This is a genomic window from Colwellia sp. 75C3, assembly GCF_002836255.1.
Taxonomy (GTDB): domain Bacteria; phylum Pseudomonadota; class Gammaproteobacteria; order Enterobacterales; family Alteromonadaceae; genus Colwellia.
The window spans coordinates 1-57,671 of sequence record NZ_PJAU01000060.1 but is presented as its reverse complement, the minus strand read 5'-3'; the positions used below and the strand labels follow the sequence as shown (position 1 = coordinate 57,671).

Annotated in this window: 43 protein-coding genes and 1 pseudogene (1 of these 44 running past the window's edge); 25 read left to right on the top strand and 19 right to left on the bottom strand. The window is 38.0% G+C overall.

What is annotated here, in order from left to right:
• A protein-coding gene (gene dnaK / locus CXF85_RS19640) for a molecular chaperone DnaK (RefSeq protein ID WP_101230344.1) crosses the window boundary here: on the top strand, window positions 1–320 show its end. The gene continues 1,594 nt to the left of window position 1, outside the view; only the last 320 of its 1,914 coding nucleotides appear in the window; the start codon falls outside the window, past its left edge; it ends in the stop codon at window positions 318–320.
• Window positions 321–732: 412 nt separating this feature from the next.
• Window positions 733–1,764: a hypothetical protein gene (locus CXF85_RS19635; RefSeq protein WP_232771276.1), complete on the top strand. Its 1,032-nt coding sequence runs from the start codon at window positions 733–735 to the stop codon at window positions 1,762–1,764.
• A 109-nt stretch (window positions 1,765–1,873) separates the two neighbouring features.
• Here the strand turns inward: CXF85_RS19635 and CXF85_RS19630 are convergent, their stop codons facing one another.
• Window positions 1,874–2,260, bottom strand: a complete 387-nt coding sequence (locus CXF85_RS19630) for a carboxymuconolactone decarboxylase family protein (RefSeq protein ID WP_101230342.1) — start codon at window positions 2,258–2,260, stop codon at window positions 1,874–1,876.
• 220 nt (window positions 2,261–2,480) lie between these two features.
• Here CXF85_RS19630 and CXF85_RS19625 point away from each other — a divergent pair, with 220 nt between their 5' ends.
• Together CXF85_RS19625 and CXF85_RS19620 are read left to right on the top strand one after the other, a co-directional pair.
• Entirely contained in the window at window positions 2,481–3,185 is a 705-nt protein-coding gene (locus CXF85_RS19625) for a VC0807 family protein (protein WP_101230341.1), read from the top strand.
• Between the two features lie 225 nt (window positions 3,186–3,410).
• A complete protein-coding gene (locus CXF85_RS19620; RefSeq protein ID WP_101230340.1) occupies window positions 3,411–4,469 on the top strand; it encodes an endonuclease/exonuclease/phosphatase family protein in 1,059 nt (352 codons plus the stop codon).
• A gap of 115 nt (window positions 4,470–4,584) precedes the next feature.
• On the opposite strand, the gene CXF85_RS19615 is transcribed toward CXF85_RS19620, so the two are convergent.
• From CXF85_RS19615 to CXF85_RS19600, 4 genes are all read right to left on the bottom strand, one after another.
• A complete protein-coding gene (locus CXF85_RS19615) occupies window positions 4,585–5,202 on the bottom strand; it encodes a DUF5610 domain-containing protein (RefSeq protein ID WP_101230339.1) in 618 nt (205 codons plus the stop codon).
• A 193-nt stretch (window positions 5,203–5,395) separates the two neighbouring features.
• Complete coding sequence (locus CXF85_RS19610) at window positions 5,396–6,946, bottom strand: DEAD/DEAH box helicase (protein ID WP_101230338.1); 1,551 nt, start codon at window positions 6,944–6,946, stop codon at window positions 5,396–5,398.
• Window positions 6,947–7,290: 344 nt separating this feature from the next.
• Window positions 7,291–7,599, bottom strand: coding sequence for a hypothetical protein (locus tag CXF85_RS19605; RefSeq protein ID WP_101230337.1), 309 nt, complete (start codon window positions 7,597–7,599; stop codon window positions 7,291–7,293).
• Between the two features lies 1 nt (window position 7,600).
• Window positions 7,601–8,269 carry an OmpA family protein gene (locus tag CXF85_RS19600; RefSeq protein WP_101230336.1) on the bottom strand — a complete coding sequence of 223 codons (669 nt, stop codon included), beginning with the start codon at window positions 8,267–8,269 and terminating at the stop codon, window positions 7,601–7,603.
• A gap of 473 nt (window positions 8,270–8,742) precedes the next feature.
• Here CXF85_RS19600 and CXF85_RS19595 point away from each other — a divergent pair, with 473 nt between their 5' ends.
• The 4 genes from CXF85_RS19595 (at window position 8,743) to CXF85_RS19580 (ending at window position 12,749) form a co-directional block, all read left to right on the top strand.
• Window positions 8,743–9,852 carry a c-type cytochrome gene (locus CXF85_RS19595; RefSeq protein ID WP_101230605.1) on the top strand — a complete coding sequence of 370 codons (1,110 nt, stop codon included), beginning with the start codon at window positions 8,743–8,745 and terminating at the stop codon, window positions 9,850–9,852.
• A gap of 379 nt (window positions 9,853–10,231) precedes the next feature.
• Window positions 10,232–10,504, top strand: a complete 273-nt coding sequence (locus tag CXF85_RS19590) for a GIY-YIG nuclease family protein (RefSeq protein WP_232771275.1) — start codon at window positions 10,232–10,234, stop codon at window positions 10,502–10,504.
• Between the two features lie 332 nt (window positions 10,505–10,836).
• Window positions 10,837–11,967 carry a methionine aminotransferase gene (locus CXF85_RS19585; protein ID WP_101230604.1) on the top strand — a complete coding sequence of 377 codons (1,131 nt, stop codon included), beginning with the start codon at window positions 10,837–10,839 and terminating at the stop codon, window positions 11,965–11,967.
• Window positions 11,955–12,749: an amidohydrolase gene (locus tag CXF85_RS19580; RefSeq protein WP_101230334.1), complete on the top strand. Its 795-nt coding sequence runs from the start codon at window positions 11,955–11,957 to the stop codon at window positions 12,747–12,749. Before CXF85_RS19585 ends, CXF85_RS19580 begins: the two co-directional genes overlap by 13 nt.
• Window positions 12,750–12,977: 228 nt before the next feature.
• On the opposite strand, the gene CXF85_RS19575 is transcribed toward CXF85_RS19580, so the two are convergent.
• Window positions 12,978–15,896 (bottom strand): insulinase family protein, encoded by a 2,919-nt coding sequence (locus CXF85_RS19575; RefSeq protein WP_101230333.1) that lies wholly within the window; start codon window positions 15,894–15,896, stop codon window positions 12,978–12,980.
• Window positions 15,897–16,275: 379 nt separating this feature from the next.
• Window positions 16,276–17,541: a M20/M25/M40 family metallo-hydrolase gene (locus CXF85_RS19570; RefSeq protein WP_232771291.1), complete on the bottom strand. Its 1,266-nt coding sequence runs from the start codon at window positions 17,539–17,541 to the stop codon at window positions 16,276–16,278.
• 375 nt (window positions 17,542–17,916) lie between these two features.
• Here CXF85_RS19570 and CXF85_RS22845 point away from each other — a divergent pair, with 375 nt between their 5' ends.
• Both CXF85_RS22845 and CXF85_RS19565 read left to right on the top strand, forming a co-directional pair.
• Window positions 17,917–18,066, top strand: a complete 150-nt coding sequence (locus CXF85_RS22845) for a hypothetical protein (protein WP_157829141.1) — start codon at window positions 17,917–17,919, stop codon at window positions 18,064–18,066.
• A gap of 480 nt (window positions 18,067–18,546) precedes the next feature.
• A complete protein-coding gene (locus CXF85_RS19565) occupies window positions 18,547–20,070 on the top strand; it encodes a DUF3360 family protein (RefSeq protein ID WP_101230331.1) in 1,524 nt (507 codons plus the stop codon).
• Between the two features lie 254 nt (window positions 20,071–20,324).
• On the opposite strand, the gene CXF85_RS19560 is transcribed toward CXF85_RS19565, so the two are convergent.
• A complete protein-coding gene (locus CXF85_RS19560; RefSeq protein ID WP_101230330.1) occupies window positions 20,325–20,909 on the bottom strand; it encodes a chalcone isomerase family protein in 585 nt (194 codons plus the stop codon).
• A gap of 768 nt (window positions 20,910–21,677) precedes the next feature.
• Here CXF85_RS19560 and CXF85_RS19555 point away from each other — a divergent pair.
• Window positions 21,678–24,317, top strand: coding sequence for a hypothetical protein (locus CXF85_RS19555; protein WP_101230329.1), 2,640 nt, complete (start codon window positions 21,678–21,680; stop codon window positions 24,315–24,317).
• A gap of 70 nt (window positions 24,318–24,387) precedes the next feature.
• On the opposite strand, the gene CXF85_RS19550 is transcribed toward CXF85_RS19555, so the two are convergent.
• The gene (locus tag CXF85_RS19550) at window positions 24,388–26,037 is read right to left on the bottom strand and encodes a sensor histidine kinase (protein WP_101230328.1); all 1,650 of its coding nucleotides are present in this window, start codon (window positions 26,035–26,037) and stop codon (window positions 24,388–24,390) included.
• 31 nt (window positions 26,038–26,068) lie between these two features.
• Window positions 26,069–27,010 carry a DUF3369 domain-containing protein gene (locus CXF85_RS19545; RefSeq protein ID WP_101230327.1) on the bottom strand — a complete coding sequence of 314 codons (942 nt, stop codon included), beginning with the start codon at window positions 27,008–27,010 and terminating at the stop codon, window positions 26,069–26,071.
• Between the two features lie 456 nt (window positions 27,011–27,466).
• Here CXF85_RS19545 and CXF85_RS19540 point away from each other — a divergent pair, with 456 nt between their 5' ends.
• Window positions 27,467–27,952: a VOC family protein gene (locus tag CXF85_RS19540; RefSeq protein ID WP_101230326.1), complete on the top strand. Its 486-nt coding sequence runs from the start codon at window positions 27,467–27,469 to the stop codon at window positions 27,950–27,952.
• Between the two features lie 235 nt (window positions 27,953–28,187).
• Here the strand turns inward: CXF85_RS19540 and CXF85_RS19535 are convergent, their stop codons facing one another.
• Window positions 28,188–28,667: an FKBP-type peptidyl-prolyl cis-trans isomerase gene (locus tag CXF85_RS19535; RefSeq protein WP_101230325.1), complete on the bottom strand. Its 480-nt coding sequence runs from the start codon at window positions 28,665–28,667 to the stop codon at window positions 28,188–28,190.
• 254 nt (window positions 28,668–28,921) lie between these two features.
• Window positions 28,922–29,995 (bottom strand): type 1 glutamine amidotransferase domain-containing protein, encoded by a 1,074-nt coding sequence (locus tag CXF85_RS19530; protein ID WP_101230324.1) that lies wholly within the window; start codon window positions 29,993–29,995, stop codon window positions 28,922–28,924.
• A 193-nt stretch (window positions 29,996–30,188) separates the two neighbouring features.
• Here CXF85_RS19530 and CXF85_RS19525 point away from each other — a divergent pair, with 193 nt between their 5' ends.
• On the top strand, window positions 30,189–30,887 hold the full coding sequence (locus CXF85_RS19525; protein WP_101230323.1) for a DUF3334 family protein: 699 nt from the start codon (window positions 30,189–30,191) through the stop codon (window positions 30,885–30,887).
• A gap of 346 nt (window positions 30,888–31,233) precedes the next feature.
• Here the strand turns inward: CXF85_RS19525 and CXF85_RS19520 are convergent, their stop codons facing one another.
• Window positions 31,234–34,077, bottom strand: coding sequence for a TonB-dependent receptor domain-containing protein (locus CXF85_RS19520; protein WP_198555716.1), 2,844 nt, complete (start codon window positions 34,075–34,077; stop codon window positions 31,234–31,236).
• A gap of 1,165 nt (window positions 34,078–35,242) precedes the next feature.
• Between CXF85_RS19520 and CXF85_RS19515 the strand changes: the two genes are divergently transcribed.
• Both CXF85_RS19515 and CXF85_RS19510 read left to right on the top strand, forming a co-directional pair.
• Complete coding sequence (locus CXF85_RS19515) at window positions 35,243–37,087, top strand: alkaline phosphatase PhoX (RefSeq protein WP_101230321.1); 1,845 nt, start codon at window positions 35,243–35,245, stop codon at window positions 37,085–37,087.
• 136 nt (window positions 37,088–37,223) lie between these two features.
• Entirely contained in the window at window positions 37,224–38,987 is a 1,764-nt protein-coding gene (locus CXF85_RS19510; RefSeq protein ID WP_232771274.1) for a hypothetical protein, read from the top strand.
• A gap of 194 nt (window positions 38,988–39,181) precedes the next feature.
• Here the strand turns inward: CXF85_RS19510 and CXF85_RS19505 are convergent, their stop codons facing one another.
• From CXF85_RS19505 to CXF85_RS19495, 3 genes are all read right to left on the bottom strand, one after another.
• On the bottom strand, window positions 39,182–40,261 hold the full coding sequence (locus tag CXF85_RS19505; protein WP_101230320.1) for a tetratricopeptide repeat protein: 1,080 nt from the start codon (window positions 40,259–40,261) through the stop codon (window positions 39,182–39,184).
• Between the two features lie 184 nt (window positions 40,262–40,445).
• Window positions 40,446–42,614, bottom strand: a complete 2,169-nt coding sequence (locus CXF85_RS19500) for a TonB-dependent receptor family protein (protein WP_101230319.1) — start codon at window positions 42,612–42,614, stop codon at window positions 40,446–40,448.
• Window positions 42,615–43,102: 488 nt separating this feature from the next.
• A complete protein-coding gene (locus tag CXF85_RS19495; RefSeq protein ID WP_101230318.1) occupies window positions 43,103–43,702 on the bottom strand; it encodes an outer membrane beta-barrel protein in 600 nt (199 codons plus the stop codon).
• 543 nt (window positions 43,703–44,245) lie between these two features.
• Here CXF85_RS19495 and CXF85_RS19490 point away from each other — a divergent pair.
• The 3 genes from CXF85_RS19490 to CXF85_RS19480 all read left to right on the top strand — a co-directional run bounded on the left by CXF85_RS19490 (window position 44,246) and on the right by CXF85_RS19480 (window position 46,605).
• Window positions 44,246–44,899 carry a hypothetical protein gene (locus CXF85_RS19490; RefSeq protein ID WP_101230317.1) on the top strand — a complete coding sequence of 218 codons (654 nt, stop codon included), beginning with the start codon at window positions 44,246–44,248 and terminating at the stop codon, window positions 44,897–44,899.
• Window positions 44,900–45,166: 267 nt separating this feature from the next.
• The gene (locus tag CXF85_RS19485; protein WP_101230316.1) at window positions 45,167–45,787 is read left to right on the top strand and encodes a dioxygenase family protein; all 621 of its coding nucleotides are present in this window, start codon (window positions 45,167–45,169) and stop codon (window positions 45,785–45,787) included.
• A 182-nt stretch (window positions 45,788–45,969) separates the two neighbouring features.
• Entirely contained in the window at window positions 45,970–46,605 is a 636-nt protein-coding gene (locus tag CXF85_RS19480; RefSeq protein WP_101230315.1) for a sulfotransferase, read from the top strand.
• Window positions 46,606–46,967: 362 nt separating this feature from the next.
• Here CXF85_RS19480 and CXF85_RS19475 read toward each other — a convergent pair whose 3' ends face one another.
• Window positions 46,968–47,528: an ankyrin repeat domain-containing protein gene (locus CXF85_RS19475; protein WP_101230314.1), complete on the bottom strand. Its 561-nt coding sequence runs from the start codon at window positions 47,526–47,528 to the stop codon at window positions 46,968–46,970.
• Between the two features lie 813 nt (window positions 47,529–48,341).
• On the opposite strand from CXF85_RS19475, the gene CXF85_RS19470 reads away from it, so the two are divergent.
• The 5 genes from CXF85_RS19470 to CXF85_RS19450 all read left to right on the top strand — a co-directional run bounded on the left by CXF85_RS19470 (window position 48,342) and on the right by CXF85_RS19450 (window position 53,192).
• A complete protein-coding gene (locus CXF85_RS19470; RefSeq protein WP_101230313.1) occupies window positions 48,342–49,226 on the top strand; it encodes a MipA/OmpV family protein in 885 nt (294 codons plus the stop codon).
• A 13-nt stretch (window positions 49,227–49,239) separates the two neighbouring features.
• Window positions 49,240–49,716: a DUF3019 domain-containing protein gene (locus CXF85_RS19465; RefSeq protein ID WP_232771273.1), complete on the top strand. Its 477-nt coding sequence runs from the start codon at window positions 49,240–49,242 to the stop codon at window positions 49,714–49,716.
• A 67-nt stretch (window positions 49,717–49,783) separates the two neighbouring features.
• Entirely contained in the window at window positions 49,784–50,512 is a 729-nt protein-coding gene (locus CXF85_RS19460) for a response regulator (protein WP_101230311.1), read from the top strand.
• 20 nt (window positions 50,513–50,532) lie between these two features.
• Window positions 50,533–51,807, top strand: a complete 1,275-nt coding sequence (locus CXF85_RS19455; RefSeq protein WP_101230310.1) for an ATP-binding protein — start codon at window positions 50,533–50,535, stop codon at window positions 51,805–51,807.
• Window positions 51,808–52,040: 233 nt separating this feature from the next.
• The gene (locus CXF85_RS19450) at window positions 52,041–53,192 is read left to right on the top strand and encodes a serine hydrolase domain-containing protein (protein WP_157829139.1); all 1,152 of its coding nucleotides are present in this window, start codon (window positions 52,041–52,043) and stop codon (window positions 53,190–53,192) included.
• A 740-nt stretch (window positions 53,193–53,932) separates the two neighbouring features.
• On the opposite strand, the gene CXF85_RS19445 is transcribed toward CXF85_RS19450, so the two are convergent.
• Window positions 53,933–54,352, bottom strand: a complete 420-nt coding sequence (locus CXF85_RS19445) for a hypothetical protein (protein WP_101230308.1) — start codon at window positions 54,350–54,352, stop codon at window positions 53,933–53,935.
• A gap of 697 nt (window positions 54,353–55,049) precedes the next feature.
• Between CXF85_RS19445 and CXF85_RS19440 the strand changes: the two genes are divergently transcribed.
• Together CXF85_RS19440 and CXF85_RS19435 are read left to right on the top strand one after the other, a co-directional pair.
• Window positions 55,050–55,373 carry a hypothetical protein gene (locus tag CXF85_RS19440; RefSeq protein ID WP_101230307.1) on the top strand — a complete coding sequence of 108 codons (324 nt, stop codon included), beginning with the start codon at window positions 55,050–55,052 and terminating at the stop codon, window positions 55,371–55,373.
• Window positions 55,374–55,509: 136 nt separating this feature from the next.
• Window positions 55,510–56,799, top strand: coding sequence for a hypothetical protein (locus CXF85_RS19435; protein WP_101230306.1), 1,290 nt, complete (start codon window positions 55,510–55,512; stop codon window positions 56,797–56,799).
• Window positions 56,800–57,206: 407 nt separating this feature from the next.
• Here CXF85_RS19435 and CXF85_RS19425 read toward each other — a convergent pair.
• A pseudogene (locus CXF85_RS19425) lies at window positions 57,207–57,671 on the bottom strand (transposase); the annotation flags it as partial.

Sequence of the window (57,671 nt, the reverse complement as noted above, 5' to 3'; positions counted from 1 at the left end):
TAGTTGAGCAATGTAACCAAGCAGATCAATTAATTCATACGGTACAAACGTCAATGACCAGTTTAAGCGATGATCAGAAAACTGAGCTAAATACATTAATTGAGCAGTTAAAAATGGTTGTTAATGGCAGTGATAAAGCAGCCATTGAAATGCGACAAAATGCTTTGCAAGAAGCTTACAGTAAAATTATGCAGGCTGAGCAATCACAAACTCATGGTGAACAACATCAAGCAGGTCAGCAGCAAGGCAAGGCTGCTAATGATGGAGCTAACAACGAAGATGTCATTGATGCTGAATTTGAGGAGGTAAGTAACGGTTAATCATAAATAATTTCTGAGCAGTTAGTTGATATTTTTATTAACGAAGCTGCTCTTTTCTTCTAAAGAAAAAAATTAAAATAAAGCCCCTACTATTTATTATTAGGGGTTTTTATTGATCTTATGGTTTGTGACTAAACATGATGATTGGGATGAATACCCTAAATGGTTATTTGACTGTAAAGAACTATCACCGATTATATTGGTACCGATAACTGCTTGTTCACCATAAAATGAGAGGCAAGATAAGTGATTTTCCTTGCCTAATGACCACTGTTAATTCTAAAACAGACATAACTATTGCCTAGATCAAAAATCGCGTTTATTATTCTCATACTTCTTGATATAACTATAATAACATCGATTTTTTAGTGAGTTAACTATCGTACTAATAAAATATACCCTGCTGACATTCTTGCTACTGTGGTGCGCAATAGCCATTGCTGTACCGACTTCAGACTGGAAACAAGTCATTCGCGATACCCCTTACACTTTTAGCAAAGGGGCGTCCCATAATTTAGCCGAGTTACGCAGCTGGGTATTACTGTCGAATGGTTATTGCGAGTCCCCTGATCGGCATGTGTTTTTTGATCAACGAGGTCGATTCTTAACCTGGATGGATAATGAAGATACGGGTATAGAAACACAGGAAAAGTTAAATAGAATTCGTTTGCAATTACACAGGAATAATAAGGTTAATCGATGGATTGAAGGTAGTGTTTCTACCGTAGGTTACCCTTTTGCTTTGAGTTGTGATCAACCATGGGTCGACATTCGAGGAGCTATTGCTCGAGTAAAAGGCACCGCGCCGGAATCGAAAGTCTGGGGTACTTGGGACGGAGTTAAGGCTGGCACAGAGTCAAATCCTATTAGTTTGGAGGCATTGGTCAAGTTAATGTATCAACACCGCAGTTCGAAACTAGCTGAGCCAATAGATACATTGTCATTGAGATTATTTATCGGCCAGTTAATTATTGAAAGCGGAGCCAAAAAAAATGTTCGTTCAAGTCAAAATGCTTTGGGTATGCTGCAGTTAAAGCCCGAGGTTCTTAATGACTGTGGTATTGAAAAGCGCTTCTATCAACATCGTATGGCGCAGGTAGATTGTGCTGTACGTTTATATGTAATGATTAAAAGAAATCTTCAACCGGTATTTTTATCGGTATTTGGGCATCTTGATAAGAAAAAACAACAAGCACTTTTCGATATACTCTTAGTTCAGTCTTACCACTCAGGCATTGGCGCGATGACAAAATTACTGACGGACATCGATATGGGAAAAGCTGCCAGATACTTTGCTGAACACGAGCAAGAGTTCTCTGCTGAAGATATTGCTACGGGTATGATATTTCATAACTTGGGTCGCCAACCTTGGGGTTGGGAGTCACTCTATTATGTACTGGATATTATGATAGTGTCTAAATCCATATCCGCGCACAAAAAATAATTCAAGGCTGATAAACATTAAGCGCCATAACAACCCAAGCTAGCTTAGTGGTAGGTGATTGCTGATTGCTAAGCTAAAACATTATTCGAAGTTACATTGAACAGAGAGTCTATTCCCAAGTATCAATAACTTCTCTAGCAGCTCTCATCGCCTCAATTGCCGCGGGAAAGCCACAATAAACGCTAGCATGCAGAATCACTGCTCTTATCTCTTCTTTAGTTACACCGTTACGTAATGCACCACGAATATGGCCTTTCAATTCATTAGGCGCTTTTAAGGCTATCAACATAGAAATAGTCACTAAACTTCGCGTATCTTTGGGTAAATCATCTCGACTCCACGTACTTCCCCAGGCATTTTCCATCACTAAATCCTGCAATGGTTGATCAAATTCATTGGCGTTAGTTAACGCGCGGTCAACAAATTCATCACTCATTACTTCTCGACGAACTTTCTCTCCATTTAGATAACTCTCATTCTGCTTTTTTGTGGTCATGCTTATCGCCAATATAATCAAGATGCTTTAATATTAAAAAAAATGGTGAGCAATAAACAGAACAAACAATGAATTGCTAATATAAGCAACGGTGATATTTGGTCGTGAATAAAAGAAAGCTGTTACAAAAAAACTCCTTATTCATCTATGTCAGCTTTGTGATCTAATTACAGATCAAATATACTGCCGCATCTCCTTTATTCCTTAGTATGAAAGTATCGTGTCAACTCAAACAAAAGCTAAACGCCCTAACAATACCTTTTTAGAACTCATTTATAACATTGCCATTCCGTCGATTATTTTAATGAAATTATCGGGGGACGAATATTTAGGCTCTATGTACGCGCTAATTGTCGCCTTATTATTTCCTATCGGTTATGGCTTGTATGACTTTATTAAAAACAAGTCGGTCAACTTTATTTCCTTACTTGGATTTTTAAGTACTTTTTTAACCGGCGGCATTGGTTTATTTGAGTTGGATGTAGAATGGCTGGCAATTAAAGAAGCAGCAATTCCATTAGCTATAGGGTTAGTGGTACTAATATCTGGTTTCTGGGGTAAACCCTTAATAGCCAAGATTTTGTTAAATCCGCTTATATTTAATTTAGATTTAATCTATGAAACCTTATTTAACAAAGGTAAAACAGATGAGTTTAAAGCTAAGATTCAACGGGCAAATCACCTTTTATCGGTAACCTTTATTTTTTCTGCAACGATGAATTATCTATTAGCTAAGTGGATTGTAGTTAGCCCAGCAGGTACAACACAGTTTAATGAACAGCTTGGTGAAATGACGCTATTGAGCTATCCCGTCATTGCCATACCTTCAACGATAATGTTGATGGCTATCATGTTTTATGTGGTCAAAAGTGTGATGAAGTTAACGAATTTAAAACTAGAACAAGTATTAAACGCTGAAAAATAACAGGCAAATGACCACTGATATTTGCTAATACATCAGCACATTCATTACTGATTTTAAATTTGATAACTTTACTAAACGATGAGGTATAATTAACCTTCATCGTTTAGTAGAGCTATCATCATCAACCATCCTGACAATAAAGATAAAACAGAAATAAATCAAACCTCCTCATCTGTACCAAATGTAGTTGTCGAAAATTTACAGCTTAAAATTGCTACCTTCAATCTGTTTAACTATCTTGAACCACCTAATGCTTATTATGAGTTTGAGCGCATTTATAGTGCTGAGCAATGGCAGAAGAAACAAAATTGGATTAGCGATTACTTACGCGAATATCAGCCTGACATTATCGGGTTTCAAGAAGTGTTTAGTCCTGAGTCATTAAAAGAATTAGTGACTGCGCAAGGTTATCATTATTTTGAAGTGGTTGATCAGCCAGAGATAATTGATGATTTTATTTATAAACGCCCTGTTGTTGCCATCGCCTCTCGTTACCCTATTGTTGATACTCAAGCGGTAAAACCAAACATTGAACTAGCTGTAACACTAGGTTTATCCGAAGATTTTTCTTTTAGCCGAAAAATACTAAGAGCGACCATTGATATACCTCACATGGGTCACTGTGATTGTTATGTTGTGCACTTTAAATCTAAACGTTCCATGATTGAACTTGATGAGAAAAATAATAATTGGTCGCCAGAAAAAACGATCATTGAAAGTCTAAAAGCAAATGTGGCAGGTGGTTGGGGCTCAACGATTAAACGTGGCAGTGAAGCAACGTTATTAATGATTGATATGATTGAACGACGTGAGACTACTGGCCATCCGATGGTACTCATGGGTGATTTTAATAATACCTTAGCTGATGGTGTATTAAGTCATTTACTAACAAACACTTTACGTTTTGTTTCCGGTATTGACCGTGATGCTTATCTTGCTAAGTACTGTTTAAATGACTCTTGGGATTTATTTCAAGCAGCACGCTCTAATGAAGGTAATGGCGTGACTGAAAATTATGACGTTGATGAAGCTGATACAGCTAATCTAGAAGCAATCCAAAAAATAGCACAGACTCGTACCCCAACCCATTATTTTGGCGCGGGTAGCTCGGTGCTCGATTACATTTTATTGTCATGTGAGTTTGATGCCAGTTATCACGATAGCCTCTATCAAGTCAGCGCTTATGATACTTATGACCGCCATTTAATTAACCCTATTTTTGACCGTGATGGTGAAAGTACCGATCATGGCATTGTATTAGTGACCTTCACATTAAGATCATAATGATGAGCAGCAGCTGATCGTTTATTTGAGCTGATGAACTCAATAACTACTGTTGGGTTTTCTATTTTGATCTGCGCGGGTTATTAGCCCAACTGGGAAAGAAGACCCCACTAAACTATTTGTCTTCTGTCTCACTTAAAGAATCGACAAAAGATTGTAGTCCTTCTTGAACTAACGCATAGGTTTTATCAATAGTAGAAGTGACCTCTCCTTCTAATACTTTTAAACCTCCAAGAATATCCTTAGCTTCACCAAAACCTTGATCTATACCGCCACTAATAATTTTAACAAAAGCAGTTAACGATTCCTCTTCACCCATTTCCGGGTGCTGTTCTCGAAAAGACCCCAGAAACTGTGTACTAAAAGAAACAATACGCTCGGCCGTCGCTTCAGGACTGAAATCAACCCCCGACTCATAAGCATCTTCAACACTGCTTTCAACTCCTCCTGCTTTTAGCGCTTCGTTTATCCCTTGCAAGGCAGTTTTTAACAGTAACGACAGTGGCTGGTCGCCAACTGTATTATTGAATTTCAGCGAAGACTCTATAATGGCAGCATTAAGTTGTTTTTTATTACTGACATAAATAGACTCTTGTACCTCTCCCGTTTTTTTCTCGTGGGCAAGCTCCGATACTTGCTGTCCCATGGGACCGTTCTCTTTTTTATCCGGCGCTTGAGCGTATGCTCTAACATTTTGGTTAAATGTAGCATTCGGTGTAATTGGTGAGCTCATAATATCTACCTCTGTTTATCAAAGCGTATATAAAAAGTATCGGCACTGTGAAGTATAACTTAAGTTTCTGGGTGTATATATTTTAACCAGGCAAGTTTTGTCTTAGCCAATAGAATAAACAGGCTGTATCTCAGGGCATATTTCAAACAAAAAAAAGAGCCGTTAAGCTCTTTTTTATTTATTCATAGGTTGTTTATGCCTTAGCACTGACATCTTTTACCGTTAAGTCTTGCATTGCAATTGCCGTAATCAAACTACTTACTCTAGGCAATAAACCTCGAATTGATTGGTTTTCAGCATGCATTGTTTCAACTAACTTAGTGCAGCTATCAACTAATGCATCACTGTAGGCAAAGCCTATCAAAGCTACAATCTTAACCATAGCTAATTCATCAAGCATCTTAGTGCTTTCGTCTTGCTGATCGTAGACGATATTCACCAATTCAATAGTACTGACGAATTTTTCCATTCTAGGATTAAGCCTGACTAACGATTTAGCTCTTTTGCTCACGGTTTTATCAATAAGCTCTTTGCTAGCCGTTAAAGGATTCGGAATTTTTTTACGTATAACAGGTGATTTCTTTTTAATAACCTTACGTTCTATCGAATCTGAGTAACTAAACTCTCCATCGACAAACTGAGATATATTGGTCACGCTCAACCTTTCAGACATAATCGCAGCAGATTTGGCTGTTTTACGAGTAAAATCTCGATAATCTTCAGCAAAACCATGGGTGGATATACATTGGGCTAAATCCAATATTAATGCATTAGCCTTACCCTTTGATGCGCGTAAACAACGGCCGATAATTTGCAAATACAATCTTAATATTTTGGTAGGTCGCGCTAAAACAACACAATCCGTTGTCGGGTCATCAAATCCTATGGTAAGCATAGACATATTGATGATTAACCTAACTTCGTTCGATTTATATCTACGGATACTTTCATCATTAGCATCGCCTGCTCTCTGAGAGTGAACAATTTCATGTTCAACACCGAGTAAACCAAAAGCCTCAGATAGCGACTCTACATGTTTAATGGAGTTAGCAAACAGCATAACTTTACGACCATGAGAAAGTGCATCATCAATGGTTTGCTGCGCAACTAAAGAGCAATGTTCCAGTAATATACAATCTAAACCAGAGACACTAAAGTCACCTCGGTACATTTTAACCGTACTATAATCTATCTCTTGAGATAGGCTAGGCACTTTGTAAACGGGCTTAGCTAATTCACCCAATTCAATCAGATCTTTAGTCGTGGTCTCTTCAATCAACTTCATCGACTTATCAATATAGACGCCAAGTCTGTCAATAGGTGTGGCAGTAAGGCCGATAATCATGTCTGGAGATAGCTCTTCACGCATAGCTATATAAACGCCACCCATGCAGCCTACATGATATTCATCTCGAAGTAGTACATCACACTTTATATTTAGGTGCTTTCTTCTAGCAAATGACTGCTCCATAATAAGAGTCACATCACCGCCAGCTATATACTTATAGCCTGATTTAACAACACTAACAGTCAAACCATTAACCGTAAGCGTATTTAATAATTGCGGGATCAACGCAGCATTACGTAGACTTACTACGATATTCTTTTCGGGCATTGCTTGGCACAATTTGAGTATACAGATACTCTTACCACCACCTGTAGGCAGTGCGATAATGGTGTTTTCACCTGCGCCAATCGCCTTATTTACGCTGTTTGTCTGATAATCTTTTTCTAATATCTGCATGCCATACCACTCGGGCTTGTTTCTAGTCTTGGTCTTGTTAAACCACTGAGTTCTACATCTACGTGTTTACTACGCAAGTCCTTTACAATAAGACTTATATTTGGTGCAACACAAGTCCCATAGAAAAGGGGGCACCATTATATACTGAAATGACTGCAATATGCAGAATTCAACGATTCATTTTTTAAAAAATAAATTAGCACTGTATTTTAATGCTTTTTGAGGGGCTAACGTAGCGGCGAACATAGCTTAATAAAACAGCAGGATTCACCCCCACGCCAACATATTCAAATTTAACAAGTGGCCTTTAACTTAAGAGTTAACTATTGGCATATTGTTAATTCTTATATTGCAGAGCAACCTTTCAGCATCAATGCAGTATTAACACCTGTTTTTACGTTGCCAAAATAGCTAGCAGTTTTTGAACTATCTAAGTTGCTACTATCAATACCTATCATGCCAGTAATTTGTTCTAATGCTGGAAATGAGTTTTTGTCTTGGTCATAAGCGTCAAAAGCCGTTGCTATTTTCTCGCAAGTAAACATGTTCGCCATGCCATCTGCCGCAGCATTTTTTATCGCATTACTTGTCTGACAACCAACTAAAAATACTGTCGTTAGTGCAATAATACTCGTACTAATTTTTTTAATCATTTTATGACTCCACGATAGGTAATAAGGTAATTTCAACACGACGGTTAATTTCACGACCTTCAGTTGTCTTGTTGTCTGCTACAGGTTGTGCTTCACCAAAACCAACTACTTCAAGACGTTCATTCATAATTTTTTGTCCACGAAGATATTGAGCGACAGAGCTTGCACGGTTTTCAGATAACTTTTGGTTGTGCTGAGCTGAACCACTAGAATCTGTATGACCCGAAACGACAACTAATGTTTTGTTAAATTCTTCAATAACTAGAGCAACAGAATTCAAAACACTGGTAAAGTTGCTATTGATGTCAGCGCTGTTCGTTGCAAAAGTAATATTACCCGGCATGATCAAGTTAATTTTGTCACCGTCGCGTTGAATACTTACACCACTATCACGTAGCTGCTTGCGCAATTTCGCTTCTTGAGAATCCATATAAAAACCAATACCACCACCGATAGCTGCACCACCTGCTCCTGCGGCCAAAATACGTTTGTTACGTGTATTACTGTCTTCATCTTTATTTTTGATATAGGCAACAACAGCCGCTAGGCTAGCACCCGTTGCAGCGCCGATAGCCGTTTTGCTTGTTTTACTGTCACCTGTGTAAGGGTCAAATGTTGAACAAGCTTGTAATAATAAAAGGGCTGAAGCGGTAGTGATAATTTTTTTCATTGGAGATCCTGTATTAGCCTTATAACAACTTCTGAGAAGCGAGGGCTATTAATAAATTATTTTATGAGGTTATTGCAGCGAATACTTTCTAATATGAATTAAAGACACAAAAAAACCCGATGAGTAGTCGGGTTTAAAGATGGTGCTAAAACGCACAAATCTAAGCTTGGTGAATTTTATACTTAATAGGTATTACATTCAAGTTTACCCCAATGATAACTCAACTACATTGTTGTAATATTTATAATTTGAGCATTACCTTTCTGCAAACCTCGTTAATAAGAAGTTTACTTTTAATAAACTTAGTTTCAAATAACTAAGTCAACTTAACCGTAAGAATTATTGCTTTATTTTTATAAAACGTCTGGAATTTGTTACGAAACCTTTCACCATGAAGGTAGACATTGCTTCTTACCTTTATGCTCGTTAATCTATTAACTAATCCTTATTATAAAAAATATAAAAAAATAAATATGATGCCATTATTTTTCCAAAAAACATTACTGGTCGGCTGCTTGTTAGGTTTGATTTCGCCTATTGAGTTGTCAGCTCAAGATCACGAGTTAGGCACGTTACCCCCACCAAGAACACTCACAGAGTCTCAAGCAAAGGTTGCCTCGAAAAACTACCAAAAATATTGCTCACTATGCCATGGCGAAGACCGACAAGGTCATAAAAATGATCACGCCCCTTCCCTGCGTAGTAAAAGCTTGTTCGAATCAGGTGTTCCTCACGCTATTTTAAGACCGATGTCTTATGGTAGAAAAGGTACCGCGATGGGCGGTTACCTAGATGAAGTCGGTGGCCCTATGACACTAGATGAAACATGGGATTTAACTTACTGGTTATTTGAACAAGCCGGTGTTGAACGATTAAAACTATCAACTAACCCTGTTCATGGCGATATTAAACGCGGTGAACAAGTTTATTTAGATAATTGTACCAGCTGTCATGGCGTGAAGGGGGAAGGAGTAACGGCTCCTGCGCTAGGTAATCAGTCTGCACTTGCTCACAACACCGATGAATTTATTCGTCACGCAATACAAAATGGCCGACAAGATACACCAATGCAACCATTTAAAGATAAATTATCAGCGCAAGACATCAATAATATTACCGCTTTTTTACGCAGTAAAGCACTGGGTTGGAAAGAAGAAAGAACCATACTTAAAGCGCTGCCAACACCAGAGCAATACGTTATCAACAAAAATGGTAATGATCCAAACTTTACCTTACAAGATGGAATGTACGTCTCATCAAAAGATCTAAACACCGCGTTATTGGCAAAGAATAAAATGGTACTGCTAGACACACGTGTTCCTTCAGTTTGGCAAACCGCACATATTGAAGGTTCAATTCCCTTCCCATATTATGCTGACCTTGATGAAACCGTAGAGGGCATTCCAAAAGATGTTCAAATTATTGCCTATTGTTCTTGCCCTCGTGCAGCAGCCGATTACACCATAAAAAAATTAAGAGACCGTGGTTACACCCGTACCGCTGTTTTATGGGAAGGCGTTTTTGGTTGGATGAATTTAGGTTATCCGGTAATGCGTGGTGATATTGAAAATATTGCCGACTAAGCAACAACAATAACGATAACGATAATAACGGACATTTTCAGCCATATAGATTTATCCAAAAGGGAGCGTACGCTCCCTTTTTTTACAATAAATATCAAATACATAGTAATCCACTGAAAGTTTCCGCCGTTACCTTATAAAAATAAAACACCAAAGCCCGTAACCATTTTTTATAACAGTTCCTTGATCCAGATCAACTTCTACTGCAAATAGTTAATCAATAGATATAAAGCGAGTGAATATCAATGTTTCCTAGCTAAATATGCGATAAAGTAACGCTATTGATACAATATTTAACAATTAGAGCTTACTTATGAGTATGCATAATTCACAGCAAAGTTTAATGCCTGACCCGGTTTCTTTTGGAAATGTCTATATAATGACGCATTCCATTTTCTCAGATGTCATTAAAATAGGCTGTACACCTGCTGATATTGTCGAATATACCAAATCACTTTCAGCGAAAAGTCCCGGCCAGTATGAGTTGTTTTTTTCGTTGCCCTGCGATAATCCATGTCAGATCACAAAACAGCTAAGAAAGCATTTTGACGCTAAACAATACATTAATGAGTTTTATGAAGTTTCTCCAGAAGCAGCAAGAAATGCCTTAAAAAGAGAAGTCATGAAAATACCTGTTTTAAGTATCCATTAAACAATTACCCTAACGACTCGAATAATTAATGCTGGTGGCTTGATTACGATTTCTCCCAAAAGGTCGTTATCCGCCACTTATCTCAAGCTTTCCTTTTGTCTCCCTTTATCCCCTCTTAGCTAACACTGACCGTTAAATTTTTGTAGTCAGCGCTTAACTGCTGATAACGATTGAACTAATAAGCCGTTAGCCTTAACATTCCCCCATAGGTTCTCTGTCTATTTAAAAAATAGCCACTTGAACACTCATTACTTAACGTAATCAAGGGGTCTTTTGTGTCATCATCTTTTATCAGTAAACTGCCCAACGTAGAAACCAGTATTTTCACTGAAATGTCGATAATGGCTAATCAGCATCAAGCCATTAATTTATCTCAAGGCTTTCCAGAATTTGATACCCCTGCTTTTTTAAAAGATAAAATTAATCAAGCCATCAGTGAAGGCAAAAATCAATATTCCCCCTCAAACGGTTTACCTGACTTATTAACTGAAATTGCCAACATGATACATAGACAGTATCAAACGCATTTAGCCGATGAACAGAGGCTTGATGGGCTAAACAACGTTACTATTACCTCAGGCGCTACCGAAGCATTATGGGTCGCAATACAAACCCTGGTGCGCCAAGACGATGAAGTTATTATTTTTGACCCAGCCTACGACTCTTATGAGCCTGCCGTTGAACTTGCTGGGGGCATTTGTCGCCATATCGCACTTGATGCGCCAAGTTATGCAATAAACTGGGCTGCGGTAGAGCAAACCATTAATGCCAAAACACGCGCGATTATTATCAACAGCCCACACAACCCGACAGGCTCAATACTGAGTCAGTCGGATTTGAGTTCGCTACAAGCTTTGGTTGAGAAATATAATTTATATGTCATCAGCGACGAAGTTTACGAACATATGACTTTTGATGGTTTACGCCATGAGAGTGTTTTGCGTTACCCTGACTTATTTAAACGTGCCTTTGTCGTTTCTAGTTTTGGTAAAACCTTTCATTGTACTGGCTGGAAAATGGGTTATTGCGCCGCACCCGGTGCGCTTATGGCTGAATTTAGAAAAATTCATCAATACGTTACCTTTTGCTCATTTACGCCGGCACAAATAGCCATTGCGCAAATGTTAAAAGAACAACCAGCCCATATCACCGCGTTAGCAAGTTTCTATCAGCAAAAAAGAGACGTACTTATTAACGCACTGAAAGACTCTCGTTTTACGCTATTACCTTCACAAGGTACTTATTTCTTATTACTGGATTATTCAGCAATATCAACACTTAATGACCGTGAGTTTTGTCAATGGCTAACCAAGGAAATAGGCGTTGCCGCCATTCCACTCAGTCCATTATATCCAGCAGAGCAACGAGAGGCTTATCATCGAGACAACAAAGTCATCCGACTTTGTTTTGCTAAAAATGACGATACCTTACTTAAAGCAGCGGAAATATTATGTCAACTTTAACCATAGCAGCCGTGCAATACGATATTCAGTGGTTGGATCAACAAGCCAATTTTAATCATTTAGAACAACTCATTGAAGATCACTTTACTGACAATGCAGCTGCCGACTTATTATTGCTACCCGAAACATTTTCGACTGGCTTTTGTATTAACAGCAGTGACGTGCAAGAACCTGAAGATGGCGGCCTTGCTTTAGCCTGGCTAAAGAAAATAGCGAAACAATATAACTGCGTCGTTGCTGGCAGTGTTTTAGTCAGCCAAAACGATAAAAAGGCAAATCGCTTTTATTGGGTATTTGCTGATGGCACCGTTGAACAGTACGACAAACGTCATTTATTTCGTTTGGGTAAAGAGCAAGACTATGTTGAACAAGGCCAAAACAGAAAAGTAATCACTATTAACGGTATCAAAATCCTGCCATTGGTTTGTTATGACTTACGCTTTCCTGTTTGGTCAAGAAATCGCCAAGATTATGATTTGATGGTCAATGTCGCTAATTGGCCTGCGGTACGACGTAATGTTTGGGATACGTTGCTAAAAGCACGGGCAATGGAGAATCAAAGCTTTGTTGTTGGCGTTAATCGCATAGGAGAAGATGGGAGAAAAACCCCTCATTCTGGTGGCACAACTATCATTGATTTTACCGGTGAAACTATTGTTTCTGCCGCTGATAATCAACAGCAGATAATTACCACGCAACTCGATTTTAGCAAGCTTGAGCAATTCAAACACGACTTCCCTGCCTTTTTAGATGCTGATGAGTTTGAGTTACCACTGCCCTAAAAAATTGGGGCACATAATACCAGACCTTAGATTAAACAATACTGCTAGGGCTTCCTATGTAAAGTCACAGGTAGGATATAGGGAAAGACACGTTAAGCCCAAAAATGGACAGAAATGGACAAAAAAAGGCCTCGTATAATGAGGCCTTTTTGATCAAGTAACTAAATAAAGTTAATTATTATTCAATTGTTTAAGTTATTCATTAAAGAATTGAATAAAGGGAAATAATTATCTTACAACCTTTTTAAGTTCATTGGTAAAACATTGCTCAGTGCGACAAATACTCTTGTCTTTTAAAGCTTGCTGGTAATCTTTATCACCTTGATGGGCAGTACCAAAGCTTCGCACAATAATAGGTTGAGTTTTATCTATTACTGAAGAGAAAAATACTTTCATATCGCTATGGCTTAACTTTTCAACTTCAGCAACAATTGTTTCTTTGCTATTAAAATCAAACATCTTGTCATTAATTTCTGACCAGTAATGTCGTGTGCGCTCATTTAAGTTTTTATCTTTGGCTTGTAAATCTTTAATCAGCCCTTGTTTGTATCCATCAAATTTTTCAGCGGTCATCTCATTTAATGTTACTTTAAAATCAGTCATGAACTGGTCTATACGACGTTTTAATTCAACAGGACCGGCTTTAGGCGACTGAACTAAAAAAGATAAACCCGGTAAATTTTGTAACTTGGTATTTCGTCCACTGACTATATAGCCAAGTTGCTGATCGGTACGTAGAGACTTAAAGAAAGGAGCGCTAATCATGCTACCAAATAAACCATATTTAGCGCGATTAGCAAATGAATCATCATTACTAATGTAGCTTTCAACGATGGTTGAATCGTTATGGTCTACCACTAACTCTTGAATCAATTCATGACTAGTGTTGTTTAACTTAACAACTTTATTAGCGCGCTCTTTAGCAGTAGAGTTTGCCATATTAAGCGCATGAAGCGTTTTGCCCAATTGAACAGACTCTGCTTTGAGCATATTACCGTGTACCAATACTTCCACTTCAATTGCCTTATGGAAATTATTAATATATTGCGCTAGCTGTTTTGGTGTTACCGTTGAAAGTGCGCTGGCTAATGCTTTAGCTGAATAGCTTTTAGTATACTGCATTTGTCTTAACGCTGAACGTGCTTGGCTGTAAGGGCGATCAAATTTAGCATTACTCCATTGTCGTACTAAGCGCTCTTTGTGTAAATTAAAAGCGGCTTCATCAATGGTCAAATGTCGAATACGTTTATTAATAGTACTTAGCAACATGGCTTGTTTTTCATCATAGCCACTTACGCCAAAACCCATTCCTGCACTAGTAGACCAAACGTTATAATATAATTCAGCTTCTTTAGCTGGATAACCAAACTCATTTAAACTGTCTTTTAATAACGCACTGTAAAGATAGTTTTGAGCACGAGATAAAACATCTTTTCCTGCTTGGTCAGAATATATCTGTACGTTGACAGAGGCTTTAGGCACTTTAAACTCAGTGTCTTGCTTGTGCCACAAGGTAAAGCCTGACTTTTCAAAAACAACCACGGGGTTATTGGCATCAGACTCTATTTTTTTCATTGTTAGGTTAGTCGCAATAAACGGGTTAGCTGTTGGCAACGAAAAAGCAGCAACCGTTTTAGGTGATTGATAACGACTGATGTCTTCTGCACTGATTTTAGTCATTGAATAAGGCGTATTATATTCAGGCTGAACTTTATCCGTGGTTAAACCTTTAGCAACTAATACTAAGCGCATATTCTGGGGTGTTAACTGCGCCAAATACTCAGTAACTAATTGATGAGAATAGTTACTATACAAATACCCTTCATTTAAAATATTTTTTGGTGAAAAGTACTGTAACTGGCGCGAAAGATTACTCGCTGTATCTGCTGCACCCTGCTTTTCTAAAAAATCAAAGCTATTTTTTGAAATAGCTGCTTGCTCTTTAAAGTATTCTTGGTTGTATTGCCCATTTGATAACAGTGCTAAATAAGAAAATACCGCTTCAGTAACTTGTTTATAATCAGCTAGACCTTTAGCTGTCAGTGTCATACTTATGCTAACGCGATCATAATCATCAGGACCATAAGCGCCTGTACCTAAAGATTCTATTAATCCTTGGTTTTTTAGATGGCTATATAAGCTGCCTTTACCTTCTTGACCCAGTAAAGACGAGATAATACTCAAAGGCTTTTCTTTAAAATACTGAGTTGACTTGGTAACAGCAAATGCCAAGGTTAACTTTCGGGTATCTTTCATTGGTTCGATGTTGATTTTTACGCCTAACTGCTCAGCTAAATAAGGCTTAACCTTTGCCGGAGTAGATTTTGAACCGTTATTTGGAATAGCTGAAAACTTTTCACGTGCCCATTTCTCTAAGGTATCTAAGTCTTCACGACCCACTAATGAAAGTGACATACGACTAGCGCTATAGTTTTCTTTATAAAGTGCGGTTAAATCATCAATAAGTAAATCATTTTCGCGATCCGCTAAGGTATCTAAATTACCTACCGAAAATTGACTTGATGGATGTGCAGGGTTGCGGGTATCTTTTAATACTTCTCTAATGCGGCGAGCATCATCTTTAATTTTCATGCTGTATTCAGAATGAACCGCATTTTTCTCACGCTCAACGTATTGCTTATCTAAACTAGGTGAGATAAAAAATTGCGCAAAGCGGTCAGTGGCTTCTTCTAAAGAATTTTGATTTACTTGAAAATAATAATTGGTATGCTCTTGCCCTGTTCCAGCGTTTGATCTACCACCATTCGCTTTTAAATAATCATTGTATTCGCCTACTTTAGGGTATTTATCCGTACCTAGGAATAGCATATGTTCTAAGAAATGAGCAAGACCTTCGCGATCTTTAGGATCAGCCATATGACCTATATGTACGTCCATTGATGCAGCAGATTTATCAGCACTACTATCAGAAACTAGTATTACCTTTAGGCCATTATCGAGCTCTACATAACGGTATAAACGTTGATCATTTTGACTTTTAACCACCGTTTGGTTGGCTAATATCGTGTTAGCTAATACTGATTGAGTGTTAGCAGTAGACTCGGTAGTATTGCAACCACTAAGTGTACTAACACCTAATGCTGCGGCAACTAAAGTTGCGATTAAAGTAACATTGTTCTTTCTCATTTTTATCCTTGTAGTACTGACTTGAAGATCATGATTAATCAATAGTTTATAGTAATATACACATTACAATTGCGTTAGTGAACGTATTAAAGCCACAACATGTAACATAATATGAACTCAATTATTGCCCAGATATAAATGTAGCCAAAATAGCGAATATAAGCGCCATTTTTTGTATGCCCTATTCCTGTTTAGCTCGATTTTAACTACCAACTAGACGCAGGAGTTACGCTGAATAAGCACTCAGGTACACCTATAAAAGTAATTGTCAGATATGGGGGGTAAGTTTGCTGTCTTTCGATGAGTTTATTAGGGGAATTTAATAAACCCATCGACAATGTGCTGTTACTATTGTTTAACTTTTAGTTTAGCTGTTTGTTTACTTTTCATGTTTAGTGAGACGATAAATCAAAATGGCCGTTTTTTCGATATTTTTATCTAACGTGGTTAAATCAGCAACTTCATTTTTAGTATGTGCGCCAGAGCCCATCAAACCTAAACCATCAAGTGACATATCAACATGTTCCGCTGCAAATGAAATATCGGCTGCCCCTGCTTTTCGTGGATTAGCAGCTTTTACCTCGTTATATCCTAAATCTTGGCTGACTTGGCTATATAACGCCAATAAGTCTAAGTTACCTTGAGTGAGTGCCATCGGTGGATAACCCACTTCAAAGATCAGCTCTGCTTTAGTATGATTTAAGTTATTTTTAACAATGTTCTGCATAGTTTGTTTAGCACTTTTTAACTGCTTATTTGAAAGCGCTCTTAAATCACCTTTTACTTTAGTTTTTTGGGCTATAACATTACTTTTACCAAATGCTGATCCTGATGATTTAGCGACATCAAAATCTATACTAGTACCGCCGACTATCATGCCCGGATTAAAAGTTAGGTTTTCTTCTTGCTCTAACTCGGCTCTAAACGCCTCTAAAATACGTGCTGTTTCATAAATTGCACCATAACCAACTTCTTCATTAAATATTTGAGACGAATGTGCTGGTTTGCCTTCAACATTTAAAGTCCAACCGGTATAACCTCTACGCGCTGCCATACCTGTATTTATATTGTTATCACCATTTTCATAACCCAGCGCAATATCAGCCCAAATAGCGCCATCAACAATGACTTTTTTTGATAACGATAAAGGACGACCACTGCTCTCTTCATCGCCAGTTAACAGCACTTTAATACTGACATTATCGAGCAAGTTAAGTTTTTTTAATACCCGCATAGCAGAAATGATAATGGTATTACCACCTTTCATATCAGCAACACCAGGACCTGCAGCTTCTGATTCATTCAGCATTTTAAACGTTTGAAAATCATCGTTTTTGGCAAATACCGTATCGAGATGACCAATCATTAAAATTTTAACCGCGTTTGGGTTACTGCTTTGATGCGTCGCCAAAATATGACCTGCGCGATTAAAAGCACTACCATCAAGCCATTGCACATCAAAACCTATTGCTGAAAGCTGTTGCTTCGCCAATAAACCAACTTGCTTTACACCTTCAAGGTTCATTGAACCACTATTGATATTTACTGATTTTTCAATGTCTTTAAGTGATTGCGGCAAACCTAATGCCACTTGTTTAACGATGGCCTGCTCGTTGATATCTAGTGCTGTTTTTGCATAGACCATCGTAGCTAATGAAGATGTTAATGAAGCGGCTAATAAAACGAATAGGGTGGTGTTGATTATTTTAAACATCGGTATCTGACATTAATTTAAAGAGCATTTAATATCTATTAAAAGTAATTTTATTGCAAATCAATTAATTACCCCCTGCTAAACCTCCGAGTATCAATTGATAAACTAAATGGCATGGTGGTTACAATTTACTAGGTCAACCAAAATAATAACGCCCTTTTAGCGATCTCGATCCAAATAAAAACAATATTGGCGCAAATGGCATACTAATAGTCACTCAGTGCAAAGTCACACTCACAACAACCCTGTATCATTTACTTACTAACTGAAGCTCCTCAGTGACACTTAACAACAAGGTTAACAAGCATGAACACTAAAGACATTTCCCAAGCAGCATTATTTAAAGACGTTAACTTAGATAAAAAAGAAAGTAAAAATAGAAGTAAAATTATGATCCAGTATTATAAAGAACTAGGCGGAAACTTAAAGGGTAAAAGTAGCTTTACCCGACGATAAGAGGCTAAGTTTTTCTGTCTCCTAGTCACTTCTTGCTAGGACCATCGATAAAATCATTCTAAATTCTTAAGTATGCGATTTTCTCCTTTAATTTCGTTAGCATTAGCTTAATAAGCAGTAAGTGAAATGAATATGAAATAGTGTGCCCTAAGCTGAAATATTAGAGTCAGCATTTTATGTTCGTTTAACTAAGAGGCCACTATTATCATTGCGCCATTAATAAAATAATTCAGTAATAAATATCAATAGTACCGACCTATTTCTTCAACCCTTTTCTATTCTTCCTTTTTAACTGTTAAACGATATCTAATGAGACAATAGAGTAAAAGCTCACTTTTTAATCATCAATGCCCAATATTCGAGACTAATTGCCTAGGTTTGCCTGGCCTTTGCTGTTAGCTACACATGCTGCGTTGAGATAAAATATGTACAACTTAAATGATATAGCGCTTTTTTAGTAAGTGATCAAAAGGAATAATAATGGGCAATACATCAGAAGCATCGCATGAGAAAAAAGATGATCCTCAACAACATGGCGATGGGCTAAGTAACGATGAAGTTAGTTACCAGCAAAAACATAAGCCGAGTTCGGAATTTAATAGCCGAGAAGAATATTTAGAGCACGAATTGCAAATAATGGCGCCCAAACGTTGGCGACCTAATTTACCTTTTCGAGATTATCGATTTGAGTTTGAAGATACTATCCCAGCAATGGCAGCGACTATTGGTAAGGTGGTTATGGTCGGCGCAATAGCAGCAACCTTTGCCGCCTCTCTTGGACTTGATAAAGGCTTTATATTAGAAAATGTCCGCTATGAATTACTGATTGTTTCTTTCTTTATCATTCTTTTTTCAGGTTTTATATTACCTTCAGCGAACCTAGCAGGTACTCATGGTCCTTTAATTCCACTTATTCCTATTGTCGTTGCCGCCGGCGGTCATCCTATGGCACTTGGACTACTCATTGGTGCATTGGGTTTGATTTTAGCCATTAGTAAAGGCGGAAGTATGCTGGCTAACCTGACCAGTAAAGGCGTTTGCGGTGGTTTATTACTCTACCTTGGCTTTGTCGGTACCATTTCACAAGTTGATAAACTATTCACTTGGGCAAATGACATTGGCATGGCACACATTGCCTTTGTCGTTATTTTTTGTACGATAATATTATATGCATTGCTTGAACATTGGGGGAAACGTTGGTTAGCCGTGCCGCTAAGTTGTTTACTCGGCGGAACACTTGCCTTTGCGATGGGTGCGCCTTTTGAATTTCAAACTGGCCCAGGTTTACCTAACATGAATCCTATGTATTGGTGGGGCGAGAATACTGGTTGGATGCTTGGTTTACCTACCTTAGAAAGTTTTGTGGTGGTACTGCCTTTTGCTATTTTAGCGGTAGCAATGTGGTCGCCTGACTTTTTAGGGCATCAAGTATTTCAAAAAATTAATTACCCTGAACGCACTGAAAAAGTACAAATGAACATTGACGATACCATGACAAGTGCGTCTATTCGCCAAACCTTTGGCTCCCTGTTAGGCGGGGCAAACTTCACCTCGTCTTGGGGCACCTATATAGTGCCAGCAGCTATCGCTAAAAGACCTATTCCTGCAGGTGCTCTACTTACGGCGCTGTTTTGTATCATAGCTGCGCTATGGGGTTATCCTATGGATTTGGCAATATGGCAACCTGTGCTTTGTGTGGCATTAGTGGTGGGGGTATTTATCCCGTTGCTTGAAGCTGGCATGGAAATGACCCGTGAAGGTAAAACAACACAGTCAGCGGCTATTGTGGTTTTTTCTTCTGCACTGGTTAACCCAGCGTTTGGTTGGGCGTTAACTATGCTGCTAGACAACCTTGGTTTAGTTGGCTGTAAAGAGCGTAGTTCAAAATTAAGTAAGATGAGTCGTTGGGTTATACCAAGCATTATGTTTGTTGTGTTAACCGGCGTAATGGCATCGGTTGGTATGTTACCGGGTATTCCGGCATTAATACCAAATTTAGGATAAGAACAAATAAGGGCGCTAAATGCGCCCTTATTTGTCAAAACATTGATAATAACTTTTCAACAAATTAGTTTTTAATAAATTAGTTTTTAATAAATTATACCAATTCCGATAAGTTTCTGATCTTGTTGTACGAAGTGAAAATATTTCAGGACAAGGCGCTTGATTGAGCAATAGCTGGCTATTGGGGTTGAAAGCAACGCCGTCATGGAGAATTTTAGCCAGTACAAGTGGTCAATAATTTAACGGAATTGGTATTAGTAACCGAACATATCTCTTTGTAAATCTGTATCAACAGGATCACTACCCAACCAAATTGATAATAATGCTTGGCGAAAGGCCTCATTATTAATGCTAATTAAAGGCTTATTATTTTTTAATACGTGAACACCTAAACCAGGTTCGCTGATAAAAGTAAATTGATCCTGTTTTTTTATTGGTGAGTCAAAAACAGAAATAAACTCAATAATATGCGCATCAATTTCTTTGCTTTTGCCATCTGTTGCAAGCTCAAAGCCCTGCTCAATTGAATCAAGCATTCTTTGAGAAGTAATAAGACCGGAAACTATATTAAGTCTTATGGCGTTAATATTAGGATGATGAATCACTTTATAACTATCCGTTGCGCTTAGTTTACTACTATCTATATATTCCTCGCTAAACAAACTAGCAACGTAGAGATCTATGAAAAACTTGCTACGAATACCTGCACCTCGAGCTAAAAGGGTTTTATCCTCAAAAGGGATAGACTCAGCAATTTCAACATCACTAACAGTTTTGGCGCTGACATTAACCGTGAAGCTCAAGATAAGAATAGCAACGGTAGTTATCAATAATTTCATCATATTTCCTCGTAGGTTACCCTTAATAAACTTCACATTCGCAGCTTTGATACTTAATGATAACTACGACATAACAATGAGTAAGGGATTTAAGAGCTTAAGCATAAGAGATAGAGGTTAACAGTCTTAATGAAAAAACGATGTAATACATTTCAACTAAAGAGTTCAATAGTGTAATTAAATTAATAACTTGCAGCAGCTTTAGTGCTCTTTTTTTAACGAGTGATTAACGCTATGGTTGAAGTAGAAGTTATCGGGCTAAGATTACAATGGGACTACACAAAAAGAGAGATGAGCACTGCCCTTTTCAATTTCTAGCGCTCACACTCAATGAAAATATAAATAAGCAATGCTGGGTTTACAGTGAATATCTGCGTTATTTATTAACCAAAGTTGTCCATCAAAAGCGATAACCTTCGATTTCATTGCGATTACGTCGAAATTTCGTTCGAAATGCAAGATTACATTTCATCTAGCAGCGTTGAGGAATTCCTTCTGGGTATCGTTACCACAGTGACAAATCAATTAAATTTACTCTATCCAATGCTTATTGCTTCGAGTTATTACTGCCCCCTCATTACCATTAAAAGCAATATAAGCTAATGCTTTTATTGGTAAATCATAGTCAAGACATGTCATATTCTGCTTAGCTAACTTCATCTATGCTTGCTTCAACTATGTAACATATAGTTACTCATTACACTTGAATGTATACAATATACCTATATAGTAACGACCATCTTTTAACACATCATTTTCAGGTTAAGCATGAACTTAAAACCAACGTTGTTATCACTGGTTGTTGCCAGCGCGATTTTATCTGGCTGTAATAGCACAGCTGAAACATCATCAACTCTTTCTAAAGCAACTTATGCAGAGCTAGCTATACCGCAAGGCTCATTAATTCCCGTCTCAAAGACAATTCCACATCCGTCTGAAATGAACGTTGATGTTACTGCCAGTGGACGCGTGACAACGCTAAATAGTATTGAAGTCGTTAAGGTGGGTAAAAATATCCCTTATACCTACAGTTCTGGTAGGGTCAATAATACCCCTGGTTTTGACTGGTACGTAAGTAAACATTTCGCCCTGAAAAGTAATAGACCTGAAGATCAGGTTGTCTTGTATATGGAGCTATTAGAAAGCTCATTTCCGCATTACATCGAACTTTTTGGTATGACACCGCCAGATTTAGAAAATAAACGCATGGCTGCCGTATACGGTTCAAGTAAAAAAGAAACTAAAATATTCGTTACCGACGATAATTTAACGCGAGGTATCAGCGCGGGTGGCGAAGCTATGTTCTACAACCTTGTTGGTTATAGTTTCCCTAGTGCTCGCGAGCAACATCAACGATATATAGTGGTTCATGAGCAAGGGCATGTCTTTCAAATGTCGTTAATGGATTACCCTGGTTGGTTGCCAACTTGGTTTACCGAAGGTACCGCAGATGCTTTGGCTCATCATTATTACGATCCTGAGAAAAAACAATTAAAAGTCATGGTGTTTGATCGCGCATCGCCTATGGATTATATACGCCTAGGTTTAAAACAATATGAAGCGTTAAATAGTCCGAAGATTGAGGATATGACCAATAACCCGCAACTCTATCGTGGGGTGAATTTTCTCATTGTTCACTTTATGTTGGACGATCCTGACAGGTCTCATAAATTTAAAGCATACCGCGATGAAATGGCCACCATGCGTCAATCTGATTATGGTGATGGCAAAGCATTGTCACAGCAATTGATGATGGATATTTTTGGCGATTGGAACAAAGTTGAAACAGAGTTTGCTGAGTTTGTTGCCAGTATTGATAAAACCTTTAATCCAGCTGCTGGACCTTGGGAGCAAGACGGTAATAAGTTATGGGTACGGGTATTAAATAATAGTTATGAACATGGTGCTCCTCGCATGGATGTCCTTTTAAAACCGGGACAACAGCCATTTTATAACGCATTTAAATTTGACCAACCCTTAGCTGAAATGTCGTCTTTGGTTACTAAACCTGCCCGTGGTGTAGAAAATCCGACGTTATCACTCGCGATTGACTACTTACCTGATCACTTACACCGTGGTCATGCCGGCATTGGCTTAGGTTTGAAAGTTACTGAAGAAAACCAAAAACGATTAAAAGTTGATAAAAAAGTTGGCGCTTTTGATCAAAAATCATATAAACCACAAGAAGATGAACTCCTGCAAATTAAAGTCGTTAAAGGTAATACCCTTGTTGTTAATGCGCTGTCTTTGGGCGGAGAAGATATCAGTTACGCTATTCCTGTAGCAATGATTGCTGACTTAGAGTCACAGAAACAACCTAAGTTAGGCTTGTCGGTAACCATTAATGATGACCATTTATTTATGGTGCTTAAATCGGAAAACAGCCAATATGAAGAGAGATTCTCAATATCAACTTCCGTAAAAGAAAAACTACTTGATAGAAATATGGCAATACTGGCTGAAAATGCAGAACATAGACTAACCGCATTTTTTGACGAAGGCAGAGACCTTAATCCTGTGCCAAGAGACTTAACAGCAAACCTTGAAGTTAATCCATGGGCAAACCCTGCAGATCGCGCTATTAGTCGTTTATTTAGAGCAATGTGGCGCTTAGGTGACAAGGTGCCTAATGAATTAACTGCCATGTATGAATTTATGGTGGCAGCAACGCCAAAAGATCGTGTAACGCAATTAGCCTCGTTAGATAAACTGAATAATGCTAGCGCAAGTTTAGTTGCTGCTATTGTTAATTCAGGTGCGAGTAAAGATAAAATTAACCATGCATTAAAAGAGCTTTCAGGTTTACACTTTCGCTTAGAATGGCGACAAGAGAAGGCAAATGGTGAACAAGTAATTTCAGCCGTATTGCGTAATCAAGGTGCTTCCGTTGCGAATGCAAAAATCACAGTTACTCAACAAGGAAATAAAGCATTAAGTAAAGAACTTGTGTTAGCAAGTGGCGATAAAACAATGCAAGACTTAGTGACTACAGCGACGACTCGAGCAAGTAAACAAGTGATAAATGCCAAAGCCATTGTTGAGTGGCAAGGGCAGTTTATTGAGTTAACTGAGCAACAAGGTGCACGAGTATACCCTTGGTCGTCAATGGCTATTGTGAAAGAGGCAAAAGTTACTGATAACCAAGTATCAATTACCAGTGAATTTAGAGGACCACATGCGGGCACAACTAAAGGTAAAATAATGGTACAAGCCTACCCTTCAGATATCTATGAAAGCTCATATTTTGAAGAAGAAGTTACCATGGCGCCATACGAGATCCGTCAGTTTACTAACAAGTTCACGCTAAAATCAGGGGCAGTAGCTAAACCTAGTGCGATTGATGTTACCTTTGAATTGGTGATTGATGGTGAGCCAGTGTTGATCAATGAAAGATCTGAGGTTAAATAAAAAGCGTATAGCCTCAGAATTTGCTAGCTCCTCTCTTATATCAAAAGAGAGGAGCTAGTTAACAATAATACTAAGATAGTGGAGTATCAACTTTCCCATTACAAGGAAATATGACTGTAAACTTACTGCCGCAACCTTGCTCAGATTGACAGGATATTTGACCCAATAGTTTTTGCGTAACCAAGTTATAAACTATGTGCAGACCAAGTCCCGTACCACCTTTGTTCCTCTTAGTAGTAAAAAAAGGTTCAAATATTTTTTCCCTGTCCTGCTCGTTCATACCTCTGCCGTTATCATTTATGGTCAACTCAATTAAATCTACTTTCTGTGTTGCCATAATGGTGATTATGCCACCTTGTTCTTCCTCAAATGCGTGGAAAAATGCATTAATAACCAAGTTGGTGATGATCTGAGCTAAGGCACCTGGATAGATGTCACAAATAATATCAGTGTTAATATCGACGATAACATCTACATTGTGATATTTATAATTAGGCATGATTGAATCAACCACAGCCTGTACATTTTCTTTGAGCATAACACTACGCATTTCGTCATGAGTTTTATCCACGGCAACTAACTTAAAGCTTTTTACTAAACCAGCTACTCGCATAAGATGAGTAAAAATCAAGCCACAACTTTGTTGAAAAACCTTCAAATATGCGTCCAATTGATCTTTAGATAAACGATTATTATCAATACATTCGCCCAAATGCTGTATTTCCTCCTGCAAACTAGTAATGGCTGTTATTCCTATGCCTACTGGTGTATTAATTTCATGCGCAACCCCCGCAACTAATGCCCCTAATGATGCCATTTTTTCCGACTCGACAAGTTTTTCTTTCGCGCTTTCCATCATTTCAAGTGATTCTGTTAATTGTATATTTTGCTTCAGGACTTTTTCAGTCTGTAGGTCAACCTCTTGCTTTAACATCACTATAAATTGCTGATTAACTTTATTTTTCAATCGAAAGTTAAGGACTAATACGATTAATAAAGCAATAAAGCTTGTTAACGCGACTATGGTCATAAAATGATGGGTCTGTACCGTAAGTTGAACCTTTTGGCTTGTTCGCTCCTCTTGCAGTCGATAAAACTCATTAATGTGTGACATTATTTCTGATTTAGCCATTAAGTAATCTTCACCATAAAGAAAAGCAAGCGCCGACTCCCTCTTAGTAGAAAGGGAATAACTTGTTTGATCTAGCAGCGCACTTTTTATTTTATTAAAGGCTATAAATTCCAAATCGGTAAGCTTATCAGATGCTTTTTGTGATATTTTTAATTGCTCAAATTCTTGCTGAGTAAATCCAGCCTGTGACATTAACTTTTGTAAGGGAAGTTGGTCACCATCACTGAAAGGCGCTTGTCCCTTCGCAGGCATTAGCATATCCCAATAAACACGATGATAATTTTTAGGTCGCGGCAGAGTGCCATTTCGAATGGCAAGTATCTGGGTAAAGAAATTCAAATATTTCTGTTCACCAGTGACCGCATAGGCGCGTGCCATCAGTGTTAGTTGATCTGAACTTAATCTAAGTTGCTCAGTGAGCAAGTAAGAAGAATAACGATTTTCACTCGCTTTTTGTAACGCTTGCATAGAATGATAAGAAATAAATGAAAATGTAGCGGCGAGTAGAGCCAATATCAAGGCTAGATAATTTAGCTTAGAACTCCAATTTAGTGCTTCGCTTTGCCGTTCACTGTGCCGTTTAGACATAACCTGCTACCTCATTGTCATGGCTATTTATTTACTTGCGATAACACTGTGCAATGTGATGCATAAAGAGTTCAATAATATTGACATCATCTCTGCTTTTTTCAAGATATTCGATTTCATCCAATACAATAAGATAATTAGTAGACTTGTTAGCAATATAGCCAAAAAATTGATTATTCTTCTCGAAAAATCCACTTTTATGTTCCGTTAACAGAGGCTCAAAAAGTTGAATATCAACAATATCACCGAGCTTACAACCTTTTTGATTTACATAGTTGCCTGATGCGTAAATGATCAACGCCTGCTCAGGATGCTGATTAGTATAACTGGCGCAAAGATAGCTTCGAGAGCAAGTCATTAAATCCATCAGTAAGTTAATAATACCGTTGCTGTATGCCTCTACGGGTCTTAGATGATAGCTTTGGCTATCACTACGCACTATTTCAGTGAGTTTATTGCAAGTAGTCTCAATAGTAACAATATCGTTATATGCCCTTAGACATGAATGCATTAAGGTATTTAATTTTCGATTTGTTAATTCAGTTTTTTCCTTGTAGTCATTAATGTCATATTCCACCATAACTAGCTCTTCGGGTGCATCACCTGGTTGGCCTGTGCGTAATACAATACGCACTCGATGATCTCTTTTAACACGCCTTATCCAATTTGCTACTTTTAATCCAGCGTCACTACTTTCCATGACTACATCAAGTAATATTACGGCAATATCATCACGTTTATCTAAGAATTCAATCGCTTCTTGACCAGAATAAACACTCAATATATTCAAACCAACACCGTTAAACAGGTAGTTGCGTAATGCCAATTTTGTAACATCGTGCATACCCGGTTCATCATCGACGATAAGTAAATTGTATTTTTCTGGCTCAGACTTGTTGCTCTTATCGGGATCAGTATCGATATCTTCGGTAAATAAGAAATTGTCGTCACTATTAGCTGTTGGGATAACCACGCTTTTATTCCTATAAGATAGTGTTAAATGGCAACGGAGCACACTTTCTTCCGTTCGGCTGAAGAGCCTCTATAGGTAAGCATAGATTAAATTTATAAATATATGTATTCAAAATAAAATATGCGGATTGTCTCATCAGTACCTTTACTGAAATAGCCTCGAGAACACTTTTATGAATTGAAAAATACGCTTGTTTTCCACGTCCAGGATTACAAAAGGCATCACTTAGCTGTCGCGCGTTTAGCCCCCTTATCTTTTGAGTGTCGGTGTCACCGCGAAAAATTATTTAAATTTCCTCTGTCCTCTTATCTCTTATCTTTCACAAAAATCATTACAATAAATTATCATAACCATTAACTAAGATAATTTTACATGATTAATAACTATCCCTATAATTGCCTCATTGAAACGCACAACGAACAACGAACAATTAATCTAACTTTTTTGGAGCATATTATGAAAATGAATCACGTAGGTCTTATGGTTGGCAACATGGATAAAGCTGTTGAGTTTTATACCAAAGCACTTGGCCTTAAAATTGTAATGAATAACACTAAAGTCATTGAAGAGCGTGAAACCGCGATAGGAAAAATGTGTATCGCTGTATTTGGCGAAGGTTTCAAAGGTTTTAATATCGCTCATTTATTAACAACTGATGGTATTGGCATAGAACTTTTTGAAATGAAAGAACGCCAAGAGCGTCATGATGTTGATTTTACTCGATTAGGCATTTTCCATTTTTGTCTACAAACTGATGATTTTGAAGCTGCTATCGCAAGAACTGAAGAGTTTGGCGGTAAAGTAAGAATGGACATAATGCGCTACCATCCAGAAGATGACAGCAAGCAAGCCAAAATGGTTTATTTAGAAGACCCTTTTGGTAACTTATTTGAACTTTACTCGCATAGCTATGAAGAGACTTACGCTTCTGACTACGAGTAAGTTCTACATTTAATCATAAGCGGTAAAGTAAACTGATTATATAACTTCCCCAAAGAAATTATGACAAAAAAGGCGAAGCAGAAATGGTTCGCCTTCTTACTTTTAGCTTTGTTTGAAAATGTTAATATTACACTGTATCAACAAGTGCCAGATCTACTTGAAAAAACACTGGAATGAGTGGAGACAATCCCCCCTCCATTTGATTATTTGATTACTTGATTAAGTGATTAAATAACTAGTCCTGACAACGTGCATCCACAAGTGTGATTTGTGAAATAAGCACGCTATTGGGCGCAACTCCTGATGAACCTCTGCTGCCATACGCTAAATGGGGCGGTATATACAGCTCCCAGGTTTCACCAACCTTCATCATAGGCACACCTTCACGCCAGCCTTTAACCATTTTAGCTAGCTGAAACTTATCGGGGCCACCACGTTGATAACTACTGTCGATAATTTGTTTTGATTTAGCTGACACCATTTGATAGTGCACGGTTACTTTATAATCAGGATCAGGTTTACAACCAGCACTTTGCTCTAAAATTTTGTACTGCAATCCTGAGTCAGTGACGACAACGCCCTCTCGTTTAAGGTTCTTGGAAAACCAGTGAGCATTGATTTGTTCTGGGCTATACATGCCCCCAGAGTTATTTGAACTGGCGCAACCAAACATCAAGGTACAAGCAACACTGACAAGAAAAGTGCGTATTAACATCTTTTTACTCTGTTATAACGAATAGAGAACTGATTTTATAGCTAAGTTATATCAAAGTCATGACATTAAAATAATGACTTTGAAGTAGCCAATTAATCTTATGCAACACACAGTTGTTGTAATGGGGTAACCATGTCTCATTTATTTACCGTATTTTTTGTTATTCAGACTCTGCAAGTAGAAACAATAAACCTAATAACCAAGGAGCTTATTAGGTTTAGCATAAAGCCTGTATGACCTTTAATTCAATGTATTTAATTCAATTGTTTAAGTTGATTTGCAAGACTTAGTAAGTCAATGCCTTTACCGATATCGAACTGCATAAAGGCTAAAACACTGTGCATTACAATGAGAATACGTTGATAAGCTTGTGGTTTTTGTTTTAGTTCATTGTTTGCTGCATCAAAGCCGTGCGAATCGTATGTTATTAACAGTTCGATAGCATGCTCTTCAGGTGTACGTTCTCTGCTTTTAGGTTCATAACCAATTTCAGCCACTACTTTTTCAGCCAGTGTCCAGACAGACCAAGGATTTTGACCAGTGATTAATTTTCCATCTTGAGTCACTTTCTCTAAATAGGTTGTACCTGCCTGAAACTTGGCGCCTTGTTCAATCAATTTATCTTGCAGTAAAAAGGGGAAGATTTCTTTCGCGTCAGCAATTAAAAATAGTTCTTCTTCGTTAGTAAATCCGCTGACCTTCTTGTTCGACAGTAACATTTCACCATTGTCTAACTCAACATTAACAAGCGCTGCAGGACCATGACAGACGGCACTCACTACTTTATTGTTTTGATAAAGTGTTTTAGCAATGTTTTGCACATGATCATTATCAGGGAAATCAAACATAGTCCCTTTGCCACCGACAAAATACACCGCTTCATAATCGTCAGGGTTTACGTCTGCTAGAGCAATAGTTTTGGCCACTTTTTGCTGCATAGTATCATCATTTAAAAAGGCATAATCATACGCTCCCATATCCTCTCCATCGATCACTACTGGCGGTTTACCTCCTTTTGGACTCGCGATATCCACCGTAAAGCCATTCGCAGTAAACACCCAGTAAGCACGAGCTAGTTCGGTATGCTCATAACCAGTATCTTTGTCTTCACCCATTTTATCTACGCTAGTCACCACGGCTAAAATTTTCCCACGGTACGCTGGAATATTTTCGGTGATGTAAGGTAAGTCACTTATCTGCGTGTTTTTTATCGCCACAAAGTGGGCTTTTTCGGGTAATAAACTTTTAACCCAAGATTTAGCGCCATACCCTAAACCAGTCAATAGGATAGCGAAGGTTATTAAGGTAATTATTATTTTCTTAAGCATGTGCGTTGTTCCTTTTAATGTCATTAACGCTAGCTTATAAAACAGTAGGTGAAACAAATGTGAAATGGTTCAGCCTTCATGAAAAGACTAAAATTTATGATGAGTGGCTTGATAAGTTATTAATATAATAATGAATGCTGCTATAGTTAAAGTGAGATTAACAAATAATTTAAACTCTAAGGAATAGGTTGTAGTGAATAAAACTAAAAAAAATAAAACAATCAATACAGATCAAGTGCTTATTACTTTATGTGAATCGGTTTGTGAAGTACTAACTAAAGCCAGTGGTAATAATATTACCTATTCAGCCATGGTACAGAAAATAACGAAAACATGCCTAAGACCGGATGTTTCTAGTTTTGTACTCTTTGATGGGGGATTTAATGGCATCGTTGTAACTAATTTTACCGCCGACGCCGCCTTAGAAATTTATCAAGATTATATGCGTAATATGGGCATGCCTGAGTCAGAAATTTCAAATAGTCATATGTCTGACGATGTAGCGAATGTCTTGGGTGAGTTAATGAACCAACTGGTTGGTGATTTTACCTTTAAAGTAAGAGAACAATTACAAACAACTATTACCCAAAGCCAGCCAAAAATGTTGTCAATCAACAAGTTAGTCCAAATTTCTGTTGATACCAGTATGGACCGGCCACAAATGCGAAGAGTTACCTTTACCACGGCAACCAACAAAATATTTTATCTAGAGTTTGCAATGGAGAAAACTGAATTTATTCAGTTACATGATTTTGAAGCAGCCAAAACGATTGACCCTGATGAAATATTAGCACAATCAGCTAAAGAGAAGGCTGAAGCTGCTAAAGCGCCAGATCCTGTAGAGCCAGAAGATGACGCTGATGATGATTTTATGGCATCACTGGGTTTATAAGTAAAAGAATTTAGTACTAAAATACTTCAGGGTGCACTGCTATTGACGCAATTTATCAATAGAATTCACCCTAGTGTTTTCCATTCAATATCCCTTTCCATGAAAAATAAAATAATGTCACTTTAGTTAGTCATTCATCGCGACTACTGACCAATATAGTAAATTTATCTGAGTTAAATTAATTCAATTAGAGTAGCTGTGCTAGGGAGGGTAAAGTTAATGTATTATCTCCTTAAAATTGAGTAATTCCTCCAGAAATAAATAAGCCGACTAAAGTAAACTTTAGTCGGCTTTTAAAATTATTTACATACTTAATAACTAATTATTAATAGTTAACAAGTATCAATTAAAAGTTGTAAGTCATACCAGCGTAATAACTACGGCCAACAATTCCCCAGCCGATTCGTGTACCCCAGTTAGTTAACCAATGATCAAGACCATCTTCATCTGTTACATTATTAACACCTAAATACACATTAGCGGCTTCAGAAATATCATAACTTACGTTCAAGTCATGGATAATTGAATCATCAACGCTTTGATCATCATAAACTTCATCGGATATATCTAACCATCTTTTACCACCTTGCTTGAATTTAGTTGTCCAAGAAACACTTAAATCATCTAAGTTATAAGTAGTGCTAAAATTAGCTTGCCATTTAGGATTACCTAGTTCACCTAAAGGATCATCCGTTACTGAAGTACCTTCAATATCATTAAATTCAGTATAAGAAGTTTCTAGTTGACGCGATGCGTTTAAGCTAAATGACCAGTTTTCGTACATATATATTGATGCGATATCTACACCACGGCGACGTGCGGCATCGGCATTAAAGCTAACGGCATTGACAACATTTATATTGCCGTTAGCATCTCGCTGAACTTTATCACAGAAAGTATTGTCGATGGAGCCCGGCTCTAAATCCGTACAGTTTGATAATATAGTGCTCGCGCCTTGACTAACGATCATATCTTCAATTTTAATATCATAATAATCAAAAGATATTGTCAAATTGTCAATGAAACTAGGCGTTAATACTAAACCAACAGTTAATGTTTCAGCTTCTTCCTCTTTAAGATCAGCATTACCACCACTTGCTGTTTTACCTTTAGCGCCACTAACGTTTGAGCTCCAATTCTCTTCTGTTATGCCTAAGGCAGCACAATTATCTTTACGACGACCATCAGCAGGACCCGCATCGATTTCATATTGATCACAAGGATCTGTCATATCGGTAAAACCAGAAGTAGCACCAGCAAACATTTCTGTTAATTGTGGCGCACGAACTGCTGTTGAATAGGTAGTACGTAAACGGATAGAATCATTTACTGCCCAATTAACACCTAATTTTGCGCTATCAAAAGAGGCTGACTCAGTTGAGTAGTTAGCTTTACGATAAGCCGCTTCTATATCTAGTTGTTTAGCAAAAGCTAGATCACTTAGTGCAGGTACTAAAAATTCAGCGTAAATTTCTTGTATCGTTCTACTTGCATCCATACCTGACATGTCTGAACTTAGCTTACCTGTTGACCAAACCTCTGATGGTTTAAAATTTAAACTTTCATAACGAACTTCAACACCGGTACTCATTTGTACAGCACCTGCTGGTAATTCAAATAAGTCACCACCAACGTTGGCAGAAAAAGCATGATTAACAACATCTGTAGTAGATAGGTGATCGGTTAAAATATAGTCTGTAACGGCTTTCGAAGGGCGTTCAAAAGGATTATATTCAGGGCAATTACCCGCATCAACACAATCACCTATTAGAAGAGAAGAAGATTTATCAAATCTGTCTATGCGCATACTGTTTATACTTAAAAGTTCAGCTTTAGTAGTGCCACTTGTGGCATAAGCATCCCACGTCCAATCATTTGCAAAAGAGCCTGAAAGTGTAAGGCTTGCAGAGATATATTCGCGGTCACTTTTTTGTCCACGTGTACCAGCTTCATAAAAGGTGTTCGGTAATTGGAACCACTCATCATCAGGTGACATAACATCGCGTATTGCATCGGGTACTGTTATACCATTTCCTTCAAATTGGCTTAAGCTATACCAACTTTCCCAAGAACCAACGAAGGCAGGATCGATTGAACTTGTCGCTTGTGTTTTTGAATACATAACATCGGCTGAAAGAGTTACCGAATCAAAATCATAATTCAAATTAGCATAGGCATTTAATCTGTCATAAGGATCTTCAATTGAACCATAATTATTTTGGTCGAAACCACTGCCATCTGTTGCTAACCAACCTTCCGCAACTGCACTTGCAGGGGTTCTAAGGGTAGCAATGCCATTTTCATATTGATACCAATCTGACGTACCCTCTGCAGCATTCCAGTAACCAAACATATTAGTATCAGCAGCAAAAGAAGGGGACGTTAGACCTGACATGCTAATATTGTCATAAATACCATCGTCTGGACCAGTATTTGCTGGGTTAGTAACAGCACGCATTGAGTTTTGTGAGCCTGGGCGATCCTTAGCCATTATTGCGGCGTCTTTAAAATAATCAACCGACATCGTAATGTGACCGCGTTCGTCATTAAAAGAGAAGCCGTTAATTAGCGTAATGCTGTGGTTTTCACCACCACCATGTTGTGTACCACCCACTTGCGCACGAACAGTGGTGCCTTCAAAGTCTTTTTTAATAATAAAGTTCACTACACCGGCTACCGCATCAGAGCCATAAACAGCAGATGCGCCACCCGTTAGTATTTCTACCCGTTCAACAAGTTCAGAAGGAATCATGCCTATATCGGCATACAACATTTGGCCATCATCAGCGATAGGCGTAGGACGTTTACCGTTAATTAAGACAAGCGTTCTGTTTGCACCTAAGTTACGTAAATCTACCGCGTTGATACCTGAGTTACCAAAAGAGTAATTACCAGACGTTGAATCGAAACCATCGCCAAATTGAGGCATAGTTGACAAAATGTCATTGAGGTTACCTGCACCAGAGAGTTTAATATCCGCTGCAGAAACAACAACCGTTGAGCTAGGGGCCTCAAATGAAGCACGGGTTAAACGAGAGCCCGTAACAGAAATACGCTCTACTTCCTCTTCAACTTGTTGCGTCTCTTCAGCTGCAATTACAGCTGAAGAAGTTATTGCCAGTATTGAACTAATACTTAGGGCTAAGATAGATTTTTTATAAGAATTACTTTTAAACATTGAGCCTTTCACGTTGTATCTCCTTGAATAACAATTGTTTTTAATTTGTTTTTTTATTGTTTTAAATGATTTTTTATATATTTGTTTTAAATTCCATCGTAAAACAGCGTACAATATATTGTATACCGACATACATGTAAATAGTTAAAGTAGGTAAAACAAACAGTTAGCACTTAACGAATAATTACTTTTAGATAACTATTCAACCACCCCAAATATTTTCAAACGTTTTTTCACTAAGTAATGGACAATGCCACCCGAGTATCAAAGGAGCTATGCAGCATAAAAATGCTAAAATAAAAGTACTTAAACAGCATCATGCTTCCAATATTAATTTACTTAAACAACATAAATATTAAAAATTAAAAGTTCTAAAACGAAAACTTAACTTCAATAAAAATTTACCTATTTCCTTCATATTTATGACTCGCACTAATGACAGATTGTTTATTACGTCTTCCGTTTAATAAACACCCCTCTAATGAAGTAATATCAACCTCACTAATTTGTTGCTCCTTTCTACTGGTTATAACAAGCAACAACGGCGTTATTTATTTAATAAATAACGCCGTATGGATACCGATTATTAGACAATGCAGACGGTACAGGAAGTACCTTATTAGCTTATGCTGGTGCAATTATCATGAGTATGAAATGGGTAACCTAATAAATGAAACAGCTATGAACTGCCCCTCCCGTTATGATTGCCACTAAAATGGAGCTGAATTCAAGGAGCAAGTCAGCTTTAACAAACGCTGAAATGAATTTAAGGGTTAAGTATTAATGACATATGTTCGATGAATGAATGTTACATCGGATTTAGGGTTACGTTAGATATTGCAGCCTTGGAGATTCCAAGGGCTTAGCTTAGTTACAGTGCGTTTAGCCCCTTTTTATTTTGGGTGTCGTCGCCACCGAGATAAATCATTTAAAGTGTACCTGACCCCACTTATTCCTAGTGAATTTTATCTGAGCTCAATCTGCCTGATACATTTGGGGATTATTTGATTGATGATTTTTTATCATTTCCTTAAATAATACCCAAGCCCGACTTTAAATTGTCACATCTTCGTCACAAGACTGTAAATATTCACTTCCATACTCTTTTTGCCATTTGGTACCACTGTTATTAAACAATGATACAAAAAATTTTATGTCAAAATAATTAGGAAGAGCAATGTCAACAACAGTACGTAACACTAAAAAGTATAACAAAGCTAAACTGTCATTATTATCTCTGTCTGTTTTACTTGCGTTAACCGCATGTGATGGTGACGATGGTATTCCTGGAGCTGATGGAACTGACGGGACTGATGGCGCAGATGCGCCAATTATTGTTGTACCAGCAACACCCGTGTTAACACGTTTAGCGACTGTGCCTGCAGGTGCTGAAGTAACTGGCGCCTTTTTAACTGATGAAGGTGATTTATTTTTCAATGTACAACACCCATCAGATGCTAACGTTGAAACAGATAAAGTAAATGACAAAGCTTTTAATAAAGGCACTGTGGGCGTTTTGCGCGGTGTAAACTTTAATAACCTGCCAAAAAATGTGGTGAGTTCACCCGTACCGACAAGTGACTTTGAACGTCAAACCGTTGTATCAGCCTTAGGTGAATATCAAATTTTAGGTCAAACCAATGATATTTTTGCTGACCTTGGTGATAAAGGCTTAGCGAAAGGACTCGGTGTTCATTACGGTATAGTTACCGATGAAAAAATAATTGAGAATAATGCACCAGACTTTAATGGATTTATTACTACTGGTGAGGGTGAAGGTTACTTATTCACTAACTGGGAATCTTACCCTGGTGGCATGAGCCGCATGAAAATTGAAAAAGATGACTTTGGTAGCTGGTCAGTTAAAGAAGCAATGATGATTGATTTTGACAAGGTGGGTGGTACTGCAGCAAACTGTTTTGGTTCAGTATCTCCGTGGGGAACACCGCTAACATCAGAAGAGTGGATTGTTAATACCACAGTAGATTCAACCACATCACCAAGTTGGAATGATCCTTCAAATACTAATACTGACAATATTGAAGCGTTAACTGCACCAGACTTCCCTAACCCTTATCGTTATGGTTACATCGCTGAAATAACCGATCCAACAAGTGCTGAGCCCGTTGTAGTTAAACATTACACTATTGGTCGTTATGAACATGAAAACTCCACGGTAATGCCTGACAGAAAAACAGTTTATGCTTCACAAGATGATACCGGTGGTGTTTTATTTAAATTTATTGCCGATACACCTGAAGATTTAAGTTCAGGCATACTTTATGGCGCTAAATTAAAGCAAGATAAAGCGAGTTCAGAACCCGCTACAACGGGCTTTGATGTGACTTGGGTTGAAGTGGCTAGAGGTGATAACACCACCATTGAAGCATGGATTGCTGAATATGACGGTATAGATGAAGACGATTATGATACTGGCCGCTCTAGTTACATGACGCTTGAAGATGTACAAGCTTGGGCAAATGGCGATGCAACTTACCCGAGTGTTGAAAATGGTGGTAGCACAGTAACTGCGGGTCAACCAATGGATGACCGTGCAGCATTTTTAGAATCACGCCAAGCAGCTAAAATGAAAGGCGCTACCGCTGAATGGCGCAAGCTTGAAGGCATTAGTATCAATCATGACCGTGCTTTAGAAGCTGTTGGCAAAGAAGAAGCCGTTGCTGATGAAGACGTAATGCAAGCTTTCATGTATTACGGCATTGCTGATATCGATAAAACCATGATTGACGGTGAAGGTGATATTCAATTATCAGCACGTGTTAAAGATTGTGGTGGTGTGTACCGCTCTAAACTTGAAGAAAATTATAATATCAGCCGAATAGATCCGGTGGTTATGGGCGGCACTTACCGTTCGAGCCTAACTGGCGCTGAGCGTTGTGATGTTAATCAACTATCTCAACCAGACAATGTCATTGTGATGAAAGATGGCCGCATCATTATTGGTGAAGATGGTTTCCAAGAAAACAATACGTTATGGATGTATGACCCTAAATCTAAGTAATTGGGGCTTGAAACTTAACTTATACTAACAAAAAAGTAATCGAAGCAAGATCTTGTCTCGGTTACTTTTTTTGTTTCAGGGCCTTGCCTTTAAAGCCAGCCTTTAAAACTAAAAATAACGACTTCAAGACTAACTCATGATGACTTTACTAAACTCACAAAATACATACAAAAGCGCTTTATCTTCAATATCGGTGATAGCGTTAACCTTAGTTATTACCGCCTGTAACGACGACAGTTCTATCTCAAAAAATATATCTCAACATGAAATAGTAAACCTTGACGAGCCAACAGCGAAACAATTTCCTTATCAAGAGGGTCATGATATTCCTGCGATGGCTTACATTGAACATGGTGAAGTATATAACCATGAAACCGTTATTCCGCCGCAATGTTACACAAAAACCGATGGCGTTAATAACCCGTGTTATGCCTGTCACCAAACCAATACTGATGACAAAGATCGTACTAATAAGATGAATGATGGTTCGCTGCAAGGTGAATATCAATTTTCAGACTTGGGCGTAACAAATCATTGGAAAAACTTATTTGTCGATAGAAGGCCACTAATAAAGAATATTTCTGACGAACAAATACAACATTGGGTCAAACAAGATAATTACACAGATTTTATCGTAAACCAGCAAGGAGATAAAAAATGGCGTGGTGAATACACCCCCATTAAAGATCTCGCCTACCCAGAGCGAGCGTTTAACAAACAAGGGTTAGCAAAAGACGGTAGCCATTGGGTCGCCTTTAATTACAAACCATTTCCAAGTACTTTCTGGCCAACCAACGGCTCTACTTCCGATGCGATGATTCGATTACCTAAGGCCTTTAGAGAGCACAACGGGCAGTATTCTCAAGATGTATATTTTGCCAACTTAGCCTTAGTAGAAATGGCAATGAAAGAAACACAACACACGACATTACCACCTATTTCTGAAAAAAATATCGGCATAGATTTAAATGCTGATAATGTTTTGGCTAACCGTATTGATAGTATCAACAGACAAAATAATTACGTAGGTGATGCCCGTAATATCAAATTAGCCCATACGCTTTATCCGCAAGATACTGAATTTCTTCATACAGTACGTTACCTTGGTGTTAACGATGACGGCACAATTTATAATGCTCCTCGTATGAAAGAAGTGCGTTACATGAAAAAGCATCGTTTTAAAACAGTACAAAGTTTAGCGTCAGAATACTACTTAGAACAAAAAGAGAAAAACTCAGAAAACCTGCCACAAGTTAAGCAACTGGGTGATAAAGGTATTAACACAGGTTTTGGTTGGACGGTGAATGGTTATATTGAAAATGAGCAAGGTGAGTTACGTCATCAGTACGACCAAGAACTCGCCTTTTGCAGTGGTTGTCATAAAACTATTGGCAGTACATTAGACCAAACGTTCTCTTTTCCGCGAAAAGTTGACGGGGTTAAAGGTTGGGGTTACCAAAACTTGGCAAGTCAACATGACGCGCCAAACAGAGGCGAAACTAAAGGTGAGTTTTTAACGTATTTTGAACGTGTCGGTGGTGGAGATGAGTTTCGTCAAAACACCGAAATGCTAAGTCGTTGGTTTACTGAAGATGGCACTGTTAACGTTGAGAAGGTGCAAGCGGTTAACAATATTTATGAGTTAATTATGCCATCGGCTAAACGAGCGCTGCAGTTAAATAAAGCCTATTTCACTATTGTGAAAGAGCAGAGTTATTTATTTGGCCGTGATGCAATGCTAAGCAAAGCCACTAATGTATTAGAAACGATAGATGAAGATATTCAGCCTTTATCAGCAGAGCACAGATATCAATGGGATTTACGTCTTGATTGGCAGAAACAAATGTCATCACCAGTTGATCGCGTAAGTAAAAAATCAGCTGTTGTTGAAGGTGAATAATACCAATCCCATTAAGTTTGTGATCTTATTGTGCATAGGAAAAATAAATTAGGGCAAGGCGCTCGATTGAACAAAAGTGGTAACACCACTAAAAGGAAAGCGCCTGATAAGCACCCTAGTAAAGAAGCTTTACTAGCAAGCATATTATGTTACTCACTTTCGTTACGACTATTATGGGTTATAAAACTCAGCGTTTAATCAATGCGATAGTGAGTGCCTGCTTCGTTTAATGCTCGATAAAAATCTTCAATATCGCAGGCTTCTTCCAACTGACAGATCACGCGATATTTTTCGATTGCTGGCTGATAACCTTGCAAAGCGGCTTGAAATAACCAATGAGCTGCATTTTGTACATCACGACTTCCTTCAAGGTCAGTGAAAGTTAAGTAGAGTTCAGCCAAGTTGGTTTGCCCAGGTGCATACCCTAACGCTGCTGATTGTTTCAATAATGCAAACGCTTGCTCAAACCTATCATCAATATAACTTGCTTTAAGAAAAGCCACGCCTTTGGTATTTTCTCGCTTTCCGGGAATATAGTGCCATTTTTCTTTCAACACGATAGCATTCGTCACAGCATTACCATCAATCATATAAACCGCTCTATTTCGACCGATCGCAGTAAACTCTGGCCGCACTACTCGATAGATAAAACCTTGTTCAAACAAGCTATCTAATTCCGCATAAGAAAAATTCTGCCGTTGGTTTTCGAAATAACTAACATTGGTACTTTGTCCAAAACTTACACCATCGCTCAGAGAATTCTTTAATGGGTAAAAATAATTACCGTAAGTAAGCGATACAATACCACCGGTAATATCTACAATTTTAGCAACACGATATTTGTGGTGTGGACGTCGATCTCCTGCAGTGTTTCGATAGTCTAAATAATAAAAATCGTTAACTTTAGGTGCATCGATATAGACTTGGCTCTGACGGTGTTTTTCTTGTTCTTCCGAAAAGTAATAACTCAGTAGCAGGATGATTATAATGCTGCCAGTAAAAGTACTGAGCAAACGTAGCTTATTGAAAAAGGCCAAACTGAAATCAGAAAAAATTCGTTTTCGATCCGAGGTGTTATTAGTAACCTCTGCAAGATTTTGACATTGTAAACATTGTACTCGGGTATCACGCTTTACCGGAAAAATAGGTAAATATTCAAAAAAATAAAAACTATAAGTAATCACTGAATTGACACGATGTTGTTGATTACCGCAACAAGGGCAAACTAATTTGTCCGTTATGCCTAAACTCACTGTCGACTCACGATAATCCATCATCAAAACCCATTGTTCGTTTATATTGTTAGTATACTTTTTTATAGCGGCTATTTTTATAACATTCGCTTATAAAACAGACAAGTACTTTCTACTAATGGTTTCGTAGTATAGCGTAGAGTGACGTACACGATGTACCGCCTTACGTCGCTCTGTTCTACTTGAATCAATAAGGCCCTTAACCTTAGAATTCAAAGGTGATACCGCTAAAGAACAAACGTTCACGACCAGCTAACTTACCTTCGTTACGGCTGACCAAATACTCTTTATCAAACAAGTTTTCTACGCTCGCAAACAAGGTCACCTCAGTGTTTGGAATATAATAGTTAACGGTTGCATTCCAAATAGTGTAACTAGGGATTATGCCCTCAGTGCCTTTTCCGTTTTCAATGCGAGTATTTTCATCATCAACAAATTGCTCACTGACATGCTGTACACCAATACGTAAGTCGATACCGTTGACATGCTCATAGCCTAAATCAAGGTTCAGTAAATTCTTCGGTGCATACTGCATACGATTACCATCGTTATCAGGGTCCGTTGCTTTTATATATTCCGCAGTCCATAAGTGGGTGTATGCGCCAGATACATAAATATTATTATCCCAGCTATAGATATCGCCAAAATTTATCCGACTGGCTAATTCAAACCCTTGTTGTTCGCTTTTGCCACTGTTATCAAACGTTGAACGATTATCTACGATAGTATTTTCGATATCGTTATGAAATAAAGCGCCTGACATCGTAATACCTTTGAAGTAATTACTTCGCATGCCTAATTCGAACAAGGTACTTTCTTCTGGTACAGGACGAGCACCCGAAGTACCAAATTCACGATCAGCACGTGAAGGTGATATACCTTTATGAACTCCAATATAAATGGTGGTACTCTTTATTCCATTCCATGCAACACCAAGGCTTGGTAAAAACTCAATGTAACTATCTGAAACACGATCATCAGAGAAATCATCGCTGTCACTTGTACGAACATCTTCCACGCGAAAACCTGCGGTTACTGACCAATGATCAATATAAGTGGTGTTCTGCGCATAATAAGACAATGCATACGCCTCAAGACTCGTGCCTTCACGATCTTCACCTTCAAGTAAGGCTAACTGGTAATCTAAACGTTGGGCTGTATTCGTCGCGTAAACCTCTTGGCGATGTGCTTTTTCCTGGTGATAACGAAGACCAAAGATGGCATCATTTTCCAATTCAAATAAACGATAGCCAACATCGCCACGACTTTCTGCTCCCCAAGTATAATACTGACGAGGTGCATGACGGCCACCACAAACATTGATATCAGCATTAGCAATGTCGGATATTGTTACATTGCCATCGCCATTAACATCACCCACCGCATCGCAATTACGCAACCGTGATTCCCAAACACCATCAACCTCTCGGCCACTATTGCTACCACGTAAACCGTTACGAAAAGTATCGGTGTAATACGCTTGAGATTGCAGAGTGAAGTTATCATTAACGTCAAATTTATGCGTTAACTGCACAACATCACGATCTTGTTCCCATTTATCTAATGCTACCGTTGGATGAGTATAGGGATCACGTGCATATTCATCTCGGGTTAAGTAGTTTTCAGTTTGATTACGACGATCACGTGTATGAACTAATTTAAGGCCTACTGTTTGGTGATCAGTAATAGCTAATTCACCTTTAAAGCGATAATCAATAACGTCATATTCACCGTCATTAAAAATACCGTCGCCTTTGCTTTGTGAGAAATCAAACATGAAACCGCCGGTTTCATCACCAAAACCAACATTACCATGTAAGCCATGGAAACCCTGATTGCCAAGAAGTGCGGTTACACTGCCTTCAACTTCACCATTACGTGGAGCAGTCTTAGTGACAAAATTCACAGCTCCGCCCAATGTTTGTGGACCAAACAAAATTTGTCCACCTCCTTTAATCAGCTCTACACGACTGACAGAGGTTAAAGGGGTAGCATAATGGTTAACGGGATCTGTGTAGGGGGCTAATTGAAGTGGCATACCATCTTCCATCACCATCGCTTTAGCACTTCGGCGTGGATTTTGTCCACGAATACCAATGTTTAAATCAAAACTCATGCCGCCATCAGGCACAACCATTACACCAGGCAGGGTTCTTAATTGTTCATTGATGGATAACGGTCGACGAGACTTCAGATATTCTTCATCAATAATATCAAATGAGCCCGCAACAGCGTCAAGTCTGTCAGGTAAAATACCGGTGACCGTCAGCTTCTCTATTTCGATAGGCGCTTTATTTTCAGCGTGTGTGGTATATGGAATAAGTAATAACGATGAGAGTATAACCGTATTGATTATCGAGGGTTTCAGAGTCATTTTGATTACTCTCCTGTAATATCAATAATGATAGGATGCTATCCATCGCTAAGGAAGCCTTATGTAGGAAAAACGTCTTATTTCTAGTAAAAAATGTTTTAATGGCTAACTTTAGGCTGTTTTTTATACATTTCAACACTGTTAGTTGTCCTCTAAGGTCAAGAACGATCAAGGGGGCGAACTACAGCGCCCTACTCCGCTTCCCTTCTCAATCCCCAGAGCGCCCACTCAGTGAAAAATAAGTCATCAATTTTGTGCTTGCAGTCAATAGCTGCCGCGATGTCAGGAATAAAGTCGGCCATGAAAATCGGCAACCCTAGACGTAGTGTCTCGGGTCGAGATTTACTTCTGCTAGTGATTGGATTGCTGATATGGGAATTGAAGGGTTTGGCACGGCTGATTAGCTAACTATTGTCATCCTAGTAGTGCCTTAACCGAGGATCCATCTTTTTCTCTAGATTTCCCACAAGTAACTTAGGGAAGCACAGTTAAAAATGATAATGCGCTTGAGCAGAGATAATATTAACGTCTGCATCAAGATCTGCAGCCGTTACTTTTAAAACCAAAGTCCAATCCGTTAGCTTGTACTTAGCACCAACACCTAAGTAAATACTGGTATCTATTCCATCTTGTAATGACTCTTCGTCTGAAGAGTTGTGTGCTATATTTTGCTGCTCGTCAATAGCTATATCTACTGACATAACGCCTAATTCTGCAAAGAGGTTTATGTTTTCAATAATAGGGTAACTACCGATAACACTTAGCGTAAGGCCATTACCTTTCATGCCTAACGCTTTATGGTCACCGAGGGTAAATAAAGATATTTCAGCGCTTAAGTGTTGCGAGTACTCATAGCCACCAATCACGGTAGCGCCCATTTCTTGGCTGGAGGCTCCGCTATCTTCAGTTGCAATACTTGATAAACCAAAACCAGCATAAAACCCTGAATCTACTTCGCTTGCTTGGCTTGTCGTTGTTAATAGCAGACTGCTAGATATAATTAATCCACATTGTATAATTGTTTTTTTCAGGTTTTTGAAGTGAAGCTGCGTGGGTTTTAGATAAAAATTTTTAATATGTGAATTCATTATGTTATAGAGCCTAGCGTTAACTTTTTAATTACAAAAATATAAAAAACACTATGGCATAGACGAAAATCATTATCAATTGAGATATTGCTACTACTTTCATGGCTAGCTTTTATATCAATTTTGCTAAGATCTAATGAAAAACGTTAGTAATTACACCTGTTTTATTTTTATAACGCTTAATATAAATGAGTCTTAGAGCTAAGTTAAAGCAACTCTCACGTTCTTAATAGGGTAATTATTCTTATCTCTACACTAATAATGAATTGCCCTTGCCAAGCCTATTTTATTTTTCCTAATGTACTCTTAGAAATCATGTAAAGTTTACCTGACCTCATTTATCATGATTGGTTGCAATATACTCAATAGCTGGAGCGTTGTTTTTCGGCTCGGCGTCACGGTGAAGACCTCTTTAATTTATTTGCTGCCTAAACTGAAACTGCAATTGAGCCTAAATAAAGTGCCACTCAACGATAATCAATTGGAACCCCACAAATACTCTTTAATATCTGATTGAATTATAACCGCAAGGAAATGGAAAACATGCTGCATAAACTGTCCAAAAATTTTGTATCAGGCATTGTTTTATCAACTATCGCTCTATCATTAACAGCTACGCAAGCCACAGCGTCTGAAGTCATCTCGATAAACGCGACCAACAAAGCTCCGCTATTCGATGGTCGTTGTGACAAAGAAGAATGGCAACCAGCAGTAAAATTCGAACTGCCAGCACAAATTTCCGTTTATCTAATGCATGATAACGACTCGTTATACGTATGTGCTAAAGGCAAAGCCGAAGATTACACTGTCATTGATATCTATGTAGAGAACGCCAAAACGGGTTATCTCCATAACCTTCATGCCTCTGCTCAATTGGGAGAACGGATATTCAAGGGTAAAGAATGGAGTGAATCTGACCGTTGGAACCTAAATGATTGGAGTGGGTTTTGGGTACCTTATGCGGGCAGAGTAGAATCAGAAGATGGCTTAAAACCCAAATTTTTGAAAGGTAGTCATAGGGAAATGCAAATTCTCCGGAAGAAATTTTCCAGCGACACTTGGAATATTATGATTAATGTAAGCGGTGTTTATCAGGATGACAGCTCTACTTCTTTCTCTTATCCTGATAAAGCAGTAGATACAGATAAATCTACTTGGGCTACGTTTTCTTTTGCTAAGCAGTCTTTTTCTAAGTAACAGCTGCGAATGTAAAACATAAAAAATTTATCGAACTTATGGAATTTATTAGCATGGCTAAGTAGTTAATTCAGGTCATCATTGTAAACGTCATCTTCGAAGTCACTGACCGAAGATCCATTGCTCTTTATAGACTGCCCCCTGATTAAGGCATTACGGGGGATGACGATCCTGAGCCATGTGCATAGGCATGCTAATTAAACGGTAATGAAGCATCAATTCAGCAACAAAAACCATCAAATAATTATTTAAAAAGGGACTCATTAAATGAAATTACTAACGCGTAGAGGTTTATTAAAAGGCTTTATTACCATCGCCGGTTTATCGGTCTATTCACGTAATGCTATGTCCGAAGTATTGACTCCACGGACAACTGAAGGGCCTTTTTATCCAAGCCCATCAATGCGCTTTAGTGATGTAGATAACGATCTCATTAAAGTCTCAGGAGCGGTAAAAGAGGCTGGCGGTGAAATTATACAGCTCAAAGGTAAAGTCATTTCTAAGCAAGGTAAACCATTGGCTGGGCACCGAATAGAGATTTGGCAATGCGATGTTAATGGCAAGTATTTACACTCCGGTGATGGACGAAGTGTTGTCTACGATAATGGCTTTCAAGGATTCGGCCATGATATAACTGACAAAAATGGTAACTACCGCTTTAAAACCATCAAACCAACGATATACCCGGGTCGTGCTCCTCATATTCACGTAAAAGTACTTAATGCAGAGCGCGAGCTATTAACCACACAGTTTTATATTGCGGGTGATACAAATAACAGTGCTGATGGTCTTTATCGCAGGATGTCGCCTGAACAAGCGCAAGCCGTGTCCATGGTTTTTACCCAGAACAACAATCTACTTGAGACGAATATCGATGTGGTTATCTGAATAAAGACCGTTACACAGCAAATGTAGCGTAAGGTAAAGCAGGTAGTTGGATAGTCAAAAGCTTAAAAGATCAGGGTAGTAATTAGAAAAATAGCTTGGGCACGATTATAATTTGAAATTTAGCTCTACCTGTTGAGTACATGCGATTATAATGGCGACTTTTTAAATACGAGTAGTATCAGATGTCTAAAATATTTATTATTGGCTTGCCTAGAACGGGCACTACCAGTATTAGTGTTGCACTATTAGAACTAGGCTTAGCTGTAGCTCATACCGCGTTTACCAAGCGTACGTTTGAAGTAGCTGATGCGATATCTGATTCCCCCTGTTTTAGCGATTATCAACAGTTAGATGGTTTATTTCCCAAAGCTAAATTTATCTACTTAACAAGGGACATGGATAAATGGCTCCCTTCAATTACCATGTTACTTGAAAAGATGGCGCCTCATTTAGAACCGAAAACGGGGCGATTCAATCCCATTTTAAAACGAAGTTTTCATGATACCTTCTCTGTCGAATTACCTTTAAACCATCATGAATTAAGCGATTGCTATCAGCGTCATCAGCAAAGGGTTTATTCGTATTTTGAAGGGAGAGATAACTTATTGACAATAGATATAAGTGAGCAAGGTAGTTTACTGAAAATGAAACAGTTTTTAGAAATGGAAGAGCAAGGAAGTATAGATTTCCCTAAACTTAATGTCGGTCGCAATGTAGCTAACTGGAAAGACTATAAACACCCGAATAAAATTAGCTCTAACTTAGCTGGCGTAGATCATAGAAAATACTTTGATTTTTATTACGCGGCTAACAAGTAAGACGCTGCTATATCGCAGCGACATAGGGTTCCAAAGGGCCTTTGGCGTGGAACGCCCTTTAGGTATCATCGTCGCCACAGCGACAAATTATTTCAAGTGTACTTGACCCCATTTATTATGGGTGGCCTGATAAATTATGGATACTAGGCTAAACACATAAACCAGAAAAAATAATAATGTATTTATTAAAAATCTCATTCATATATGGCAACTAATGCTACAAAACAGTCATTAGCTATAACCGAGTAAAATCGATTTAGATTAGTTCTGTATCGATAACGCCCGCATAAAATTCGGAGCATGTTCGACAATTTTTTTGCGTCATCTGTTTTTTTCCTGATTAATTTGCTTGTATGGCATACCTATTTAGATGTTTTTTCATATATTGCGATAACATCCTTATTGTCTGATTTTACTGCTTGAATAAAAGCAGTTCTTCCAAGTGCATCTCTATAGTCAGGGTCAGCCCCATGGAACAATAGTTGCTCAGTTACTTTTGAGTTATTTAACTCCGCGGCTAAAAGTAAGGGTGACTTTTTAAGAACACCTAGGACAATATTAACCTCTGCACCATGTCGCACAAGTTCATCTATTATTTCCGGATTCGTGTTTTGGTATGCAGCAGCGCTTAATGCTGTCCCGTTAAAAGTTATATCACGCTCATTTACGTCTACCCCACGGCTAAGAAGTGTAGAGATTATTTTGGGGTTGTTTGTTACAGACGCAGCCCACATAAGTACAGGGCCGTTCTTGTTATTAGGTTGGAGTGCCTCTTCTGGAATTTGATATACATCATCTACAGTTGCAGATTTCCAAAATTTTTCCGTACTATATTCTTGATGTGGGTTGTTTATCTTTACGTATACAAAGAGTGCTACTGCCGCAACAAGGATAAAAATTAATTTCGGGTTTATCGAGTTCATGCCTAAGTTCCCTATAGGTGTTGTATGACTAACAGTTTATTATGTTTACGTATCAGGAATACACACATCATAAAAAACATTCGATTTACATTAATATCCCATATTTTCAAACTAGTAATGCTAAACCACATGTGTTTTAAGGCGTGTTACTATGACGTATTAGTAACACGCCTCAAAAAACTATACAGACTTCCATATAAAAGGGTATTACATCGTTTACGCTAATATCTCATTCATTAGAAAATATATGGCAATATTTTTAGCAGTAATGTCAGCAATGCGCATCAAGAAGTCCTTAGCGTTATATTATTTTTCACTGTTCATTTATAACTATCTAAGGCTAACTTTTACCACATAACAATCGTTATATGAAGGTCAAAATCAGGCCTCCTACCGTTCACTTATGATACGAAGAGCAGACGTTTCATTACCTAGCTTTAATAACCATAACGGAAGTGAGTATTATTTAAGTTTAACTTCCCCTGTAAGACTTAAAAGAAGCCATTATAGTTTAGATTTACAAAGCGATAATGCACTTGATAATTCAAACCAAATAGCGTTAAATAGCCGATTTTCATAGATTGCCTCTTTATAAAACCATATAGCATAGCAGTAACGATTTTTGAATACTTGGCTGGCTATTGGTTACCTCGTCACTGTATTACTTAGCCGCATAAAAATAAGGAAATTATCTTCTGTAGCTACAACTTACTTCAATTGCTACATTTTGTTACAGATGATGGATCTTGTTACGTCAACTTCCTTTGTACCAAGAGATAATGTAATAGATTTCAATAAAGCAGATAAAAAACAATGAATAATTTAAAAATAAAAAAATCACTTATCTCATGCTTGCCTTTAGCTGTAATAATCTTTGCTGGAGCTAGTTTTTCTAGTGCCAGTGTTGCCAACGATATTACCCAAATTATAAGAAGTGACAACGAACAAGCCAGTAATACAGAAAATTATTTCGAACTAGGACTAGAGTATGTTGTGGGCAGTAGCCCATCTTTTGGTTATGAAAGTAACTGGAAAGGGACTGGCCTGATTATTAATTTCAGCTATAACTGGAATGATCTATTTGTCGAAAACTATAGTGAAAGTGGCCATGGTACCATCTTGGGTTATAACGCCTTTAATAATGATAATTGGTCACTCGATTTAACGGTTACTACTAATTGGTTTCAAAGTAACTATGAAAATACCGGCCGCTATCCTGGTCTTAATAACCTAGATTCTAGTGAGCCGTTAACGGTTGGTGGACGACTAACCGGTTATTTGGGCAATAATGTCGTGCAATTTGCAATCAATCAAGATGCAACAGGCGATCATAATGGAACAACACTCTCGGCATTGATAGGACGAAATTGGCAAGTTAGAAATTGGAATTTTCACGGTATTGTTGGCGTTGAATATGCTTCAGCCAAACTGAATAACTATTATGTTGGCGTATCAGAAACTAGAGCGGCATCAACTCGTTTCGATTTCATTGAGGGAGGAGCCAATGCTTATGAAGCTGGCGACAGTGTAAGTTTTAGTACAGAACTAGGAGTAACTTATCCTATTACACAAGACTGGGTCTTCAGAGCAACCGGCCGCGTTGTCACTATAGCAGATGAAATTACCGACAGTCCTTATTACGTGACCAAAGACTCAGTGGCGACATCATTTCGTACCAGTCTTAGTTATGTGTTTTAGGAGGAATAATAAAGTGACCATTATTCAACAAAATAAAAAAACACGAGTAGAAATAAACCTAATTACTCGCATAGTCATATCTATTTTATTACTTATCGTTTGCTGGTTTATACCCGTATCGGCAAAAGCTGAGGCGACAAAAAGTAATACAGTGCCAATTAACTCCAGTCAATTGGCACAACTAAAAGTAACACCTAAACCTTGTGTTGCACTGCGTAAAGGGCAAAAATGTTATCTTGAAGTCACTTTTAGCTGGCAGCATCCAAAAGTTAACAATTATTGTCTGGTTAATACCACTATTAGCAAAACAATTAGGTGCTGGAAACAGCAGGCTAAAGGTGAGTTCAGTTTTGATTTTCAATCGAAACTAAGTAATGACTTTGCTTTACGTAACCAAGAATCCACAACAGATATAGCTATAGCTACGATACCAGTCGCTTGGGTATATAAATCATCCAAACGTGCAAAATCAACTTGGAGACTCTTTTGATGGAAATCATTTTGAGGAACCTTATTTTGAGAGAAGAATTTTGACCGACACCACCTTAATCCAATCAATGGCTGGCAAACATATTATGTTAGTGGAGGATGATATGTCGCTAGCCGAATGGTTTGGCGATTATCTCGGCGAACAGGGTTACTTGGTAACGCTAGCTACCAGAGGGGACGACGCCATTGAGTTGATTGAATCTGATCAACCAGATCTAGTGATATTAGATATCATGTTACCAGTCAAAGATGGTTTTGAAGTATGTCAGGCTATTCGACCATTTTATCATGGACCTATTTTAATGATGACGGCTCGTGATCATGAAACTGATGAAGTGTTAGGGCTGGAGTTAGGTGCTGATGATTATGTGGTAAAACCGGTCAAACCAAGGGTATTATTATCACGAATCAAGGCACTTTTTCGCCGCTCATTGCCGCAGGAAGTTTCGCCAGTATTGGTACCCGTCATAGAGGATATAGACCCGAAAAAAATAATTCTTGGTCAACTCTCTATTGATGCAAATTCGCGTACGACTATGTTAGCAGGCACTAAAGTGGCTATTTCATCAAATGAATTTGATGTGCTTTGGCAACTTGCTCGGGCTGCTGATAATCTGGTTAGTAGAAAAGAACTGGTGATCCAAAGAAGAGGCATTGACTATGATGGCTTTGATCGTTCTATCGATATTCTTGTTTCACGAATTCGAAAAAAGCTTGGCGATGACGCCAGCAATCCGTATCGAATTAAAACCGTCTGGGGTAAAGGGTATTTATTTGTTAAAGATGCTTGGGAGTAATTTATGCTTAGGAATATACAATGCCCAAATTAACCCTATCGCTGTTGTTGGTCATATTAGTTGCAGTGATAGGTATCGGCGGAGCACTGGACAATTTTTTTAACCAATATCAAACACAGCTAAACAAAGAGTCTGATGAATTATCAGCCTATCGTCAATTGGGTAAATCTTTAGCTGCAACCCTTGATAAGCAAAAACAACCTCAACAATTCATCGACAACTGGCAGCAAGAAAGTAAGCTGTCGGTTACCTTAGTTCATCTTGATGATTTCTTTTTACCTGACTCCTTAAAAGATGCCTTTTATGACGGAGAGCCACTGGTATTTGAAACAGACAATGATATATCAATTCACTTCATTGTTCCTTCACAGAACCAAGTATTGATCTTTATTATTCCTCCTGTTGTAAAAGAAAGTCAAAATAGCGCATTGCAGCTTCTGTTAACGGGCGTATTTTATCTGGGTATTTTAATGGTGGTGCTTATTTGGCTCTATCCATTGATTAAACAATTGAGAAAATTGAGACAAACCACCAAAGCTTTTGGCGAAGGACAGTTTCAACAACGAATTAATGTTAATTCAACGTCTTATATCGCCAGTATTGAAAATGAATTTAACCATATGGCCGAGCAGATAGAAACGCTGATCAGTGATAATAAGCTGTTAAGTGATGCCGTTGCCCACGATTTACGCACGCCCTTAGCGAGGTTACGCTTTGGTATTGAGATGCTGCAAGAGACAGAAAAGCCAGAAATGAGAGATAAGTACCAACGCCACCTCAGTCGTGATATTGATGAAATGGAAAAATTAGTTAATGTATTGCTTAATTATGCGCGGATAGAACAATCGATGATGGCGGTTAAGCAACAAAGTATCAACTTGAATGAACTAATCAGTCAATGCGTTGGTGCGTTAACTGATAGCAATAAAATCATTAATTGGCACCCACATGACGATGCAATAGTTAACGGTGATGCGAATTACTTAAGCATGCTTATCAATAACTTGCTTGGTAATGCCCAGCAATATGCCGATAATGAAATTACGATGACAGTTGCAAAAAGTGGCTCAAAGCTGCAATTTATTATTAGTGATGATGGTCCTGGCATAGCAAAGGAAAAACGCAGTGAATTGTTGAAACCATTTATTCGTGGTGAGCAGTCTCATGAAAACCCTGGTTACGGTATGGGCTTAGCGATTGTTGCAAGGATAGCCAAGTTACATGATGCTACGCTGATTATTACCGATTCAACTGAGCTGGGCGGTGCCGAATTCTGTTTGACTTTCAACGGATAAATAAACTGTAATAAAACCTAATTATTACAACAGCATCTTGTTCTTTTTAAGCCGTACGGGGCTTTTTTACACTTAATTTTTTACTCAAAATACCCTATTCCCCTACTAGGCCACCGTTATCTTCATTGGTATTTATTACTCTATACACTTTGTTACAGGTGATGGAACTTGTTACGTATTTCAACTACGACATTGCTTATAGTTTATTTCTTAAAACCACTAAAGGAATAAACATGCACCCGTTCAACAACCTAAAATCGACACTATCTTGTACTGCAATTATTTTACTTTTAACTGCTTGTGGCAGTGAATCAGGATCTAATCCAGCACCTGAAAAATCCGTCGTTGTAGCGTTAGATTATCAACAATTAATTGAAAGTAAAATTTCTGAAAACGTTCCGGGCATTATCCTACTGGTAAATACACCCGAACGGCAGTTTATTGGTAGCGCAGGGGTTTCAGATCGCGACAATCAAACGCCGATGCAAACTACCGACGTTTTTTCTATTCAGAGTGCGGGTAAAGTGATTACTGCGCTACTTGCCGCACAATTGCACGATGAAGCTTTGTTGAATTTAGACGATACCCTTGATACCTGGTTACCGCTAGAATTGTTAGATCAAATTCAATACAGTGAGCAAATAACATTGCGACAATTACTTAATCATACCAGTGGTATTGTTGACTACAATAAAAACGAGATGCTTTTACAAGATGTACTGGCTAGCCCAGAAGTTCAACGAGGAAATGTTGATTTAGTACATTATGCACTTAATAAAACGGCCGATGCGTTACCAGGTGTAGATTTTCATTACTCTAGTACTAATTATGCCTTGGCAGGCATGATTTTAGATAGTGTATTAGGATACCATAATGCAATTGAAATACGGGCTAGAATAATAGACCCGTTATCGTTAAATTCTACGTTTTCACTAGGATATGAAAATCATATGGGTGAAATAATTCCGGGTTATAGATGGTATCAAGGTCAATATGTTAATACTGCGCCAATTATATCCAATATTTTCTCTTCTGCTACCCCGGTGGCCTCAACGGTAACTGATTTAGCCTTTTTTTATAAAAGCCTAATCACAGATACTGATTTTGTTAGTGACAATATCCGTGAGTTAATGTGGGGGGCAGCTAGTTTAGTCCCCGTAAAAGCAAACAACGACGCTGGCCTGGGTATTCATAAAGAAAATGTTAATGGCACAATTTTGTATGGTCATGATGGCAGCGGAGAAGGTTACATAACTCAGAATATTTATATAGAAGAAACAGATACCAGCATAGTGTACTTTCTTAACTGTGGCCTTAGTGATGAGTGTGTTACTGCTTTTTATGCTATAGGAGATGCTATTCTAACCGAGCTTAAAATCAACTAGATTCACATAAATTATTGTAAGTTAATTAACAGCGTTATTAACTTACAATAAACATTACTGACTGAGTTTCATAACATCAAAGCAACGGTGACTTTTTATTAGTGACTTTATATACTTTGAAATATTAAGCTATTTTACCAACATATCGGCTCATTATTTTACGTAGAGTAGTCGATAAGTTAAGTATATAAATTTACCTTCATTCGACTCCTACTTAAAGGTATATGAATTAACATTATGGAAAAATAATGAAAATCATCAGTTGCTTGGCCTGTATATTACTTTTATCGTCATGTGTCTACTATGGCGTTCAGCATAACTTTTAAATTGGTATAGATAATAAGAAGTTATTATGGGTGGCCTGATAAGTAAGTAGAACAAACGCTGAAATGAATGAGAGTATTCACGTATATTCATCATGACGCTGCATGGATGCAACTTATTAGAGAATGCAGGGTGCACATTATCCTGAGCATTTTGTCCTGATGCACGTTCAGTGCTGATACGTCGATAACACTTGATAGAATTGAAGGATACGTTTGTTAGCAGCGCCATGGGGTTCCAAGGGGCTTTTGGCGTGTAACTCCTCTTGGGTGTCGTCGCCAACGCAAAAAATCATTTAAAGTGTACCTGACCCATTTATTAACAAAGTGTGGGTGTCCCGATCTTTTTGATCTTTTTTAAAAACGAAACTAATTTATGTATTGAAACCGAGCCTATAACAGATTTTGTTACAGAATCTATCCCATTTTTTGCTCAATTAATTGTAGTAGCTGCGAATTTAACATAGCTAACTCGGCTTCCATGCTCTTAGTCCTTTCTTCATCACCGCTTCTGCGCTCTTGAGCTATTTCTGCGACTAATTCGGCGATTTTTTCTTGCAACTCAGCAATTTTTTCATCTACCGTCTTTTTTTCTTCACCATTAGCCCCGCTAACTTCGTCTTGCCCTGCCATTTTTCTCATTGCTGCTTGATTTTTATCATTAGTACTTTTTTCACGCGCTTCTTCTGAAATGGTGACTTGATCCGTTTTTAAGTGCTCTGAGGAGGATGTATTTATTTCAGCGGAAACCTTCATAGGTGCCTGCTCTGCAATTGAAATTTTTTCCTGATATGCTGGCGCAATAGAAGATTGCAGTTGCTCTGTACGTAATTCCATTTCTCTTCTATCCCTAATGAGATTATTTACTATTTATCAGTATCGGCATAAAACTAAAGAACTTAAATATTATCAAAAAGTTTAACATTACTTAGCGTCGCAGTGGTGACCACACCCAAAGTGGCGGTCTTCGCCAACAGGGGAATATACGTCCTGCATTGTCTAATAAGTTACCTCGATGTAACGTCATGGCTCAACTTGACTGACACCTTACAAAATTGAGATTTATTCACTGAGATGGAATTTGGAGTATTTGGTACGGCTGATAATTTAATTATTGTCATCCTCGTGGTGACTTAATCGAGGATCCAGCTCTTGGTAACATGGATTCCGTATCAGACACTTACGGAATGACGAACCTTAAAAATAGATCAACTCCCCTATCAACAAACACTCAGTCTGCTTGAACAAACGCTGAAATGAATGAAAGTGTTCCCTATGTTCATCATGACGCGGCATGGATGCAGCCTACTTATTTCTTCTGGGTGTCATCACAATCACGACAAATCATTTAAAGTGTACTTGACCCTATTTATTATGGGTGGCCTGATAAATTGTTTTCTTTTTATATCGTATTGTCAAATTAAGTTTATTCTTATCAAATGCACTGTAGATTGAAAATATGCCACATTTAAGAATACACTCAAACACCTAACATCATTTACCGTTAAAACAATAAACAAAGAGAATAAGTTATATGACAGCTTTAAATCTTAAAATAGAAAAACTCTGTGATGAACTACGTGAGACGGCCAGTAAGCGCGATGGCGGTGCTTGGACTACTGGCTCCTGTGTGGTTGGTCGTGATATGGCATCAGGGCTTGAACAGGCGAAAAACATCATTGATGCGTATAATTTCACAACTAAAAAAACTGAGGCAGTGCATTGTCAAGAGTTGGCAGCTTTAATCAAAACCGGCGCAAATGAATATCCCTATCATGACAGCGAAGGCTATGCTGCCGGTACTATGGTGCAATTAGCCTATGATATTAAAAATATTGGTGGCAATGATACAAACTAAGTCAATTGGGTTAGTTGTGTCCCAAATATGCTAGTGTAGATTTTAGCGAATTTACTTGCCTGAATTCGATAACTTGACAGTACTAGGGCAACTAACTGATATACTTTATTTATGTATCATATTACAAGGATCAATTATGACAAAAAAAATTTTACCATCAATGGTTATTGCAATATTTACGGTGTTCACTCTCTGTTCGACTGCTTATGCAGCTTCGAGTGTTGAAAATTCTTCTGCCGATAGATTATCAGACTATAAAAGAAGTGAGGCCCTACTGACTACTATGATTTTACATTATGAAAAAGTAGAAGATATGAGTTTGGGATGTAAGGCCGATTGTGAATATAACAAGCATAGCGACATTTTAACTTTTATTGGTTCTATAACGCTTTCTTGTAAAATTGGACAACAAACTTATCAATGGCATAATGATAATAAGGAAGTGCAAGAGTTCATGAAGACTTATGGTGATCTTGACGATCTAGAAGATCCAGAGTTTGTAAATGAAGATACATCGTTTGGTGAGATCATTGGGTTTATGAATAATTTAAATAAAGTCTCAGAACAAATGGATGACCTTAAGTATGTTCTAGAGAGAAAAATCTCAGCCAAATCTAAACAAGCTACATCTTGTGATCAACTATTTAAAGAGTCTAAGTACTATAAGAAAAAATACTATGCTGCTAGATATAACAAGAAGACAGACCAGAAAAAAATGAAAAAGAACGTTGATGAAGATATAAAGTATCAATGTAAACAACTTGATGAGCTTCAAGATTGTTTAAGTAGTATGTTTGTAGATTTAATGTCAGTAAATACGGGGACAAGAAACCTTAAAGAGTCAACAGAATCGAGACATAATCCATATAAAAATATCGACTTCAAACCTACTAAAAATGCATTACTTCTAACGTCAAATAGTGCTCATGCAACTAGAAATGAAGTGAGACAACTAAATGAAGAACAATTTCGAAATTGCGCATCCACGGCACTACAAATTGATAAGAATAAAGTCGTTTTGAAAAAAGCTAAACCTGGATATGATCGACATATAATATTGAAAAGGGATATTGCGTCATTAGATTATACTATTGATGATGTAGGGGGGATGTTAAGCGAATCTAATGTGAACAGTTCAAGTTCAAAATTGAAAATTGAAAAATATAACAAGATGGTCACAGACCGTAATAAAGCTCTAGATAGACGGAGACGATTATTTGATGAATATAATAAAATATTAGTAGTAGTCCGCGAATACAAAATGGCGGATTTGATGCTAAATGGTTATAAAGATCCATATAAACAAGATTGTACAGGGACGTTCAGTACTGAACAGTCAATCATTCAAAAATATTGCATAGATAAAGAGACAGGTGAAGGTATCGTTTATGGCGGCTCTCCATTTTGTACTCTTTGGAAATCATAATATTAACTATGCCCCCCATGATAAGTTCAGGCCACATATTGAAAGGAAGAGCAGTGTTGGGGAATACTATGAAGTAGGAACGATATACCAACCACAAGAATCTTTATTGGTATTAATGACAAGCGATTTAATTACTTTAAATGATGAGCTAAAAAAAACGTATTAACTATGCCACCCATTGCTATTAACTATGCCACCCATGATAAGTTCAGGCAATAACGGCGCACTGATACTTGTATTATTTGTTGTATCCTCATCGAATAAAAAGGTATTTTTCGAATCCCCTCCCTATCTACCAACAACTTACGGGAAATATGGGTAAAATCATCGAATTTCAAATGCACTTACCCCGTAACACGAAAGTGACTTAACCTGATTTTTATACTAATTAAGATTAATAAGTTAGGTTATGCGCTATTTAAGCAGGCATGCGCATTGGCTATACCATGAGCTCGCTGCAAGCCCACATGTTCACTAAATTTACATAAGTGTTCAGCTGTGCCAACTGCGCCAGTAAAGATACCTTCAAAATCTGTGGTGAGTTTTAACCAACTTTCATCGCTAATGTGCAACCTTGCTAAGATGCTTTTTGCTTTAGCGCTAATAGCGCCACGTTTATCCTCACGGAGGATCCGTCCTGTTTCATCAACGAGGGTTAAATAGTCTTTTAAGCTAAAGCTGATACCTACTTTTTTGTTTTGATCGGCTTTGTGTTGACGTTCATTGCCGGTAAAAGCTAATAACAATTGTGGCTGTGTCCCTTTTATCGCGGCCTTGATACGTAATTGAATACTAGTGAAATCTGACTGCTCTGGTGTATCAGCAATCCTTGCTCGCACAGGGTTTAAATCAACATAAGCCATGCAAGATAA

What these genes read in the sequence shown, in the direction of transcription:
- CXF85_RS19565 (WP_101230331.1), top strand. Translation starts at nt 18,547, where the DNA reads ATGGGCAATACATCAGAAGCATCGCATGAGAAAAAAGATGATCCTCAA.
- CXF85_RS19610 (WP_101230338.1), bottom strand. Translation starts at nt 6,946, where the DNA reads ATGCAGATATTAGAAAAAGATTATCAGACAAACAGCGTAAATAAGGCG.
- CXF85_RS19480 (WP_101230315.1), top strand. Translation starts at nt 45,970, where the DNA reads ATGTCTAAAATATTTATTATTGGCTTGCCTAGAACGGGCACTACCAGT.
- CXF85_RS19485 (WP_101230316.1), top strand. Translation starts at nt 45,167, where the DNA reads ATGAAATTACTAACGCGTAGAGGTTTATTAAAAGGCTTTATTACCATC.
- CXF85_RS19450 (WP_157829139.1), top strand. Translation starts at nt 52,041, where the DNA reads ATGCACCCGTTCAACAACCTAAAATCGACACTATCTTGTACTGCAATT.
- CXF85_RS19530 (WP_101230324.1), bottom strand. Translation starts at nt 29,995, where the DNA reads ATGCTTAAGAAAATAATAATTACCTTAATAACCTTCGCTATCCTATTG.
- CXF85_RS19495 (WP_101230318.1), bottom strand. Translation starts at nt 43,702, where the DNA reads ATGAATTCACATATTAAAAATTTTTATCTAAAACCCACGCAGCTTCAC.
- CXF85_RS19455 (WP_101230310.1), top strand. Translation starts at nt 50,533, where the DNA reads ATGCCCAAATTAACCCTATCGCTGTTGTTGGTCATATTAGTTGCAGTG.
- CXF85_RS22845 (WP_157829141.1), top strand. Translation starts at nt 17,917, where the DNA reads ATGAACACTAAAGACATTTCCCAAGCAGCATTATTTAAAGACGTTAAC.
- CXF85_RS19475 (WP_101230314.1), bottom strand. Translation starts at nt 47,528, where the DNA reads ATGAACTCGATAAACCCGAAATTAATTTTTATCCTTGTTGCGGCAGTA.
- CXF85_RS19535 (WP_101230325.1), bottom strand. Translation starts at nt 28,667, where the DNA reads ATGTTAATACGCACTTTTCTTGTCAGTGTTGCTTGTACCTTGATGTTT.
- CXF85_RS19600 (WP_101230336.1), bottom strand. Translation starts at nt 8,269, where the DNA reads ATGAAAAAAATTATCACTACCGCTTCAGCCCTTTTATTATTACAAGCT.
- CXF85_RS19555 (WP_101230329.1), top strand. Translation starts at nt 21,678, where the DNA reads ATGAACTTAAAACCAACGTTGTTATCACTGGTTGTTGCCAGCGCGATT.
- CXF85_RS19515 (WP_101230321.1), top strand. Translation starts at nt 35,243, where the DNA reads ATGTCAACAACAGTACGTAACACTAAAAAGTATAACAAAGCTAAACTG.
- CXF85_RS19490 (WP_101230317.1), top strand. Translation starts at nt 44,246, where the DNA reads ATGCTGCATAAACTGTCCAAAAATTTTGTATCAGGCATTGTTTTATCA.
- CXF85_RS19560 (WP_101230330.1), bottom strand. Translation starts at nt 20,909, where the DNA reads ATGAAATTATTGATAACTACCGTTGCTATTCTTATCTTGAGCTTCACG.
- CXF85_RS19550 (WP_101230328.1), bottom strand. Translation starts at nt 26,037, where the DNA reads ATGTCTAAACGGCACAGTGAACGGCAAAGCGAAGCACTAAATTGGAGT.
- CXF85_RS19505 (WP_101230320.1), bottom strand. Translation starts at nt 40,261, where the DNA reads ATGGATTATCGTGAGTCGACAGTGAGTTTAGGCATAACGGACAAATTA.
- CXF85_RS19585 (WP_101230604.1), top strand. Translation starts at nt 10,837, where the DNA reads ATGTCGATAATGGCTAATCAGCATCAAGCCATTAATTTATCTCAAGGC.
- CXF85_RS19615 (WP_101230339.1), bottom strand. Translation starts at nt 5,202, where the DNA reads ATGAGCTCACCAATTACACCGAATGCTACATTTAACCAAAATGTTAGA.
- CXF85_RS19605 (WP_101230337.1), bottom strand. Translation starts at nt 7,599, where the DNA reads ATGATTAAAAAAATTAGTACGAGTATTATTGCACTAACGACAGTATTT.
- CXF85_RS19580 (WP_101230334.1), top strand. Translation starts at nt 11,955, where the DNA reads ATGTCAACTTTAACCATAGCAGCCGTGCAATACGATATTCAGTGGTTG.
- CXF85_RS19470 (WP_101230313.1), top strand. Translation starts at nt 48,342, where the DNA reads ATGAATAATTTAAAAATAAAAAAATCACTTATCTCATGCTTGCCTTTA.
- CXF85_RS19460 (WP_101230311.1), top strand. Translation starts at nt 49,784, where the DNA reads ATGGCTGGCAAACATATTATGTTAGTGGAGGATGATATGTCGCTAGCC.
- CXF85_RS19445 (WP_101230308.1), bottom strand. Translation starts at nt 54,352, where the DNA reads ATGGAATTACGTACAGAGCAACTGCAATCTTCTATTGCGCCAGCATAT.
- CXF85_RS19590 (WP_232771275.1), top strand. Translation starts at nt 10,232, where the DNA reads ATGACGCATTCCATTTTCTCAGATGTCATTAAAATAGGCTGTACACCT.
- CXF85_RS19630 (WP_101230342.1), bottom strand. Translation starts at nt 2,260, where the DNA reads ATGACCACAAAAAAGCAGAATGAGAGTTATCTAAATGGAGAGAAAGTT.
- CXF85_RS19575 (WP_101230333.1), bottom strand. Translation starts at nt 15,896, where the DNA reads ATGAGAAAGAACAATGTTACTTTAATCGCAACTTTAGTTGCCGCAGCA.
- CXF85_RS19540 (WP_101230326.1), top strand. Translation starts at nt 27,467, where the DNA reads ATGAAAATGAATCACGTAGGTCTTATGGTTGGCAACATGGATAAAGCT.
- CXF85_RS19440 (WP_101230307.1), top strand. Translation starts at nt 55,050, where the DNA reads ATGACAGCTTTAAATCTTAAAATAGAAAAACTCTGTGATGAACTACGT.
- CXF85_RS19500 (WP_101230319.1), bottom strand. Translation starts at nt 42,614, where the DNA reads ATGACTCTGAAACCCTCGATAATCAATACGGTTATACTCTCATCGTTA.
- CXF85_RS19510 (WP_232771274.1), top strand. Translation starts at nt 37,224, where the DNA reads ATGATGACTTTACTAAACTCACAAAATACATACAAAAGCGCTTTATCT.
- CXF85_RS19570 (WP_232771291.1), bottom strand. Translation starts at nt 17,541, where the DNA reads ATGGTCTATGCAAAAACAGCACTAGATATCAACGAGCAGGCCATCGTT.
- CXF85_RS19595 (WP_101230605.1), top strand. Translation starts at nt 8,743, where the DNA reads ATGATGCCATTATTTTTCCAAAAAACATTACTGGTCGGCTGCTTGTTA.
- CXF85_RS19435 (WP_101230306.1), top strand. Translation starts at nt 55,510, where the DNA reads ATGACAAAAAAAATTTTACCATCAATGGTTATTGCAATATTTACGGTG.